This window comes from Streptomyces sp. S3(2020) (genome assembly GCF_013044505.1).
Taxonomy (GTDB): domain Bacteria; phylum Actinomycetota; class Actinomycetes; order Streptomycetales; family Streptomycetaceae; genus Streptomyces.
The window spans coordinates 1-46,783 of sequence record NZ_JABERD010000066.1 but is presented as its reverse complement, the minus strand read 5'-3'; the positions used below and the strand labels follow the sequence as shown (position 1 = coordinate 46,783).

Annotated in this window: 34 protein-coding genes and 2 pseudogenes; 17 read left to right on the top strand and 19 right to left on the bottom strand. The window is 69.8% G+C overall.

Features of this window, described 5'->3' with window-relative positions:
* The 4 genes and pseudogenes from HLK59_RS21990 to HLK59_RS21975 form a co-directional block, all read left to right on the top strand.
* Positions 1-417: pseudogene (locus HLK59_RS21990) on the top strand (endonuclease); the annotation flags it as partial.
* Between the two features lie 202 nt (positions 418-619).
* On the top strand, positions 620-1,387 hold the full coding sequence (locus tag HLK59_RS21985) for a DUF4142 domain-containing protein (protein WP_171143209.1): 768 nt from the start codon (positions 620-622) through the stop codon (positions 1,385-1,387).
* 85 nt (positions 1,388-1,472) lie between these two features.
* Positions 1,473-2,264, top strand: a complete 792-nt coding sequence (locus tag HLK59_RS21980) for a TIGR04222 domain-containing membrane protein (RefSeq protein ID WP_171143208.1) — start codon at positions 1,473-1,475, stop codon at positions 2,262-2,264.
* 98 nt (positions 2,265-2,362) lie between these two features.
* A complete protein-coding gene (locus HLK59_RS21975) occupies positions 2,363-3,985 on the top strand; it encodes an alpha/beta hydrolase (protein ID WP_171143207.1) in 1,623 nt (540 codons plus the stop codon).
* Here the strand turns inward: HLK59_RS21975 and hemQ are convergent, their stop codons facing one another.
* Positions 3,986-4,717, bottom strand: coding sequence for a hydrogen peroxide-dependent heme synthase (gene hemQ, locus HLK59_RS21970; RefSeq protein ID WP_171143206.1), 732 nt, complete (start codon positions 4,715-4,717; stop codon positions 3,986-3,988).
* Positions 4,718-4,722: 5 nt separating this feature from the next.
* Positions 4,723-6,174 (bottom strand): protoporphyrinogen oxidase, encoded by a 1,452-nt coding sequence (hemG, locus tag HLK59_RS21965; RefSeq protein WP_171143205.1) that lies wholly within the window; start codon positions 6,172-6,174, stop codon positions 4,723-4,725.
* 157 nt (positions 6,175-6,331) lie between these two features.
* On the opposite strand from hemG, the gene HLK59_RS21960 reads away from it, so the two are divergent.
* Positions 6,332-7,318: a DUF4349 domain-containing protein gene (locus tag HLK59_RS21960; protein ID WP_171143204.1), complete on the top strand. Its 987-nt coding sequence runs from the start codon at positions 6,332-6,334 to the stop codon at positions 7,316-7,318.
* 27 nt (positions 7,319-7,345) lie between these two features.
* Positions 7,346-8,731, top strand: a complete 1,386-nt coding sequence (locus tag HLK59_RS21955) for an FAD-dependent oxidoreductase (protein ID WP_171143203.1) — start codon at positions 7,346-7,348, stop codon at positions 8,729-8,731.
* Positions 8,732-8,743: 12 nt separating this feature from the next.
* Here HLK59_RS21955 and HLK59_RS21950 read toward each other — a convergent pair whose 3' ends face one another.
* The gene (locus HLK59_RS21950; protein ID WP_171143202.1) at positions 8,744-9,064 is read right to left on the bottom strand and encodes a hypothetical protein; all 321 of its coding nucleotides are present in this window, start codon (positions 9,062-9,064) and stop codon (positions 8,744-8,746) included.
* 137 nt (positions 9,065-9,201) lie between these two features.
* On the opposite strand from HLK59_RS21950, the gene HLK59_RS21945 reads away from it, so the two are divergent.
* On the top strand, positions 9,202-10,020 hold the full coding sequence (locus HLK59_RS21945) for a rhomboid family intramembrane serine protease (protein WP_171143201.1): 819 nt from the start codon (positions 9,202-9,204) through the stop codon (positions 10,018-10,020).
* 1 nt (position 10,021) lies between these two features.
* Here the strand turns inward: HLK59_RS21945 and hemE are convergent, their stop codons facing one another.
* Entirely contained in the window at positions 10,022-11,077 is a 1,056-nt protein-coding gene (hemE, locus tag HLK59_RS21940) for a uroporphyrinogen decarboxylase (protein WP_171143200.1), read from the bottom strand.
* 123 nt (positions 11,078-11,200) lie between these two features.
* On the opposite strand from hemE, the gene HLK59_RS21935 reads away from it, so the two are divergent.
* From HLK59_RS21935 to HLK59_RS21925, 3 genes are all read left to right on the top strand, one after another.
* The gene (locus tag HLK59_RS21935) at positions 11,201-11,869 is read left to right on the top strand and encodes a DUF3000 domain-containing protein (RefSeq protein ID WP_240982566.1); all 669 of its coding nucleotides are present in this window, start codon (positions 11,201-11,203) and stop codon (positions 11,867-11,869) included.
* A 247-nt stretch (positions 11,870-12,116) separates the two neighbouring features.
* Positions 12,117-12,779 carry a response regulator transcription factor gene (locus HLK59_RS21930; RefSeq protein ID WP_046260003.1) on the top strand — a complete coding sequence of 221 codons (663 nt, stop codon included), beginning with the start codon at positions 12,117-12,119 and terminating at the stop codon, positions 12,777-12,779.
* Positions 12,780-12,949: 170 nt separating this feature from the next.
* Positions 12,950-14,254, top strand: a complete 1,305-nt coding sequence (locus HLK59_RS21925; protein ID WP_171143199.1) for a ribonuclease D — start codon at positions 12,950-12,952, stop codon at positions 14,252-14,254.
* Between the two features lie 6 nt (positions 14,255-14,260).
* On the opposite strand, the gene HLK59_RS21920 is transcribed toward HLK59_RS21925, so the two are convergent.
* From HLK59_RS21920 to HLK59_RS21910, 3 genes are read right to left on the bottom strand one after another with little or no spacing between them, the layout of a single operon-like run.
* Positions 14,261-15,091, bottom strand: a complete 831-nt coding sequence (locus HLK59_RS21920) for a carbohydrate ABC transporter permease (RefSeq protein ID WP_171143198.1) — start codon at positions 15,089-15,091, stop codon at positions 14,261-14,263.
* Positions 15,088-16,029 (bottom strand): sugar ABC transporter permease, encoded by a 942-nt coding sequence (locus HLK59_RS21915; RefSeq protein ID WP_171143197.1) that lies wholly within the window; start codon positions 16,027-16,029, stop codon positions 15,088-15,090. Before HLK59_RS21915 ends, HLK59_RS21920 begins: the two co-directional genes overlap by 4 nt.
* The gene (locus HLK59_RS21910; RefSeq protein ID WP_171143196.1) at positions 16,029-17,342 is read right to left on the bottom strand and encodes an ABC transporter substrate-binding protein; all 1,314 of its coding nucleotides are present in this window, start codon (positions 17,340-17,342) and stop codon (positions 16,029-16,031) included. Before HLK59_RS21910 ends, HLK59_RS21915 begins: the two co-directional genes overlap by 1 nt.
* 165 nt (positions 17,343-17,507) lie before the next feature.
* On the opposite strand from HLK59_RS21910, the gene HLK59_RS21905 reads away from it, so the two are divergent.
* The 4 genes from HLK59_RS21905 to HLK59_RS21890 all read left to right on the top strand — a co-directional run bounded on the left by HLK59_RS21905 (position 17,508) and on the right by HLK59_RS21890 (position 24,380).
* The gene (locus tag HLK59_RS21905; protein ID WP_171143195.1) at positions 17,508-19,871 is read left to right on the top strand and encodes a glycoside hydrolase family 2 protein; all 2,364 of its coding nucleotides are present in this window, start codon (positions 17,508-17,510) and stop codon (positions 19,869-19,871) included.
* A complete protein-coding gene (locus HLK59_RS21900; RefSeq protein ID WP_171143194.1) occupies positions 19,868-20,905 on the top strand; it encodes a LacI family DNA-binding transcriptional regulator in 1,038 nt (345 codons plus the stop codon). The genes HLK59_RS21905 and HLK59_RS21900 overlap by 4 nt, the downstream gene beginning before the upstream one ends.
* A gap of 122 nt (positions 20,906-21,027) precedes the next feature.
* Positions 21,028-22,254 (top strand): acetyl-CoA C-acyltransferase, encoded by a 1,227-nt coding sequence (locus tag HLK59_RS21895; RefSeq protein ID WP_171143193.1) that lies wholly within the window; start codon positions 21,028-21,030, stop codon positions 22,252-22,254.
* On the top strand, positions 22,251-24,380 hold the full coding sequence (locus HLK59_RS21890) for a 3-hydroxyacyl-CoA dehydrogenase NAD-binding domain-containing protein (RefSeq protein WP_171143192.1): 2,130 nt from the start codon (positions 22,251-22,253) through the stop codon (positions 24,378-24,380). The genes HLK59_RS21895 and HLK59_RS21890 overlap by 4 nt, the downstream gene beginning before the upstream one ends.
* A 169-nt stretch (positions 24,381-24,549) precedes the next feature.
* On the opposite strand, the gene HLK59_RS21885 is transcribed toward HLK59_RS21890, so the two are convergent.
* Positions 24,550-25,569: a hypothetical protein gene (locus HLK59_RS21885; protein ID WP_171143191.1), complete on the bottom strand. Its 1,020-nt coding sequence runs from the start codon at positions 25,567-25,569 to the stop codon at positions 24,550-24,552.
* Between the two features lie 79 nt (positions 25,570-25,648).
* On the opposite strand from HLK59_RS21885, the gene HLK59_RS21880 reads away from it, so the two are divergent.
* A complete protein-coding gene (locus tag HLK59_RS21880) occupies positions 25,649-26,020 on the top strand; it encodes an NTP pyrophosphohydrolase (RefSeq protein WP_171143190.1) in 372 nt (123 codons plus the stop codon).
* A gap of 6 nt (positions 26,021-26,026) precedes the next feature.
* Here HLK59_RS21880 and HLK59_RS21875 read toward each other — a convergent pair whose 3' ends face one another.
* The 9 genes from HLK59_RS21875 to ngcE all read right to left on the bottom strand — a co-directional run bounded on the left by HLK59_RS21875 (position 26,027) and on the right by ngcE (position 38,166).
* Positions 26,027-27,547: an amino acid permease gene (locus HLK59_RS21875; RefSeq protein WP_171143189.1), complete on the bottom strand. Its 1,521-nt coding sequence runs from the start codon at positions 27,545-27,547 to the stop codon at positions 26,027-26,029.
* A 142-nt stretch (positions 27,548-27,689) separates the two neighbouring features.
* On the bottom strand, positions 27,690-29,609 hold the full coding sequence (dxs, locus tag HLK59_RS21870) for a 1-deoxy-D-xylulose-5-phosphate synthase (protein WP_171143188.1): 1,920 nt from the start codon (positions 29,607-29,609) through the stop codon (positions 27,690-27,692).
* A 183-nt stretch (positions 29,610-29,792) separates the two neighbouring features.
* Positions 29,793-31,115 (bottom strand): sugar ABC transporter permease, encoded by a 1,323-nt coding sequence (locus HLK59_RS21865; RefSeq protein ID WP_171143187.1) that lies wholly within the window; start codon positions 31,113-31,115, stop codon positions 29,793-29,795.
* Complete coding sequence (locus tag HLK59_RS21860; protein WP_046259989.1) at positions 31,112-31,903, bottom strand: ATP-binding cassette domain-containing protein; 792 nt, start codon at positions 31,901-31,903, stop codon at positions 31,112-31,114. Before HLK59_RS21860 ends, HLK59_RS21865 begins: the two co-directional genes overlap by 4 nt.
* A gap of 246 nt (positions 31,904-32,149) precedes the next feature.
* Positions 32,150-33,235 carry a substrate-binding domain-containing protein gene (locus tag HLK59_RS21855; RefSeq protein WP_171143210.1) on the bottom strand — a complete coding sequence of 362 codons (1,086 nt, stop codon included), beginning with the start codon at positions 33,233-33,235 and terminating at the stop codon, positions 32,150-32,152.
* 133 nt (positions 33,236-33,368) lie between these two features.
* Positions 33,369-34,568, bottom strand: coding sequence for an ROK family transcriptional regulator (locus HLK59_RS21850; RefSeq protein WP_171143186.1), 1,200 nt, complete (start codon positions 34,566-34,568; stop codon positions 33,369-33,371).
* Positions 34,569-34,762: 194 nt separating this feature from the next.
* Positions 34,763-35,698 (bottom strand): carbohydrate ABC transporter permease, encoded by a 936-nt coding sequence (locus tag HLK59_RS21845; protein WP_171143185.1) that lies wholly within the window; start codon positions 35,696-35,698, stop codon positions 34,763-34,765.
* A 20-nt stretch (positions 35,699-35,718) separates the two neighbouring features.
* On the bottom strand, positions 35,719-36,648 hold the full coding sequence (locus HLK59_RS21840; protein WP_046259985.1) for a sugar ABC transporter permease: 930 nt from the start codon (positions 36,646-36,648) through the stop codon (positions 35,719-35,721).
* A 72-nt stretch (positions 36,649-36,720) separates the two neighbouring features.
* Positions 36,721-38,166 (bottom strand): N-acetylglucosamine/diacetylchitobiose ABC transporter substrate-binding protein, encoded by a 1,446-nt coding sequence (gene ngcE / locus HLK59_RS21835; protein WP_171143184.1) that lies wholly within the window; start codon positions 38,164-38,166, stop codon positions 36,721-36,723.
* A gap of 389 nt (positions 38,167-38,555) precedes the next feature.
* Here ngcE and HLK59_RS21830 point away from each other — a divergent pair, with 389 nt between their 5' ends.
* Complete coding sequence (locus HLK59_RS21830) at positions 38,556-42,326, top strand: GH92 family glycosyl hydrolase (RefSeq protein ID WP_171143183.1); 3,771 nt, start codon at positions 38,556-38,558, stop codon at positions 42,324-42,326.
* 19 nt (positions 42,327-42,345) lie between these two features.
* Positions 42,346-44,280: an alpha-glucuronidase gene (locus tag HLK59_RS21825; protein ID WP_171143182.1), complete on the top strand. Its 1,935-nt coding sequence runs from the start codon at positions 42,346-42,348 to the stop codon at positions 44,278-44,280.
* 6 nt (positions 44,281-44,286) lie between these two features.
* Here HLK59_RS21825 and HLK59_RS21820 read toward each other — a convergent pair whose 3' ends face one another.
* On the bottom strand, positions 44,287-46,290 hold the full coding sequence (locus HLK59_RS21820) for a beta-galactosidase (RefSeq protein WP_171143181.1): 2,004 nt from the start codon (positions 46,288-46,290) through the stop codon (positions 44,287-44,289).
* Positions 46,287-46,783 (bottom strand): annotated as a pseudogene (locus HLK59_RS21815) (hypothetical protein); the annotation flags it as partial. The gene HLK59_RS21820 and the pseudogene HLK59_RS21815, both read right to left, overlap by 4 nt.

Genomic DNA, 46,783 nt, shown 5'->3' with positions numbered 1-46,783 from the left:
GCCCCCGCCCGTCAGCGTCTGGCTCTCGCCCAGACCGCTCTGCTCTCCGCGCTCGTCGCCGGGACGCCCGTGCCCGAGGGGTTCGACCGGGTGCGGATCGGGGTGCAGGCGCGGGCGCTCGCCGGGAAGCGGGCGGACGTGGTGGCGAAGGTCGCGCCCGAGCTGCCGGAGATCCTCGGGGCGGGGTACCGGGCGGCGTTCCTCGGGTACGCCCACGGGCATCCGATGGGCGCCGGCTACCGGCGGGACGCGCTGGACTTCGCCGGGTACCTCCTCGGCTCCGGCCTGCCGGAGGACCCGCGCGCCCGGGCCGGGCTGCGGGAGTGGTGGCTGGAGCGGTCGGGCAGCCGGCCGCGGTCCCACCGGCCCGCGGTACGGCTGGCCCGGGCGACACGGCGGGTGCTGCTGCGACGGTGACCAGACAGTCGGCCCGCCGAGTGTGCCCGGATTAACACGGCCGCCTCCACACATCTCCCCCACAATCGGTTCGGCATGCTTTGGTGCCGTATGCCACCAACCATCCGGCCACCATTCACCCCTGGTGTCCGAGTTGCAACCATTCGCTCCTGTACGGCAGTTGGCGCGGACCGCGCAGTAACATGCCGTAACAGGAGGCACCATGCGACCCCGACCCCCCGTCAAAGGCCGTGGCATTCTCAGCGGCACGGGGCTCATCATCGCCGGCCTGACGGCGACCCTGATGGCGCTGATCTTCCCGATCTGGTCGTACGCCGACCGGTCGGGGACACCGGTCGACGTACTCAACGCCGAGACCGTGTCGACGCAGTACGGGCCGCTGTCCGCGCTCGACCGGGAGTTCGTCACGAAGGTCCGGCTGGCCGGGCTGTGGGAGCTGCCCGCCGGTCAGCAGGCCCAGCAGAAGGGCACGACGCAGGCCGTACGGACGGCCGGACAGCACCTCGTCGAAGGCCACACCTTCCTGGACGAGCGGGTCCGTGACGTCGCCTCGCAGCTGGGCCTGGCGCTCCCCAACGAGCCGAACGACCAGCAGAAGGAGTGGCTCGCCACTCTGAACGCGGCCCAGGGCGTCGAGTACGACCGGGAGTTCGCCAACATCCTGCGTCTCGCGCACGGCAGGGTGTTCTCCGTCGTCGCCCAGGTCCGCGCGAGCACCCGCAACTCGCTGGTCCGCACCCTCGCCGACGACGCGAACACCACCGTCCTGGACCACATCAAGATCCTGGAGGCCACGGGCTACGTCGACTTCGACGCCCTGGCCCAGGACATGGTCGCGGGCAGCACACCCCCGATCAGCAACTCCCCGGCCCCGCCCGCCTTCACGGCGGACCCGACCCCGGCCGTCCCGGTGACACCGAGCTACGCGCTGCCCCCACCGGCCACCAGCCCGCCGCCCGACGAGCCCTAAAGGGAACGTCACATACCGGCAAACATACGTCCGGATTGTGAACAAGGCATGGCGCAGTCCAGACCATCTCGCATAGAACAGCGTCATGTTCTGGGTCCTTCTCCTGCTGCTGGCCTGGGCCGCCGCCGGAACCGCGTGTACCCGGTTGTGCCTGGCCGCCGTACACGCCGCGGCCGACGATGTGGACGCGGGCCACGGACACGACCTCACGCTGTACGAGGCGGCGTTCCTGTCCGGCGGCCCACGCCGGGTCGCCGACCTCACCCTCGTCTCCATGGCCCGCCAGCGCCGTCTGCTGCTCGCGCACACGGGCTGGGCGACGGTCGTCGACCCGCGGGGCCGGGACGAGATCGAGCGCTCCGTCATAGGGGCGATCGGCCCTGAGGGGCAGTCCCGTATCGCCCCGGTCCGGGACGCCGCCGCCACCGCGGCCCCGGTACGCGGTCTCGCCGACCGTCTCGTCCGCGCCGGCCTCGCCGTGCCCGACGGGGCGCGCACGACGGTCGCGGCCGCGGTCCGCCAGGTGCAGCTCGCCGCGGTCGTCGTCCTCGCGCTGGGCGCGACCGCGCTGCTGACGCCCGCCCCGTCGGACGTACCGCGCCATCTGATCGCCCTCTGGTTCGCCCTCCCCCTCGCGCTGACCCTGAGCTGTCTGGCCATCGCGCGCATCGAGGTGCACCCGTACTCGCGCTGGGCCTCCCCGGCGGGTCAGCGCCTGCTCGGCGCGCTGCCCCGGCGGGCCGGCGCCGGCGACGACCGTACGTACCTCACCACCGTCGCCGTACGAGGCGTCCGCGCCGTCGGTGAACCGGACCTGCGCGCGGCCTTCGCCGACCGCGAGCAGCACTGGCGCACCGGGCACACCAGGGGCGCATAGGGGGCATTGGCGCCGACACCGGCCGGGTGGTGCTTGCCTTCGCCGACAACCGAACGAAACATCCCTTTTGTTGCTGCCGTGCACCGAAGGGATACGCGATGAGAGCCCCCGCCCTCTACTCGGCCGCCGGGACCTTGCTCCTGACCACTCTCGCGGCCGCCCCGGCCGGCAGCGCGTCGGGGGCCTCCGGTGCTCCCGCCGCCGCCGAGGTGCGCGGCACCGCGACGGCCGCCGCGCGCGCCGAGGCCGCGGGCATCGCCTTCGGCAAGTGCGCCGAGGTGGAGGACCTGCCGGGCAACGTCCAGTGCGGCACGGTGTCCGTCCCGCTCGACTACGCCAGCCCCGACGGCAAGCAGATCAAGCTCACCGTCAGCCGTGTGCGGGCCACCCACAGGGACCCGCACAACAGCAAGCGCAAGGTGCCCCGCCAGGGCGCCCTGGTCTTCAACCCGGGCGGTCCGGGCGCCTCCGGCATGTACTTCCCGCTGATCGGCGTGATGCCGGAGTGGAAGCGGCTCGCGGCCGCGTACGACCTCGTCGGCTACGCCCCGCGCGGGGTGGGCCGCTCGGCGCCCCTGTCCTGCCAGGACCCCAAGCACTTCTACGAAGCGCCCTCGCAGGCACCGACACACCCCTCGGAGTCGTACAAGCAGGAGCGCATCGCCCAGGCCAAGACGTACGCACAGGGCTGCGCGAAGCGGGCGGGCAGCGCGCTCCGCCACTACACCTCGCTCAACAACGCCCGTGACCTGGACGTCCTGCGGGCCGCGCTGGGCGAGGAGAAGCTGACGTTCATGGGGGCGTCGTACGGCACCTACTTCGGGGCGCTGTACGCGACGCTGTTCCCGTCGCACGTACGGCGGATGGTGTTCGACTCGGCGGTGAACCCGGATCCGACGCAGATCTGGTACCGCAACAACCTCGACCAGTCGGCCGCGTTCGAGGGCCGCTGGGCGGACTTCCGGGACTGGATCGCCAAGCACGACAAGGTGTACGGGCTCGGCGACACGGCGGAGCGGGTGCAGCGCAGCTACGACAAGGCGGCGGCGCAGCTGGCGGTGGAGCCGGCGGGCGGGAAGGTCGGGCCCGGGCAGTTGCAGGGGGCGTTCCTGGCTGCCGGGTACTACGACGACTACTGGCCGCACCGCGCGGAGGCGCTGTCGGCGTATCTGAAGGGCGACCCGAAGCAGCTGATCCTCCAGGCGGGGCCGCATGCGGAGGCGGCGAAGGAGGCCGAGAACGGCAACGCGGTCTACACGGCCGTCGAGTGCAACGACGCGTCCTGGCCGACGGACTGGAAGGTGTGGGACCGGGACAACACCCGGCTGGCGCGGGTGGCGCCGTTCGAGACGTGGGACAACGTCTGGATGAACCTGCCCTGCGCGTACTGGTCGGCGCCGCGTCAGGAGCCGCTGGATGTGCGGACCGGTCCCGGTGAGCTGCCGCCGACGCTGATCCTGGCGGCCGAGCGGGACGCGGCGACGCCGTACGACGGCGCCCTGGAGATGCACCGGCGGCTGTGGGGCTCGGTCCTGGTGACCGAGCGGGACTCGGGCACGCACGGCATCGCGGGCGGCCCGAACCCGTGCGTCAACGGGCATGTGGACGCGTATCTGCTGGAAGGGCGGCTCCCGGTGCGGCGCGCGGCCTGCGCACCGCACCCGGAGCCGAAGCCGCGCGAGCACTCCTCGAAGAAGTCGGCCGCCCGGCCGGCGGCCTGATCAGGCGAGGCCCGCGACCAGCTCCGCGATCTCCTTGCGGCGGCCCGTGTAGAACGGGACCTCCTCGCGGACGTGCATACGGGCCTCGGACGCACGCAGATGGCGCATGAGGTCGACGATGCGGTACAGCTCGTCGGCCTCGAAGGCCAGCAGCCACTCGTAGTCGCCGAGCGAGAACGAGGCGACCGTGTTGGCGCGGACGTCCGGGTAGCCGCGGGCCATCTTGCCGTGGTCGGCGAGCATGCGGCGGCGGTCCTCGTCGGGCAGCAGGTACCAGTCGTAGGACCGCACGAAGGGGTAGACGCTGATGTAGTTGCGCGGCGTCTCGTCGGCGAGGAACGCCGGGATGTGCGAGCGGTTGAACTCGGCGGGGCGGTGCAGCGCCATGTTCGACCACACCGGCTCCAGCGCGCGGCCGAGCTTGGTGCGGCGGAAGAGGTTGTACGCCTCCTGGAGCTGGTCGGCGGTCTCCGCGTGCCACCAGATCATGAGGTCGGCGTCGGCGCGCAGCCCGGACACGTCGTAGGTGCCGCGGACGGTGACGTCCTTGGCGGCGAGCTGGTCGAACAGCTCCTGGACCTCGTCGGCGTAGCCCGCGCGGTCCTCGGGGAGCACGTCCTTCAGCTTGAAGACGGACCAGAGCGTGTAGCGGATGACCTCGTTGAGGTCCTTGGCCAGCTTGCCCTTGTTCGGGATCCGGCCGGCCTCGGGGGTGGGGGCTTCGTTGCTCATGGTCCTTATTCTCCTGCTCCTCCGTGCAGACTCTGCACCGGGTCGGCGGTGAGCTCCTGCACACCGCGGTCGTCGCCGTACACCTGGTCCACCGCCGCGTAGGCGCTCGCGACGCACGCCGGGATGCCGACGCCGTCGTACTGCGCTCCGCACACCGCGAGGCCCGGGAGCTTGCCGATGTGCTCGCGGACGCGGGCCACGCGGGTGTGGTGGCCGACGGGGTACTGGGGCAGGCCGTCGGTCCAGCGGGTGACGCGGGTTTCGAGGGGGCGCGCGTCGAGGCCGGTGGCCTCCTTGAGGTCGTGCCGGGAGACGTCGACGAGTTCGGTGTCCTCGCGCTCCAGGATCGCCGTCTCGCCGTAGCGGCCGACGGAGGTGCGCAGGACGACGACGTCGGGGTTCCGGTCGGCGATCCAGCCCCACTTCTGGGAGGCGAACGTGGACGCCTTGATGGTGCGCCCGTCGACCGGCGGCACGAGGAAGCCGCTGCCCGCCGGGAGGGCGGTGTCGGCGCGGCGGTAGGCGAGGGTGATCAGGGCCATGGAGGCGTATTCGATGGCGGCGAGGTCGGTGGCGGCCTCGGGGGCCTCGGTGCGCAGAAGCCGCGCGGCCGCGGGTGCGGGGACGGCGACGACGACGGAATCGGCGTGCAGGACGCGGTCCCCGGCGACGACCCGCCAGCCCTCGCCTCCCTCACGCCGGAGTTCGGTCACGGGGGTGTCGGTGAGGATCTCGCCGCCACGCGCGCGTACCGACTCGGCGACCGCGAGCGGCAGACTGCCCACACCTCCCTCGATGCCCATGAAGACGGGCCCGGTCTGCTGGTTGGCGGCGGCCTTCGCCTGGATCTCGCGGACGCCCTCCGTCAACGACGTGTGGGTCCTGGCGACCTGGAAGAGCTGCGGGACGGCCGAGCGCATCGAGATGCGGTACGCGTCACCGGCGTAGACCCCGCCGAGGAGGGGCTCGATGAGCCGGTCGACGACCTCGCGGCCGAGGCGCTCGGCCACGTACGCGCCCACCGCCACGTCGTCGCCGACCTCCGTGCGCGGCAGGTCTGCGTCGCGTTCGATACGGGCGAGGCCTTCGTCGGACAGGACGCCGGACAGGGCGGCCGCGGTGCCGGGGACGCCCATCACATGGCCCTTGGGCATGGGGCGCAGGGCGCCGCGGGTCCAGATCGAGGCGGTCGCGGTGGCCGGCGGCTGGAGGCGGCTGTCGAGGCCCACCTCGCGGGCGAGGGCGATCGCCTCGGGTCTGCGCGCCAGCATCGACTCCGCCCCGAGGTCCACGCGCGCCCCGGCGATCTCGCCGGGCAGCAGCTTGCCGCCGACACGGCCGGACGCCTCCAGGACGGTCACCCGTGCCCCGCGCTGAATCAGCCGGTGCGCGGCGGCGAGGCCCGCGATCCCGGCTCCGATGACGACGACGTGCTCCGCCGTACCTGATCCGCTCATGGCTCCACCCTCTCAGACGCCACCGACAGTCCGGCCAGGGCCATATGGCCCGTCCGAGTCCTGACCGTGACCGCATCGGGATCGTTCCGCTCCAACGTTCCGGTGCGTCCCGGCGTCGAAGAAGCGTCAGTCCGTCACGACCCTCGGGGGTAGGCCCATGCGCGCACGACGCTCCGTACGACCGGTCCAGGCTCTGGCCGGGCTCCTCCTGGCCGCCGGCCTCGTCCTGACCGGCTGCACCGGCGCGGGGGACGACAGCGGCAGCTCCTCCGGCGACTCGGACGCCGCCAAGTCGCAGGCGAGGGAGGCCGCTCCCGGCGCCGCCGCCGCGGAGGACGCGGGCGGGGGCGGCAGGCAGGCCACCACCGCGCCCACGCTCCCGACGAGCCACATCATCCGCACCGCCGAACTGACCGTGCAGGTCAAGGACGTACCGAAGGCGCTGGCGGCGGCCCGTACCAGCACCGAGAACGCGGGCGGCTACGTCGGCAAGGAGTCCACGTTCCGCGACGAGGGGGGCGCCGAGGAGACTCAGGTGACCCTGCGGGTGCCCGTCGACCGGTACGCCGACGTCCTGGCCGAGCTGGAGGGCTCGGGCAAGCTGCTGGAGCGTACGGCGAAGGCGCAGGACGTCACCGAGCAGGTCGTGGACGTGGAGAGCCGCATCAAGACGCAGCGCGCGAGCGTGGCCCGGATCCGGGAGCTGATGGACCAGGCGACCAGGCTGAGCGACGTGGTCACCCTGGAGGGTGAGCTGAGCACGCGTCAGGCCGACCTGGAGGCGCTGCTCGCCCGGCAGGCGTCCCTGAAGGACCGCACGAGCCTGGCCACGATCACCCTGTCCCTGTCCGAGAAGCCGGTGGCGAAGGCCGCCGAGGACGACGACCCGGGGGTCCTGGACGCGCTGGCGGGCGGCTGGGGCGCGTTCGTGTCGATGCTGCGCTGGATCGTGGTCGCCCTGGCCGCGGTTCTCCCCTTCGCCGCGGTGCTGGCCCTGATCCTGCTGATCTGGCTGCGCTGGGTACGCCCCCGCCTGCCCCGGCGCCCGGCCCCCGCGGGCGCCTCGACCGCGCTCGGCCCGCTCCCGACGGCCCGTCCGGCCCCGCGGCCGGGACGCACCGAGGAGCAGGGTGAGCAGGACTGAAATGCCCTGCCCTCGTAGCGTGTTCGCATGAGCATGAGCGCTGCGAAGGAACGGCTGGTCGTGATCGGTGGCGACGCCGCGGGGATGTCCGCGGCGTCGCAGGCGCGGCGGCTGAAGGGGCCCGGGGAGCTGGAGATCGTGGCGTTCGAGCGGGGGCACTTCACCTCGTACTCGGCCTGCGGCATCCCGTACTGGGTGGGCGGTGATGTCGAGGAACGCGACGAACTGATCGCGCGGACACCGCAGGAGCACCGGGCCCGGGGCATCGATCTGCGCATGCGCACGGAGGTCGTGGAGATCGACGTGGCCGGACAGCGGGTACGCGCGCGTGACGTCGATTCGGGGGCCGAGTCCTGGACGTCGTACGACAAGCTGGTGATCGCGACCGGCGCCCGCCCGATCCGCCCGGACATGCCGGGGGCCGACGCACCGGGTGTGCACGGCGTGCAGACCCTGGACGACGGGCAGGCCCTGCTCGACACGCTGGCACGCACGCGTGGCCGCAGGGCGGTGGTGGTCGGCGCCGGCTACATCGGCGTGGAGATGGCCGAGGCCCTCATCAACCGGGGCTACGAGGTGACCGTCGTCAACCGCGGCAGCGAGCCGATGTCCACGCTCGACGCGGACATGGGCCGCCTGGTGCACGAGGCGATGGAGGGCCTGGGGATCACCATGGTCAACGGCGCCGGGGTCACCAAGGTCCTGACCGGCGAGGACGGCCGGGTGCGCGCGGTGGCCACGGAGGACGCCGAGTATCCGGCGGACGTGGTGGTGCTGGGCATCGGCGTACGCCCGGAGACCTCGCTGGCCAGGGCGGCGGGCCTGCCCGTGGGGCAGCACGACGGGCTCCTGACCGACCTGGCCATGCGGGTGCGCGGCCACGAGAACATCTGGGCGGGCGGCGACTGTGTGGAGGTCCTCGATCTGGTCTCCGGCCAGGAACGGCACATCGCGCTCGGCACCCACGCCAACAAGCACGGCCAGGTCATCGGCGCGAACGTGGGCGGCGGTTACGCGACCTTCCCGGGTGTGGTCGGCACGGCGGTGAGCAAGGTGTGCGATCTGGAGATCGCCCGCACGGGTCTGCGGGAGAAGGACGCGCGCAGGGCGGGGCTCCAGTTCGTGACGGTCACGATCGAGTCCACGTCCCGCGCGGGCTACTACCCCGGCGCCTCCCCCATGACGGTGAAGATGCTCGCCGAGCGCCGCACGGGGCGGCTCCTCGGTGTGCAGATCGTCGGGAGGGAGGGCGCGGGCAAGCGGGTGGACATCGCGGCGGTGGCGTTGACGGCCGGGATGACGGTGGAGGCGATGACGGCCCTGGACCTGGGCTACGCCCCACCGTTCAGCCCTGTGTGGGACCCGGTACTGGTGGCGGCCCGCAAGGCGGCACTCAAAGTGCGGGCCTCCTGAGGGCCTGGGGGCTCATGCCGAGCCGTTGATCCGTTCGATGGCCTGCCGGGCCTGGTCGGCGGGCGGGCGGGGTGGCAGGGAGGAGACGGAGGCGCTCGGGGCCACCGCGGCCGGCTGCTCCCCCGCCGGTTTCGCGTGGGCGGCGGGCCGGGTCGACCGCAGCCGGTGGCTCACCGCCTCGTCGAGGGTCACGGGCCGCTGCATCTGCGAGGCGAGCCGCCCCGCGTCCTGGCCCAGCCGGGCCACGTCTTCCCACGGCAGCCGCAGCACGACGGAGACTTCCGCCTCGCCGTCCGGCAGCGCATGGATCGGAGGAGTAACTCGGTCGTTCATCGCCTGTTCCTCACGTTTACTCAGGTTTGCTGCGCGCGACCCGCCTTCCCCGTGCCGCGGGCGGTTGAGGAGTCATACGCACGCGCGCGTACCGGCGTTCACCGATTCGCCGACGGCATCCCGGGCACTACTTCCTTGTGGTCATCCCCGTCCATGACGTGAACCCGGTGCGCCGCACCCCCGTGGTGACGTACGCGCTGATCGCCGCGAACGTACTGGTCTTCCTGTACATGCCCGGCCTGGCCGGCTCCGTGGCGGGCGACAGCGGCCTGTCCCAGCTCTGCCATCTCCAGGCGTTCCTGGATCACTACGCGGCGGTGCCGCAGGAGTTGATCCACCATCAGCTGCCCCGGCTGGTCCCCACCGGTGACGTGGGTCCGGGCGGTCAGGGCTGTGTGGTCGGCCCGCCGACGTACGACAAGTCGCCCGTGCTGTCCGTGTTCACCGCGATGTTCCTGCACGGCGGCTGGCTGCACCTGCTGGGCAACATGCTCTTCCTGCTGATCTTCGGCAACAACGTCGAGGACCGCATGGGCCATGTGCGGTTCGCGCTGTTCTACGTCGTCTGCGGCTACGCGGCGTCGTACGGCTTCGCGCTCCTCAACGACGACTCGGGCGACCCCCTGATCGGTGCGTCGGGAGCCATCGCCGGAGTGCTCGGCGCCTATCTGGTGCTGTATCCGAAGGCCAGGGTGTGGGTCCTGGTGCCGTTCCTGATCTTCCTGCCGCTCAGGCTGCCGGCCTGGCTGGTGCTGGGCTTCTGGTTCGTGCTCCAGGCGGTGTACTCGTCCGGCGAGGGTGTCTCGGACGCCGGGACCGTGGCGTACGCGGCGCACATCGTGGGCTTTCTCGCGGGCATGCTGCTCGCCTGGCCGCTCAGGGCGGGCACGCCCCCGCCGCCGGAACCGCGCGGTCTGCTGTTCGGCAGGAAGGCGCGGCGCCGGCACGGCTGGTAGGTCAGCGGGCGGTCCGCGTGTGGACGTACTCCACGAGCCGGGTCAGCGCGTCCGGGTCGGTGGACGGCATCACGCCGTGGCCGAGGTTGAAGACATGGCCTTCGAGGTCCTTCGCCGAGTCCAGCACCTCGCGGGTCTTGGCCTCGACGGCCGCCGTGCCCGCGAACAGGACGGTCGGGTCGAGGTTGCCCTGGAGCGCCTTGCCGGGGCCGACGCGGCGGACCGCCTCGTCGAGCGGGACGCGCCAGTCGACGCCGACGACGTCCGCGCCGGCCTCGCCCATCAGCCTGAGCAGTTCACCGGTGCCGACACCGAAGTGGATGCGCGGGACTCCGTACCCGGCGACCGCGTCGAAGACCTTGGCGGAGTGCGGCATCACCGAGTTGGTGTAGTCGGCCGGGGAGAGCGCGCCGGCCCACGAGTCGAACAGCTGGACCGCCGAGGCGCCCGCCTCGATCTGCACCTTCAGGAAGGCGGCCGTGATCTCCGCGAGACGGTCGAGCAGGTCGGACCAGAGCTCGGGGTCGCCGTACATCATCGCCTTGGCGTTCTCGTACGTCCGCGACGGGCCGCCCTCGACGAGGTAACTCGCGAGGGTGAAAGGCGCGCCCGCGAAACCGATCAGCGGGGTGGCGCCGAGTTCGGCGGTCAGCAGGCCGATCGCCTCGGTGACGTAGGAGACGTCCTCCGGTGTGAGGTCGCGCAGCTGGGCCAGGTCGGCGCGGGTGCGGATCGGCTTCTCGACGACCGGGCCGACGCCGGGCTTGATGTCGAGGTCGATGCCGATGGCCTTGAGCGGGACGACGATGTCGCTGAAGTAGATCGCCGCGTCCACCTGGTGCCGGCGCACCGGCTGGAGGGTGATCTCGGTGACCAGCTCGGGCCGCATGCAGGACTCGAGCATCCCGACGCCCTCGCGGACCTTGCGGTACTCCGGCAGTGAGCGCCCGGCCTGCCGCATGAACCACACCGGGGTGTGCGGCACGGGCTCGCGCCTGCATGCCTTGAGGAAGGCGGAATCGTACGTGGCGGTCGGCTGGCTCTCGTTGGCACTCACGGGGGAAAGTCTCGCACGGCGCCGGGGGCGGTCATCGACGCCGGTCGGCATCCGCGGCGGCCCCCGCGCCGGGCCACGGGGTGTCTGGCCCGCGGCGAGCCATGGTTCCCCTAATCTTCCGGCATGGCTGCGGCTCAGGGACGACTGTCGGACGGCGCTGGCGGGATGGACGACGCGAAGGAGGGGGACCGGAATGCGAGCAGTGACGCTCCGCCGCCCTTCCGGGCGGCCGTCGATGCACTGAGGGCGGCCCGGCTGCGACCGCAGATCGAGGTGGAGCCGACGCGCGCGCCGCAGCGGCTCGCGCCCTTCGCGTACGCGCTGGAAGCCGCGGTCGTCGACGGCGACCAGGATCTGGCCGACGGCCGCCTGGTGCTGCTGCACGACCCGGACGGGCATGACGCCTGGCGGGGTACGTTCCGGCTGGTGACGCTGGTGCGCGCGGAGCTGGAGCCGGAGATGGCGGCGGACCCGCTGCTGCCCGACGTGTGCTGGTCGTGGCTGACGGGTGCGCTCCAGGCGCGCGGTCTGGCGTGCGGTGAGCCGAGTGGCACGGTCACGCGTGCGAGCTCCCACTACTTCGGTGGTCTGTCCGAGCGTCCGGCCGCCTCGCAGATCGAGATCCGGGCGTCCTGGACGCCTCGTGAGGGTCTGGGCGGTGTACCGGACGCGGCGGGACATCTGGCGGCCTGGTGCGATCTGCTGGCCCAGGTCGCGGGCCTGCCGCCGGCCGGTCCGGGTGACGCGTCGGTGGTGACGCTGCCGCAGAGGCGGGGACCGCAGTCCCGCTGACACGGCCTCACCGGCATGGTCTTCGGCGTCGCCTTTTGACGCCCTCTTTGACATCACTTTGTCGATACGGCCACTTTCAGTCGCGAACGAGCCCTCGAACGAACCGATTCGCTCACCGAACGATCGACCGCCTGTCCGAATTGCACGGATTGTTACTCACTAGATCGTGATCTTTCTCTAAAGGCCTACGGGTTTGATGCCGAAGACGTCTGTGACCTCACAGCCGTCCCCCATCCCAGGAGGCCTGGTGTCCGTTCTTCTCGAGCAGCCCGCAAGCCTGGTCGCCTACCGCCCGAACAAGCCGACCGCGATGGTGGTCGTGGCCGACCCGCGCGTCCGCTCCACCGTCACCCGCCACCTCTGGGCGCTCGGTGTACGCGATGTCATCGAGGCCTCGTCCGTCGCCGAGGCCCGTCCCCGTATCGGCAACCCCCGTGACATCTGCGTCGCCGACGTCCACCTGCCCGACGGCTCCGGCCTGACCCTCCTGTCCGAGACCCGCGCCGCGGGCTGGCCCAACGGCCTCGCCCTCTCCGCGGCCGACGACATCGGCGCCGTGCGCAACGCCCTCGCGGGCGGCGTCAAGGGCTACGTCGTCACCGGCACCCGTACCAACGTCGGGCTCCCCTCCCGGCCGGGCGCCGCGCCCATCGGCTCCCGTGCCGCCGGAATGCACCGCCGCCCCCCGGGTGCCCCGAGCCACCCGGGCGGTTACCGCGAGCTCTCCGGCCGCGAGGTCGAGGTGCTGCGACTGGTCGCGGAGGGCCAGTCCAACAAGGCCATCGGCGTCTCGATGGGCCTGTCCGCGCTGACCGTCAAGAGCCACCTCGCCCGTATCGCCCGCAAGCTGGGCACCGGCGACCGCGCCGGCATGGTCGCGGTGGCCCTGCGGACGGGCATCATCCACTGACCCCTCCACCATTCACGGACGTGAACTGGATCAGTCCTGGATCCCGGAGCACGCCCCCGATCGGTCGTGAACCCGAGGATTCACCGACCTGACTGGTTTACGACCCTCAGGCGCCCGTCGACGGAACGTTCCGTCGGCGGGCGCTGTCCATACACAGATACCCTTGACAGGTGACCGACGCCCAAGAGACCGCAGCAGACAGCTCACTGCGAACCACCGGAGGCGCCCCTCCGGACGACGGCGGATCTTCTGTTACGGGGGCGCCCGATCCTGAACCGGGTCCAGAGCCGATTCCTTTGCTCGAACCGCGCGAGGGCATCCCGCCCGTGGTCGCCGACGAGGACACGCTCGCCCGGGTGATCGCCGCGTTCGCGGCAGGCTCCGGACCCGTCGCCGTCGACGCCGAACGAGCGTCCGGCTACCGCTACGGACAGCGCGCCTACCTGGTCCAGCTGCGCCGCGAGGGCGCGGGGAGCGCGCTGATCGACCCCGTGGCCTGTCCCGACCTGTCCGGGCTCGGCGAGGCGCTCTCCGGCGTGGAGTGGGTGCTGCACGCCGCCACGCAGGACCTTCCGTGTCTGCGCGAGATAGGCATGGTCCCCACCTCCCTCTTCGACACCGAGCTCGCCGGACGGCTCGCCGGGTTCCCCCGGGTCGGCCTCGGCGCGATGGTCGAGGGCGTCCTGGGCTTCGTACTGGAAAAGGGGCACTCCGCGGTCGACTGGTCGACCCGTCCGCTGCCCGAGCCGTGGCTGCGCTATGCCGCGCTGGACGTGGAGCTCCTCGTCGACCTGCGGGACGCGCTGGAGAAGGAGCTGGACCGGCAGGGGAAGCTGGAGTGGGCGCGGCAGGAATTCGACGCGATCGCGGCCGCGCCGCCTGCCGAGCCGCGCAAGGACCCCTGGCGTCGGACGTCCGGGATGCACAAGGTGCGCCGGCGCCGGCAGCTGGCCGTGGTGCGGGAACTCTGGCAGACGCGGGACCGGATCGCCCAGCGGCGGGACGTGTCGCCGGGCAAGGTGTTGTCCGACACGGCCATCGTGGAGGCGGCGCTGTCCCTTCCGGCCGACGCCCAGGCCCTCGCCGCGCTGAACGGGTACGGGCAGCGGATGGGGCGGCGGCAGCTGGAGCAGTGGCAGGCCGCCGTGGACCGGGCGAAGGGGCTGTCCGAGGCGCAGTTGCCCGCGCCTGGGCAGCCGGTGACCGGGCCGCCGCCGCCTCGCGCCTGGGCCGACAAGGACCCCGCCGCCGCGGCTCGGCTGTCCGCGGCCCGGGCCGGGGTCTCCGCGCTCGCCGAGCGGCTCAACATGCCTCAGGAGAACCTGATCACCCCGGACACGGTTCGGCGGGTCTGCTGGGAGCCGCCGAAGGGTGTGGACGCGGGTTCGGTGGGGGCCGCCTTGGCCGGGTACGGGGCTCGGCCCTGGCAGGTCGAGCTCGTCACTCCGGTTCTGGTGAGTGCCTTGTCCGCCTAGCCGCGCTCACCTCGTCGCTCCTCGCATGAAGCCGTTGTAGATGAAGCGTTGCAGGCTCAGGAAGACCACCAGCGTCGGCAGGATCACCAGCACCGCTCCCGCCGAGATCACCTCCCAGTGCGCCGCGTACGGGCCCCGGAAGCGGAACAGCGACGTCGAGATCACGCCAAGATCTTCCGATGGCATGTAGAGGAAGGGGATGTAGAAGTCGTTGTAGACGGTGATCCCCTTCACTATCACCACCGTCGCTATCGCCGGCTTCAGCAGCGGGAAGATGATCCGCCAGTAGATGGTGAACGTGTTGGCCCCGTCCAGGCGGGCCGATTCGTCCAGAGAGATCGGGATCGATCGGACGAACTGCAGGAAGATGTAGATCGAGACGATGTCCGTGCCCATGTAGAGCGCGATCGGCGCCCAGAGGGTGTCGAACATGCCGAAGCTGTTGACGATCTGGAAGGTCGCCACCTGGGTCGTGACGCCGGGGACCAGTGCGGCGATCAGGAAGAGCGCCACCACCAGCTTGCGGAAGCGGAAGGTGAAGCGGTCGATGGCGTACGCCGTCATCGAGCCGATGAGGACCGTGCCGCCGATCGAGATCAGCAGGATGATCGCCGTGTTGGCGAAGGCGGAGAGCATCTCGCCGTCCTGGAACGCCGACACGTAGTTGCCGAAGTTCAGCAGGTTGTCGGGAAGGCTCAGGGCGCCGCTCGAATTCGCCATCTCCGTCTCCGACTTGAGGGAGGTCAGGAGGACGACGACCAGCGGGAGCAGGACCACCACGGTCGCGGCGATCAGGGACAGGTACACGAGGGCGCGGGACACCGCGTGGCGTGTCATACGAGGTCCACCTTGTCGTCGGGGACGAGGCGCCGCTGGACCCAGGTCACCAGCAGGATGATCAGCAGCAGGACCACCGCGGCGGCCGAGGCGAGGCCCGTCTTGTTGAAGCGGAAGGCCAGGTTGACCGTCTGGATCACGAAGGTCTCGGTGCCGGTGGCGCCGCCGGTCATGATGTACGGGATCTCGAAGGCCGACAGCGACCCGGAGATGGACAGGATCACTGTCAGGGTCAGCACCGGTTTGATGCCCGGCGCGATGATGTAGCGGAACTGGTGCCAGCGGTTCGCGCCGTCCAGTTCGGCCGCCTCGTACAGCTCCCCCGGGATCGACTGGATGGCACCCAGGAACAGGACGAAGTTCAGGCCCAGATAGCGCCACATCGAGACGCCGGCGAGCGAGGTGTTCGCGGAGACCGGGGTGCCGAGCCAGGCGTGGTCGGTCGTTACCCCGAAGAGGCTCAGGACCGAGTCGAGAGTGCCGCCGTCCTGGAAGAAGTAGAGGAAGACGAAGCCGATCGCCACCCCGTTGATCAGATACGGGAAGAACAGCACGCCCTTGAAGAAGTTCCGGAAGCGGACGTCGAAGCTGAGGACCGTCGCGAAGTAGAGCGCGGCGACGATCTGGAGGGCGGAGGCGGCCAGGTAGTAGCCGCTGACCCAGAACACCTCGAAGAGTTCCGGGCGGGTGAAGATCTCCTCGTAGTTCCCGACGCCCGTGTAGTGGAGTTCGGGGCTCACGCCGTCCCAGTCGGTGAGGCTGTACGCCACCATGTTGGCGATCGGCGCGTAGGTGAAGGTGATCAGCAGGGCGAGCGGGGCCAGGAGGAAGAGCCAGGGGGTGGCACCTCGCCACACCCGGTGCCTGCGGGCGGCGGGGGCCGGGACGGGTGCGGCCGGGATCACCTCCCCGGCCGCCTTCTGTGTCGTGTCCGTCATCAGGACCCCGCGTTCTTCTGGGCGTCCGTCCAGCGCTCGCTGAGGTCGGCGAGGAAGTCGTCGAGGCTGCCCTTGCGTGCTCCGCGGGCCAGGTCGACCAGGTTCTGGCGGTACTCGGGGGCGTAGATGCCGACTTCGGAGGTGTTGTCGATCTGCTTGACCTCGGCACCCTTGGTGTCGTCCACCTCGATGAGCTTGACGCCGGCGTCCTCGTACGGCTGCAGCACCTTGGGCATCGCCCCGTCCTTCAGCGGGGAGATGGCCAGGTTGTCCGCGACGTAGGTCGACTTGTCGGTGAACCAGTCGATCCAGGCGCGGGCCGCCTCCTTGTGCTTCGAGTGGACGTTGACCGCCTGGTTGTAGTCCGGGGCGACCGTCGCGCAGAACTTGCCGTCCGTCTGGGAGGGGAAGGGCATGAAGCCGATGTCGTCGGGGTTCGCCCCGGCCTTCTTCGCCGCGTCCTGGAACTGCACGATGGCCCAGGTGCCGAGCCACTGGGTGGCGATCTCGCCCTTGGCGGTCCTGGGCTTGGACTCCTCCCAGTTGCTCGTCGTCGGGTCCTTCTCGATCAGGCCCGACTTCACGATGTCGTAGAGCAGGGTGTCTCCGACGCGCAGGTCGGCGTCCTTCGCCCACGGGTCGCCCTCGGCGAGTTCGGTGGTCGCCTGCGGGTCGCAGTGGACGGCGCCGTCGACGTAGGTCCAGGAGGTGAGCGTCCATCCGGCCGAGAAGTTGGTGTAGTACGGGATGGCGTCGGTCCTGGACTTGATGGCCTTGAGGTCTTCGAGGAACTCGGCCGGAGTGGTGGGCCATTCGGTGATCCCGGCCTCCTTCCAGATCCGCTTGTTGTAAATGAAGCCGGGCATCCCGCCGTTCGTGGTCTGGCCGTAGACCTTGCCGTCGACGGTGGTGTAGTCGGTGAAGCGGTACTTCTTGGCGCGCTCCTCCTGGGTGCCCAGCGAGGCGAAGAACTTCGGGTAGTCGGCCTTCTTGATGACCGCGGGGATCAGCAGGACGTCACCGTAGTTCTCGGTGTTCATACGGATCTTGACCTCGGACTCGTAGTTCGTGAGCCCTTCGAACTCGACCTTCACCTTCGGGTACGTCTTGTTGAACTCGGCCGCGTACCGCTTCAGCGTGCCGTCCTGGATCAGGTCGGTGCGGACGGTGAGGACCTTGATGGTGCCGGTGACCTTCGACGGGTCGTCAGGAGCCTTGGCGTCGGCGCCTTTCGACGAGCCTCCGGTGCCGGTGCAGCCGGGGATCAGCAGGGCGCATCCCACGGCGAGGGCGAGGACTGTACGGCGGTTCATGTGCATCAGCTCCGTTCTCGGGACGTTCACGGGACGGAAGAGCACGTGCGGGTTGGCTGGTTCGGTACTCTGACAGCGTTGTCTTAACCGGTAAAGTCCCTATCTCGCCAACGATGCCAAAAAGTGTTCCCCGTGCTGGACTTGATCGGTTTAGGGAGTGCGTACATGCTTCAGGCCACACCGCTCACCGACGGATGGATCCTGCGGCACGACGGGGACGCTCTCCCCGCCTCCGTGCCCGGCTGTGCGCACACCGATCTGCTGGCGGCCGGAGTGATCCCGGACCCCTTTCTCGGGCGCAACGAGACCGAGGTGGCGTGGGTGGGGCGGCGGGAGTGGACGTACGAGCGGGACCTGTCGACCGCCGACGGGCACGAACAGGCCGACCTCGTCTTCGAGGGGCTCGACACCGCCGCCGAAGTCCGCCTGGACGGAAGGCTGTTGGGACGGACGCGGAACATGCACCGCTCGTACCGCTTCGACGTGACCGGCCTCGAAGGGCGGCTGGCGGTGCGGTTCGTCTCCGCCTACGCCGAGGCCGAGGCGGTGCGCGGGAAGCTCGGGGAGCGGCCGGCCGCCTACCACGAGCCCTTCCAGTACATCCGCAAGATGGCCTGCTCCTTCGGCTGGGACTGGGGGCCGACCCTGGTGACGGCCGGGATCTGGCGGCCGGCGCGTCTTGAGCACTGGTCGACGGCCCGGATCGCCCGGGTGCGGCCGCTGGTGACCGTTGATGTCGAACGCCGTCTGGGTGTCGTGGAGTTGGCCGTGGAGGTGGAGCGGACCCGGGTCGAGGCGTCGCTCGCCGTGGCGGCGACGGTGGGCGGGGTGCGGGTGCGCGCCTCGCTCGACGGGGCGCGTGGGGTCGTACGGCTCGAAGTGCCCGACGCGCGGCTGTGGTGGCCGCGTGGATACGGCGAACAGCCTTTGTACGACGTCGAGTTGACGTTGCTGCACGGTGATGACGTGCTGGATGTGTGGCGTCGGCGGGTCGGTTTCCGCACGGTGGAGCTGGACCGGTCGGCCGATGAGTACGGCACCGGTTTCACCTTTGTCGTCAACGGTGAGCGGCTCTTCGCGCGGGGCGTCAACTGGATCCCCGACGACGTCTTCCCGTCGCGGATCACGCGGGAGCGGTACCGGGAGCGGCTGACGCAGGCGGCCGGGGCGGGCGTCGATCTCGTCCGGGTCTGGGGTGGCGGGATCTACGAGAGCGAGGACTTCTACGACGCCTGCGACGAGTTGGGGCTGCTGGTCTGGCAGGACTTCCCGTTCGCGTGCGCGGCCTATCCGGAGGAGCAGCCGCTGCGGGGGGAGGTGGAGGCCGAGGCGCGGGAGAACGTCGTACGGCTGATGCCGCATCCCTCGCTGGTGCTGTGGAACGGCAACAACGAGAACCTGTGGGGGTTCAGGGACTGGGGCTGGGAGGAGCGGCTCGCCGGGGACTCCTGGGGCGAGGGGTACTACCTGGGCGTGCTGCCGCGGGTGGTGGCCGAGCTGGATCCGACGCGGCCGTACACGGCGGGGAGTCCCTGGTCCGGGTCGTGGGAGCGGCATCCGAACGATCCGGCGCACGGCACCCATCACTCGTGGGAGGTGTGGAACCGGGAGGACTACGCGCAGTACCGGCGGGAAGTCCCGCGGTTCATGGCCGAGTTCGGGTGGCAGGCGCCGCCCGCCCACGCGACGCTGCGGCGGTCACTGCCGGGCGAGGAGCTCGCGGCGGACTCCCCCGGGATGCTGCACCACCAGAAGGCCGACGACGGGAACGGGAAGCTGCGCCGGGGACTGGAGCGCCATTTCGCCTTCCCCGAGGGGGACTTCGACCGGTGGCACTACCTCACCCAGGTCAACCAGGCGCGGGCCGTGGCCGCCGGGATCGAGCACTGGCGGTCCCACTGGCCGGTGTGCTCGGGGACGGTCCTGTGGCAGCTCAACGACTGCTGGCCGGTGACGTCCTGGGCGGCGATCGACGGGGACGGGAGGGAGAAACCGCTCTATCACGAGCTGCGGCGGCTCTACGCGGACCGGTTGCTGACGGTCCGGGGGCGAGCCGTGGCCGCCGTCAACCAGGGCCCTGGTGCGTGGGCGGGTGCGCTGCGGCTGCGGCGGATGTCCGTCGAGGGGACGGTGATCGGCGAGGCGGGTGTGGAGTTCACCGCCGGGGCACGGACCGTGGCGCTCGTCGACCTGCCGAGGGACCTGGAGCCGGTCGGCGCCAAGGAGTTCCTGGTCGTGGACGCGGACGGGCTGCGGGCGCTGCACTTTCCGGCGCCGGACCGCGAGATCCCTTACCCCCGGCCGGACTTCGACGTGACGGTCGCGCCGGGCTCGGTGACGGTGACGGCCCGGAGTCTCGTACGGGATCTGCTCCTCCAGGCCGACCGGCTGGATCCTGAGGCACGGGCCGACCGGGGGCTGGTGACGCTGTTGCCCGGCGAACAGGTGACCATCGGTGTCAGTGGCTGGAAGACTCCTGATCCGGACGCCGCCCGATCCGCCCTGTACTGCCTGGAGCCCAGCCGATGACAGCCCAACCGGCCTCCCGCGTCACCATCAAGGACGTCGCCGCGCGTGCCGGTGTGTCCAAGGGTGCCGTGTCGCTCGCGTTCAACCACAAACCGGGGCTGTCGGAGACGACCCGGGACCGGATCTTCCGGGCCGCGCGGGAGCTGGGCTGGGCGCCGAACCTGACCGCGCGGACGCTGGCCGGGTCACGGGTGGACGTGGTGGGGCTCGCGATCTGCCGGCCGGCGCGGCTGCTGGGCCTGGAGCCCTTCTACATGGAGTTCATCTCGGGCGTGGAGAGCGTGCTGACCGAGCACTCGTGTTCCCTGCTGCTGCGGCTCGTACGGAACGTGGAGGAGGAGGTCGGGCTTCAGGAGGCGTGGTGGCGGGGGCGGCAGATCGGCGGGGCGATCCTCGTCGACTTCCGGCCCGACGATCCCCGGGTGGCGTCGGCCGAGCGGCTGGGGATGCCGGTGGTCGCGGTCGGGCATCCCTCGCTCACCGGAAACCTGACGTCCGTGTGGACCGACGACGCCACCGCCGTGACGGAGGCGGTGCGGTATCTGGCGGCGCTGGGGCATCGGCGGATCGCCCGGGTCGGGGGTGCGGCCGCGCTCGGGCACACCGCGGCGCGGACGGCGGCCTTCGACGAGGCGGCGCGGACGCTGGAGCTGGCCGGGGCGTGGCAGGTGACGACCGACTACTCGGGTGAGGCGGGGGCGCGGGCCACCCGGTCGATGCTCACCGCCGACGCGGCGGACCGGCCGACGGCGATCGTGTACGACAACGACATCATGGCGGTGGCCGGTCTTTCGGTGGCCGCGGAGATGGGGCTCTCCGTCCCCGGCGATGTCTCGCTGCTCGCCTGGGACGACTCCCAGCTGTGCCGGCTGACGCATCCGACGTTGTCGGCGATGAGTCATGACGTGCACGGGTTCGGGGCGGATGCGGCTCGGACGCTGTTCGGGGTGATCACCGGGGAAGGGCCCGGGTCGCATCCTGTGCCCACGCCGGTACTCACCCCACGCGGCTCGACCGCTCCCCCGCGGATGTGACCTTCGCCGCTCCCCCCTCCAGGACTGTGCAGCTACGTTACCCACAAGTAGCATGGGCCTGAGCGCGCGCTCAGCGCTTACGCAGTGCAGCAGTGCCATCCCGCATCTGGAGGAGAGCCATCGTGCCTCGTACCGTCAGGGACGTCGTCTTCGTCGACGGCGTCCGCACCCCGTTCGGCAAGGCGGGCCCGAAGGGCATCTACCACGAGACCCGCGCCGACGACCTCGTCGTGAAGGCGATCCGGGAGCTGCTGCGCCGCAACCCGGGTCTGGACCCGAAGAAGATCGACGAGGTCGCCATCGCCGCGACCACGCAGATCGGTGACCAGGGTCTGACCATCGGCCGTACCGCCGGAATCCTGGCCGGTCTGCCGCAGTCCGTCCCGGGCTACTCCATCGACCGCATGTGTGCCGGCGCCCTGACCGCCGTGACCGCGGTCGCCGGTTCGGTCGCCTTCGGCGCCTACGACATCGCCATCGCCGGCGGCGTCGAGCACATGGGCCGCCACCCCATGGGCGAGGGCGTGGACCCCAACCCGCGGTTCGTGAGCGAGAAGCTCGTCGACGAGTCGGCTCTCTTCATGGGCATGACCGCCGAGAACCTGCACGACCGCTACCCGACGATCACCAAGCAGCGCGCCGACGAATACGCCGTGCGCTCGCAGGAGAAGGCCGCCAAGGCGTACGCCAACGGCAAGATCCAGGCCGACCTGGTCCCGATCTCGGTGCGCCGGACGAACGCGGAGGCCGGTGAGACGGGCTGGGGCCTGGTCACCGCCGACGAGCCGATGCGCCCGGGCACGACGCTGGAGAACCTGTCCGGTCTGAAGACGCCGTTCCGCGTCCACGGCCGCGTGACCGCGGGCAACGCCGCCGGTCTCAACGACGGTGCCACCGCCTCGCTCATCGCGTCCGAGGACTTCGCCCGCGAGAACAACCTCCCGGTGAAGATGCGCCTGGTCTCCTACTCCTTCGTGGGTGTGGAGCCGGAGGTCATGGGCTACGGCCCGATCCCGGCCACCGAGAAGGCGCTCGCGCAGGCGGGGCTGTCCATCGAGGACATCGGCCTGTTCGAGATCAACGAGGCCTTCGCCGTGCAGGTGCTGGCCTTCCTTGAGCACTACGGCATCGCCGACGACGACGCGCGCGTCAACCAGTACGGCGGCGCCATCGCCTTCGGTCACCCGCTGGCCTCCTCGGGTGTGCGTCTGATGACGCAGCTCGCCCGTCAGTTCGAGGAGCAGCCGGAGGTCCGTTACGGCCTGACCACCATGTGCGTCGGCTTCGGCATGGGCGCGACGGTGATCTGGGAGAACCCGAACCACAAGGACGCCGGAGGCGACAAGTGAGCACCACCGCTGAGCTCCTCAAGGGTGCGGCCGAGCTGTTCCCCGACGAGGTCGTGACGTCCGCGCACGTACGCCACCTCGACCTGCCGTTCGGCGCCGGGCGCTTCGCGCTCATCACGCTGGACAACGGCTTCGACCACACCAAGCCGACCACCTTCGGCCCGCAGTCGCTGGCGAACCTCGACGCCGCCATCGACCAGGTCGAGGCGGAGGCCGCGGCCGGCGACATCGTCGGCGTCGGCATCACCGGCAAGCCGTTCATCTTCGCGGTCGGCGCCGACCTCAAGGGTGTCGAGCTCCTCAAGGAGCACAAGGACGCGCTCGCCATCGGCAAGGGCGGCCACGAGGTCTTCAAGCGCCTCGCCGGGATCGCGGTCCCGACCTTCGCGTACTACAACGGTGCCGCGATGGGCGGTGGCGTCGAGGTCGGTCTGCACTGCGAGTACCGCACGGTCTCCAAGGCGCTGCCCGCCTTCTCGCTGCCCGAGGTCTTCCTCGGTCTGGTGCCCGGCTGGGGCGGCTGCACGATCCTGCCGAACCTGATCGGCGCCGACAAGGCCGTCTCGGTGATCATCGAGAACAGCCTCAACCAGAACAAGCAGCTCAAGGGCCAGCAGGTCTTCGACCTGGGCATCGCCGACGCCCTCTTCGAGGGTGCGGACTTCCTGGAGCAGTCGCTGCTCTGGACCGCCCAGGTGCTGCAGGGCGACGTCAAGGTCGAGCGTCCCGTCATCGACCGCGGTGAGGCCTGGGACCAGGCCGTCGCGCGCGGCCGGTTCGTCGCCGACTCCAAGGTGCACGGCGCGGCCCCGGCCGCCTACCGCGCCCTTGACATCATCGCCGCCGCCAAGAACGGCGACCTCCAGCAGGGCTACGACGCCGAGGACATCGCCCTCGCCGACCTGATCATGGGTGGCGAACTGCGCTCCGGCATCTACGCCTTCAACCTGGTGCAGAAGCGCGGCAAGCGTCCGGCCGGTGCGCCGGACAAGTCGCTGGCGCGTCCGGTCACCAAGGTCGGTGTCGTGGGCGCGGGCCTGATGGCCTCGCAGCTCGCGCTGCTGTTCCTGCGCCGCCTGGAGGTCCCGGTCGTCCTCACGGACATCGACCAGGAGCGCGTCGACAAGGGTGTGGGCTACGTCCACACCGAGATCGAGAAGCTGCTCGGCAAGGGCCGTATCAACCAGGACAAGGCCAACCGCCTCAAGGCCCTGGTCACCGGTGTGCTGGACAAGGCCGAGGGCTTCTCCGACGCCGACTTCGTCATCGAGGCCGTCTTCGAGGAGATCGGCGTCAAGCAGCAGGTGTTCGCGGAGGTCGAGGCGGTCGCCCCGGCGCACGCGATCTTCGCGACGAACACCTCCTCGCTCTCCGTCTCGGAGATGGCGTCCAAGCTCAAGAACCCCGAGCGGGTCGTGGGCTTCCACTTCTTCAACCCGGTCGCGATCCTCCCGCTCCTGGAGATCGTCCGCGGCGAGCAGACCGACGACGCCTCGCTGGCCACGGCGTTCGCCGTCGCCAAGAAGCTGAAGAAGACCGCGGTCCTCACCAAGGACGCCCCGGCGTTCGTCGTGAACCGCATCCTCACCCGCTTCATGGGCGAGATCCAGAACGTCATCGACGAGGGCACGTCCGTCGAGGTCGCGGAGAAGGCGGTCGAGCCGCTGGGTCTGCCGATGTCGCCGCTGGTCCTCCTCGAACTGGTCGGTCCCGCGATCGGTCTGCACGTCTCGGAGACCCTCAACCGGGCCTTCCCGGACCGCTTCACGGTCTCCCCGAACCTCGCGGCCGTCGTCAAGGCGGGCAAGCGCGGCTTCTACGTGTACGACTCCGGCAAGCCGGAGCTGGACCCGGAGGTCGCCGCGCTCCTCAAGCAGGGCGACACCGTCCTCACCGAGGAGCAGGTCCGCGCCCGTGTCCTCGACGCCGTCGCCCAGGAGATCGGGCTCATGCTCGACGAGGGTGTCGTCGCCGAGGCCCAGGACATCGACCTCTGCCTGATCACGGGCGCCGGCTGGCCCTTCCACCTGGGCGGCATCACGCCGTACCTGGACCGCGAGGGTGTCTCCGAGCGGGTCAACGGCAAGAAGTTCCTGGCACCGGGCGTGGCGAGCGTCCCGGCGTAAACGCTCCGCTGTGAACGCCGAGTGCCCCGCATGCCGTTTCGGTGTGCGGGGCACCCTGTGTTCGGGCGGGACAAAGGCTTCTTTCGCCCCCTCCGCCCCTTCCCTTCCCATCCCTGGGGGCTTTGTGCCCCCAGACCCCCTCAAAAGATTGCGCGGTTCCCCGCGCCCCTTAGACCGCTCGCCAAGCCTCCAGGGCCAGGCCCGGCTCGTCCTTGCGTCGTGTGAACAGGAGTTGGCCGCTCGCCGGGGACGACGTCGCCGCCACCACCCCGCCGTTCTCGTCCGTCGCCAGTGACACCCCCGCGTCGGCCGGGAGCGCCGGGCCCGACTCCGTCCACCACGCGCCCGCCGACTCCTGTTCGGTCGGGTATGCGGCGAAGGCCACGCGGCCGCTGGCGGAGCGTTGGGCGAGCAAGGTGCAGTCGTGGCCGTCGAGTTCGCAGCGGACGGCACAGGCCGGGCCGGGGCCGGCCGAGGCGAGGAGGGCCAGGGGCTTGCTGCCGGGGCGCCAGGCGCACAGGTCGCCGGAGTCGTCGGTGTAGAAGAGGGTGGTGTGCTCCGAGGAGGTCGACAGGGCGCGGAGGGTGCCCGGGCGGACCGGGGTCTCCAGCTCCTCCAGCAGGGCGGGTGGGGTGCCCGGCTTCTCCTGGCGCCAGTACAGGACACCGCCGGGGACGGCCGCGTACAGCTCCACGCACCCCGACTCGCCCGTCACCGCCGCCAGGTCCTCCTGTACGTCACGTCCCTTGAGGTCCCGCCACGGGTCCCAGCCGCCCTTCTCCTTCTGGGCGACCATGCTCACCCCGCCGCCCTTGTTGCGGACGAAGACATGGGCCCGGCCCTCGGCGTCGACCGCGACGGCGGGCGTGCCGGTGCGGTCCCCCGTCCTGTTCGGGTGGCCGATGGGCGTCCAGTCGAGGGCGGCGAGACGTGGGCGGTAGTGCGTGGAGTGCACGAGCCCGGACTCGCCGGGTTTGGTGGGCCGCCAGGAGACGAGATGGGCGTAACCGTCGCCGCCCTGGCCGATCGCGAGGCCCGGGCGGAGTTTCTGGTCGCCGCCGACCTTGCGCGGGGCCGCTTCCCAGGAGCCGCCGGGTCCTTGCTCGGCCCGGCACAGTACGGACTCGCCGGACGGCAGATAGACGCTGAGCCGGCCGTCGCGGCCGCGGAGGAGCCAGTCGCCGTTCACCGGTTCACTCTATGCGGGGGCCCTTGAGCCCTGCCTGGTCACCCCCGGGTAGTGGCCCCGGTCGTGACACCCTGGCCGCATGAACGCCGAAGCCCCGCTCCTCGTGATCGTCGATGCCGCGAACGTCGTCGGGTCGGTGCCCGACGGGTGGTGGCGGGACCGTCGGGGGGCCGCGGAGCGGTTGCGGGACCGGCTGGCGGCGGACGGGGTGCCGGGGCACGGCGGGCCCGTGGAGCTCGTCCTCGTGGTCGAGGGGGCCGCCCGGGGTGTGGAGTCCGTGCCCGGGGTACGGGTCGACGCGGCGCCCGGCAGCGGGGACGACCGGATGGTCGAGCTGGTCGCCGAGGCGTCCGGGCGCCGCGTTCTGGTCGTCACCGCCGATCGTGAACTGCGGCGGCGGGTCACGGAGTTGGGGGCGGAGGTGGCGGGGCCGCGCACCGTCCGCCCCTGAACGGGGTTACCGCGCGCTGCCGTTCGGCGGCTCGACGCCCCGCTCTGCCGCCGCCTGCTCCTGTCCGAGGCGGCTGTGGGAGCGGCCGTAGAGGAAGTACACGACGAAGCCGAGGACCATCCAGAGGGCGAACCGCAGCCAGGTCTCGGCCGGCAGGTTCAGCATCAGCCACAGCGAGGCGAGCACCGACAGGACCGGCAGGACCGGCACCCACGGGGTGCGGAAGGCGCGGGGCAGGTCGGGGCGGGTGCGGCGCAGGATGATCACGCCGATCGCCACCACCACGAAGGCGAACAGGGTGCCGATGTTGACCAGTTCGGCGAGTTCGCTGAGCGGGGTGAAGCCGGCGACGATCGCGATGATCACGCCGAGCAGGATCGTCGGCCGGTGCGGGGTCCGGAACCGCGGGTGGACGTGGGAGAAGAAGCGGGGCAGCAGGCCGTCGCGGCTCATCGCGAAGAACACCCGGGTCTGGCCGAGCAGCAGGATCATGCAGACCGTCGTCAGGCCGACCGCGGCGCCGAAGCTGATGAAGCCGGCGAACCAGGGATGCCCGGTGGCCTTGAAGGCGTCGGCGAGCGGTGCGGTGATGGACAGTTCGCTGTAGTGCTGCATGCCGGTCACCACGATCGACACGGCGACGTAGAGGACCGTGCAGATGATGAGGGAGCCGATGATGCCGCGGGGCATGTCCCGTTGGGGGTTCCTGGTCTCCTCGGCGGCGGTGGCCACGACGTCGAAGCCGATGAAGGCGAAGAAGACGACGGAGGCGGCGGTGAAGATGCCCATCACGCCGAAGTTGGAGGGCGCCCAGCCGAACATCAGCTGGATGAGCGGGGCTTGGAGGTCCCCGCCCGCTTCCACGCTCTGCGCCTTGGGGATGAACGGGTCGTAGTTGTCGCCCTTGATGAAGAAGGCGCCCGCGATGATCACGGTCAGGACGACCGTCACCTTGATGGCGACGACGAGCGAGGTGACCCGGGCGGAGAGCTTCGTACCGAGGACGAGGATGCCGGTGAGCACCAGGACCAGCGCGGCGGCGAGGATGTCGAAGCCGAAGCCGTCGGCGCCGTCCCGGCCGCTGAGCGCCGCCGGCAGATGCCAGCCCGCGTTGTCCAGCAGTGAGGCGATGTACCCGGACCAGCCGACGGCCACCACCGCCGTGCCGAGCGCGAACTCCAGGACCAGGTCCCAGCCGATGATCCAGGCGGGCAGTTCCCCGAGGGAGGCGTACGAGAAGGTGTACGCGGAGCCGGCCACCGGGACGGTGGAGGCGAACTCGGCGTAGCAGAGCGCGGCGAGCGCGCAGACGACGCCGGCCACGACGAAGGCCAGGGCGACGGCGGGGCCGGCGTTGTTCCTGGCCACCGTGCCGGTGAGGACGAAGATGCCGGTGCCGATGATGACACCGACGCCGAAGACCGTCAGATCGAGCGCCGACAGGGATTTCTTCAGCGCGTGCTCCGGCTCCTCGGTATCGAGGATGGACTGCTCGACTCTCTTCGTCCGGAAGAGTGTGCTGCTCACGGGCGTACCTCCCACGCTGTGTCGTCCTCGACATGATCGAGAGGGGGCGTACTGCGTATGCCCCGGCGCGTGGTGATTCACGCAAATGGGCCGGTTCCACCACCCTTCGCGGTGGTGGAACCGGCCCATCCGGTCGTACGGGTCAGTCGCGCGCGGGCTCCGGTTCGGCCGCCGCGCCGCTGTACTTTCCGTCCAGCTTGGAGACCAGACCGGTGACCTGACGGGCGATGTCCGGGGCGGTCAGACCGATCTCCGCCATGACCTCGGCACGGGAGGCGTGGTCGAGGAAGCGGGGCGGGATGCCGAAGTCGCGCAGCGGGACGTCGACGTCGGCGTCGCGCAGGGCCTGGGCGATCGCCGAGCCGACGCCGCCGACCCGGGAGTTGTCCTCGACGGTGACGACGACGCGGTGGCGCTCGGCGAGCGGGGCCATGGCCTCGTCGACGGGCTTGACCCAGCGCGGGTCGACGACGGTGGTGGTGATGCCCTGCTTGTCGAGGAGCGAGGCGATCTCCAGGCACATGGGCGCCAGGGCGCCGACGGAGACGAGGAGCACGTCGGGGGTGTCCGTCCCCGGCTCGCGCAGTACGTCCATGCCGCCGACCCGTCCGACAGCCGGTACCGCGGGGCCCACGGCGCCCTTCGAGAACCGTACGACGGTCGGCGCGTCGTCGACCTTCACGGCCTCGCGCAGCTGCGCCCGGACCTGGTCGGCGTCGCGTGGCGCGGCGAGCCTGAGGCCCGGGACGACCTGGAGGATCGACATGTCCCACATGCCGTTGTGGGAGGCGCCGTCGGTGCCGGTGACGCCGGCCCGGTCGAGCACGAAGGTCACACCGCACTTGTGCAGGGCGACGTCCATGAGGACCTGGTCGAAGGCGCGGTTGAGGAAGGTCGCGTAGACGGCGAAGACGGGGTGCACTCCCCCGGCCGCGAGGCCGGCCGCGGAGACGGCGGCGTGCTGCTCGGCGATGCCGACGTCGTAGATCCGGTCCGGGAAGGTGTCCGCGAACTTCTTCAGGCCGACCGGCTGGAGCATCGCGGCCGTGATGGCGACGATGTCCTTGCGCTCCTTGCCGAGCTCGACCATCTCGTCGCCGAAGACGGAGGTCCAGTCGGCGCCGGAGGCCTTGATGGGCAGGCCGGTGTCGGGGTGGATGGGGCCGATGCCGTGGAAGCGGTCGGCCTCGTCCTGGAGGGCCGGCTGGTAGCCGCGGCCCTTCTCGGTGAGGACGTGGACGATCACCGGGCCGCCGAAGCGCTTGGCGCGGGCCAGCGCGGACTCCATCGCCTCGATGTCGTGGCCGTCGATGGGGCCGACGTACTTGAGGCCGAGGTCCTCGAACATGCCCTGGGGCGCGATGAAGTCCTTGAGGCCCTTCTTGGCCCCGTGGAGGGTCTCGTAGAGGGGCTTGCCGACGACCGGGGTGCGCTCCAGGAGGTCCTTGCCGCGGGCCAGGAAGCGCTCGTAGCCGTCGGTGGTGCGCAGGGTCGCCAGGTGGTTGGCGAGGCCGCCGATGGTCGGCGCGTAGGAGCGCTCGTTGTCGTTGACGACGATGACCAGGGGGCGGTCCTTGGCGTCGGCGATGTTGTTCAGCGCCTCCCAGGCCATCCCGCCGGTGAGGGCACCGTCTCCGATCACGGCGACCACATGGTCGTCGCGTTTCTGGATCTGATTGGCTTTCGCGAGGCCGTCGGCCCAGCCGAGGACGGTCGAGGCGTGGCTGTTCTCGATCACGTCGTGCTCGGACTCGGCCTGCGAGGGGTAGCCGGACAGGCCGCCCTTCATCTTCAGCTTCGAGAAGTCCTGGCGGCCGGTGAGCAGCTTGTGGACATAGGACTGGTGTCCGGTGTCCCAGAGCACCTTGTCCTTCGGTGAGTCGAAGACACGGTGCAGGGCGATGGTGAGCTCGACCACGCCGAGGTTCGGGCCGAGGTGGCCGCCGGTCTTGGAGACGGCGTCGACGAGGAAGGTCCGGATCTCCTCTGCCAGCTGGTCCAGCTGCTCCAGGCTGAGCCGGTCCAGATCGCGCGGTCCCCTGATGCGGGTCAGCAGCGGCACCCGTGCCTCCTTGCAGTAGAGCTGTTGCCGGGCTTGTCGAGTCTAATGTTCCGCCTTTGCGGACGGCGCTCGGGAGGTGCGTCATACGTCACGCGATCGGCTGTACCCAAGATCACCCGTTCCTACGACATGAAGAAGCCCGGCACCTGTGAGGCGCCGGGCTCCTGTCAGCGTCGTACCGTGCTAGCCGCGTCCCGCCGCCTTCTGGCTCTTGCGGGAGACGGAGTCGATGACGACCGCACCGAGCAGCACACCGCCGGTGATCATGTACTGGATCGACGTGTTCATGTTCAGCAGGTCCAGACCGGTCTGGATCGACTGGATGACCAGCATGCCGAGGAGCGCGGACCACACCGTGCCACGACCGCCGAACAGCGACGTACCACCGATGACCGCGGCCGCGATGGCCAGCATCAGGGTGTTGCCGCCACCCGCGTTCAGCGTCGCGGACGCCGTCTGACCGGCGAAGAACATACCGCCGATCGCGGCGAAGCCACCCGCGATGGCGAAGACCGAGATCCGGATCGCCGCCACGTTGATACCGGCACGGCGGGCCGCCTCGATACCGCCGCCGACCGCGAAGACCTTGCGGCCGAACGTGGTGCGCCGCAGCACGAAGTCCACGATCACCAGCGCCGCGAGGAAGATCACCAGGGAGTTGGAGACGCCCGCGGCGTTGTTCAGCACGGCCGCGGCGGCGAAGGACGCCACGGCGAGGAGACCGACGCGCAGCAGGATCTCGCTGGTCGGACGGAACGGCACACCCGCGGCCTTGCGGCGGCGCTGCTCCATCAGCGAGCCCACGAGCATGGACGCCACACCGAGACCCGCCAGCAGGTAGGCACCGATGATGGCCTGGTCCATGAAGAAGGAGCCCTGCCCGAGGATGTGGACCGGGCCGCTGTCGTCCGGGATGTTGATCGTGCCGCTGTCGCCCAGCAGCCACAGCATCAGACCGTTCCAGCCGAGGAAGCCGGCCAGGGTGACGACGAACGCCGGCACACCGATCTTGGCGAAGAACCAGCCGTGCAGGACACCGATGCCCACGCCGGTGAGGATGGCCAGGACGAGGGCCAGCCACTCGTTCATGCCGTGGGTGACCACGAACACCGCGAAGATCGTGGAGGCCAGACCGCTCACCGAGCCGACGGACAGGTCGATCTCACCGAGCAGCAGCACGAACACCAGGCCGATGGCGAGCATGCCGGTGGCCGAGAGGAAGTAGCTGATGCTGGACAGGTTGTCCGCGCTCAGGAACAGGTCGTTCTTCAGCTGGAAGATCGTCCAGATGACGATGAGGCCGACGACGACGGGCAGCTGGCCGAGCTCGCCGCCCTTCACCTTGCGCTTGAACTCGGTCCAGTAGCCCTTGAGGCCCTCTTCGCGGACCAGCAGACGCGGGTCGACGACGGCGACCGGCGCGGCCGTGGGGTCGTCGGCGGGGGCCACGGTGGTCTGTCCCTCGACCACGCCGTCCGACTTCTCTACCTTCGACGTGTCGCTCACTTGGCCGCCTCCGTGCTGCGACGCCCCGCACGACGGGTCACGGCGTTCTCCGTGGCACCCGTGATGGCGGCGATGATCTCTTCGTGGGTGGTGTCCTTCACGGAGAAGGAGCCGTTGTTCTTACCCAGGCGCAGCACGGCGACGGTGTCGGCGACAGCCTTCACGTCGGCCATGTTGTGGCTGATGAGGATGACGCCGAGGTTGCGCTCGCGCAGCCGCTCGACGAGGTCGAGGACCTGTGCGGTCTGCTCGACACCGAGGGCGGCGGTGGGCTCGTCGAGGATGACGACCTTGGGGTCACCGATCAGGGCGCGCGCGATGGCGACGACCTGGCGCTGGCCGCCGGAGAGGCTCGCGATCGGGATGCGCACGCTCGGGATGCGGATGGAGAGCGTGGACAGCAGCTCGCGTGCCTTCTGCTCCATCGTGACCTCGTCGATGACGCCGCGGTGCAGCAGCTCGCGTCCGAGGTAGAGGTTGCCGACCACGTCGAGGTTGTCGCACAGCGCGAGGTCCTGGTAGACCGTCGCGACGCCGAGTCCCTGGGCGTCGTGCGGCTTGTTGATGCTGACCGGCTTGCCGTCCCACTCGATGACGCCCTCATCGATGGGGTGGACGCCGGCAATCGTCTTGACCAGCGTGGACTTTCCTGCGCCGTTGTCGCCGACCAGGGCGACTACTTCTCCGGCGTGGACCTCCAGCTCGACGTCGGTGAGTGCCTGCACAGCACCGAATCGCTTGGAGACTCCGCGCAACGCCAGCACGGGCGTAGCGGACACGTGAACCATCTCCTTCGCCGCCTGACCGGCGGGGATGCCGCGCTTGGGGTGAGAGCGCGGAGGGGGGTGCCGAAGGGGGCACCGACTTACTGATGAACTTGCGCGCAGCCCGTGCCGGTTGGCAACGGGCGCGCTCGCCATGCTTCCGTCCGGCGCCCGTCCCGCAGCGGGGTATGAAAAGCGGGGCGGGCGCCGGAGGGGCCTGTACCTGCCAGGAGGGCGTGCCGGATCAGTGGCACGCCCTCGGTGCGGTGATTACTGCAGACCGGCCTTCTTGCACGCCGCGGCGTACTCGGCGGTGCAGATCTGGTCGACGGTGTACAGCTTGTCCTTGACGACCGTGTCGGCGATGTTGTCCACGGTCACGGAGACCGGGGTCAGCAGCTGCGACGGAACCTTGTCGCCGGAGCCGTTGGTCATGGTCGTCGTGGCGAGGGAGTCGATGCTCTTGCCCTCGAGCAGGTTGACCGCGAGCTGGGCGGCGGCGTCGGCCTCGGGCTTGAAGGCCTTGTAGACCGTGCTGGACTGCGTACCGGCGACGATGCGCTGGATACCGGCGAGCTCGGCGTCCTGGCCCGTCAGCGGGATGCCGGAGATGCCGGCGCCCTTCAGGGTGGTGGCGATACCACCGGCCATGCCGTCGTTGGCGGCGTAGACGCCGGCGATGTTCTTCTTGCCGAGCTGGGTGATCGCCGCCTTCATCTTCTGCGCGGCGACGGAGTCCTTCCACAGGCCGGACTGCTCGTAGGCGATCTTGACCTTGCCGTCGAGGACGCTGTGGGCGCCCTTCTTGAACAGCGCGGCGTTCGGGTCGGCGTCGTCGCCGTTGATCATGACGACGTTGGACTTGGTGGTCGCCTTGTCGCCGAGCGAGTCGAGGAGGGCCTGGCCCTGGAGCTGGCCGACCTTCTCGTTGTCGAAGGAGACGTACGCGGAGACCGGGCCCTGGGCCAGACGGTCGTACGCGATGACCTTGACGCCCTTCTTGACCGCGGCGTCGATCGAGGACTTGATGGCGGCCGAGTCCTGGGCGGAGATCACGATGACCTTCACGCCCTTGGTGACCATGGTGCTGACCTGCTGGGCCTGCTTGGCGGCGTCGGCGCCGGCGTTGTTGTAGGAGACCGTGCAGTCGTCACACAGCTCCTTGACCTTGGCCTCGAAGAACGGCCGGTCGAACTGCTCGTAACGCGTGGTGACACTGTCGGGCAGGAGCAGGCCGATCGACTTGTTGTCGGAGCTGCTGCTGCCACTGTCGTTGTCGTCGTCTCCGGCCTTGCCACAGGCGGCGGCGGAGAGAGCAAGAGCCGAGACCAGAACGGGTACGGCCGCACGACGCATAAGCGTGTTCACTTCAGAAACCTCCCTGACGAGGCCGCGTCGTTGCGGCCGAGGTGGCTGGAAGTCAACTCGGCCGTACGTGCGACGTCAAGAAGTAAATACTTAACGGGTTGGCAACGGCGGGTTTCGTTCTCTAAGTGAAGGCAGGGGCTGCTGCATGCAGCGTGCCGTCCAAAAGTGTCGAATCACCCATCTCGCTGAGTGCGAGAGCGAGCGCTCCGAGCACCTCCGCACGGCCCCCAAGTGCCCCGGGGAGAACGGAGAGTTGACGTGCCGCGCTGGGGATGGCGTAGCGGCCCACGGACTCCCTGATGGGGCCGAGCACCAGCTCACCGGCCTCGGCGAGATCACCGCCGAGTACCACCCTGCTCGGATTCAAGAGATTGCAAAGGTTGGCTACTCCACTGCCGATGTGTCGGCCGACGTCGGCGATCACCCGACGGCAACCCGGGTCTCCGTCCCTGGCCAGCCGCACGACGCCTTCCATCGTCAGGTCGGTGCCGTGACTGGACTGGAGGAGCGGCAGCACATAGCGCGCCGCCGCGAAGGTCTCCAGGCAGCCACGGTTTCCACAGCGGCAGACCGGGCCGGACTCATCAAGAGTAATATGCCCGATTTCTCCCGCTGTGCCACCCGGGCCCCGGTAGATCTTGCCGCTGATGACCAGTCCGGCGCCGACACCGCTGGCGACCTTGATGTACGCCAGGTCTCTCGCGCCCCTGCCGGCCCCCCAGACCATCTCGCCGAGGGCGCCCAGGTTGGCGTCGTTGTCGACGTGCACGGGGACGCCCAGACGGCCCCCCAGCTCCTCGGCGGGCTTGGTGCCGATCCACCCCGGCAGGATCGCGGAGGAGCCCAGGGAACCGGACTCCAGATCGATCGGTCCGGGGACGCCCAGGCCCACCCCGGCGATCTTGGAGCGGTCGACGCCGGTCGCCGCGATCAGGCGGTTGACCAGCTCTTCCGCCCGGTCGAAGCCCTGTGTCGAGGAGGCGTCCACGTCCAGCGGCTCGGACTCCTCGGCCAGCACCTGGTGGGCGAGGTTGCCGACCGCGACCCGTAGGTGCGTATGGCCGAAATCGACACCGATCACGATGCCGGCGTCCCCGCTCAGCGACACGCTGCGGGCCCGCCTGCCGCCCGCCGACGTGGGCGTGACCTCGACGGTTCCGCCGTCCTTGAGCTCACGGACGATATTGGACACGGTCGCCGCGGACAGACCGGTGGTCCGGGCGATCTCCGCCTGGGTGAGCGACCCGGCCAGCCGGACGGCCCGGACGACCCGTTCCAGGTTGGCTCGGTGCAGCGACGACTGCGACCCCGGAGTCTCCACGACGACCTCCTGCGCGCGGGACCGCTTCGATGAGGCCCCGTCTATGTCCAACTAGTGAACTCTAAGCTGAGCCGTTCGGGTCGCCTTCCGTCAAGAGGTTGAACAGTATCCGCGGCGCGGCGCACGCGTGCGTACGCCGCTCCCAGGGCGGGGAACGGCGTGCGCACGGTCGGTTCCGGAGCGCTACGCGCGCTTTACTTCAAGGTCGCAGATGTCAGTCCCGCCTGCACCTGACGCTGGAAGGACAGGTACACGACCAGCATCGGGATCATCGCGATGGTCACGCCCGCGAAGAGGACCGGAAGATCGGAGGCGTACCCCTGCTGCTGCTGGAGCTGGATGAGCCCCTGGGTGAGGACATAACGCTCGGGATCGTCACCGCTCTGCGGCTGCATGAGGACCGTCGGCAGGATGAACTGGTTCCACTGGCCGAGGGTGTTGAAGATGCCGACACTGAGCAGGCCCGCCTTCGCCATCGGCAGCATCACCTGGAAGAACGTCCGGGTGTGCGAGGCCCCGTCCAGGATCGCCGCCTCGAAGACCGCCGTCGGCAGGGTCCGGAAGAAGGCGTGCATGAAGAACACCGTGAACGGCATCGAGTAGGCGACGTACACCAGGATCAGACCCTGGTAGGTGTTCAGCATGTCCAGCCGTTTGACCATGAAGAACAGCGGGACGAGGGCGAGGAACACCGGGAACATCGCGCCGGCCACGAAGAAGTAGTACAGGAACCGGTTGCCCCAGAACTCGTAGCGGGCCAGCACGTACGCCGCCATCGAGCCGAACAGCATCGTCAGCGGCACCGAGAAGACCAGCACGATGACGGTGTTGACGAAGTAGTCGCCGATGCCCTTGTCCCAGGCACGGGAGAAGACGTCCAGCGACCAGTTCTGCGGCCAGCCGAAGGCCGAACCGCCGATCTGGGCATCGGTCCTGAAGGAACTCAGCACCAGCCACAGCAGCGGCAGCACGATCAGCAGCGCCCACAGGGCGAGGAAGCCGTGCGAGAAGACGTTCAGCACGACGCCTTCACCACGCTGGTCACCGGGGTCGGCCGGGGTCTTGCCGACCGAGGGCTGGGCGGGGATCGAGCCGCCCGAGGCGGCGGTCTCCTTGAGGGGTGCGCTCATGGGTCGTCTACTCTCCCCGCTCAGAACTCGACGCGGTCGCGGCGGGTGGCGCGCAACGTGAACACGGACACGATCAGGGTGAGAACGAGCATGACCACGCCCATGGCGCAGGCGTACCCGCTCTTGCCGTACAGCAGGAAGTTGCGCATCATCACGGTCGCCATGACCTCGCTGTGGTGGTCGGGCCCGCCTCCGTAGTCGCCGGAGGTCATCGTGGAGACCAGGATGAACATGTCCATCGCCGCGATGCCGAGATAGACCCAGGCGGTCTGCACGGACTCCCACAGCAGCGGCAGCGTGATGCGGAAGAACGACTGCGAGCGGCCGGCACCGTCGATGAGCGCGGCCTCGTAGATGTCCTTCGGGATGGACTGCATGGCCGCGGAGAACAGCACGAGGTAGAAGCCGACGCCGTGCCAGACGACCACCACGAGCAGCGCCCACAGCACGAGGTCGGGTTCGTTGAGCCACTCGATGGGGCTCTGGGCGTCGACCAGGCCCAGCTTGATGAGGAGCCCGTTGAGCATGCCGCCGCCGTCACTGCGGTAGACGGCTCCGAACAGCACCGCCATGATCGCCAGCGACAGCACCTGCGGGAAGAAGTAGATGATCTTGTAGTACTTGGATCCGGCGACCCCCGCGACCCCGCCGGCCCTGCTGCGCCCGCCCACGTTGAGCATGAAGGCGAAGAACAGCGCGAGCAGAATCGTGACCAGCGGGATGAAGATCAGGAACAGGATGTTGTGCCAGATCGCCCCCATGAAGATGTCGTCCTGGAACAGCGCCTTGTAGTTGTCCAGGCCGACGAATTTGAAGGTCTGCGACTGACCCTTCCAGTCGGTCAGCGAATAGCCGAACGTCTGGATGTACGGCCAGATCACGAAGATCACATAGAGCGCCACGGGAGCGAACAGAAATCCCGCGACGAACCGGTACTGCCCTTTGCGCATTGGCGTTTCCTGCCCCTGGTCTCCCGGCGGTACGCCCGCGCCCCTTTCCGGGGGCGCGGGGCACCGGGTGATCTAGTCCCGGTGGTTCTTCTTGGAGTCCGGGTCCTTGGCCTGCTTGTCGACGGCGGCCTGGGCCCGCTTCAGCCACTCCGCCGGCTGGATCCGCTTGGCCATCAGCTCGTTGGACGCGTTCTCGATGGCCGTACCCATCTCGCTGTACCACTCGGTGTACAGGTAACGGAAGGTGTCGTCCCCGGCCGCCTTGGACGCCTCGACCGTCGACTGGGTGCCCGGCCGCAGCTGGACCCCGGTGTCGACCCCGTCCTTGACGATGGTCAGCGAGTTCGCCTCCTTGGCGAACGTCGTCGACCACTCCTTGGACAGCATCATCCGCACGAACTCCTTGGCCGCGGGCAGGTTCTTGGCCTTGGCCGGGATGATGAAGGGCTCGCCGGAACCGGCCCGGATCGCCTGGAAGGGCAGCTTGCTGCCGGGCAGCGTCGGCATCGGCAGGAACTTCATGTCGAAGTCCGACGGCGTCGTCTTGAGCTGCTCGTTCTCCAGCCACGAGCCGCTGGTGATGAACACCGCCTTGTACTGGTTCCACCGGGTCTGGGACTCGGTGTGCGTCAGGCCGTTCGTTCCGGGCATCAAGTAGCCCTTCTCGACGACCTCGTAGATCGCCTCGACAGCCGCCTTCGCGGCCGCGGAGCCCACGAACGCGTTGGGTTCGAGGTTGTCGATCGCCTTCATGGCGTCCAGGCCGCCGGTCTTGGCGATCAGGTCCATGATCGCGACGTTGATGTAGTACGGGTACTTGCCCTGGTGGGCGAGGCCGCCGATGCCCTGGGACTTGGCGTCCTTGCAGATGGCGAGGAACTCGTCCCAGGTCTTGGGCTCCGTCCAGCCCTTCTCCTTGAAGAGCTTGCCGGAGTACCACAGGCCCCACACCGTGTAGATGTAGTTCAGGGCGACGACCTTGCCGCCCTGCATGCCCGCGTCGAGGGTGCCGGGGATCAGGGTGTCGCGGACCTTCTTGGCCGGGTCGTCGATCGACGGGGCGTCCAGGACCGCGGCGAGGTCGAGCAGCTGGCCGTTCTTGTACAGCACGTCGATCGGGATCTGCTGGGCGCCGGAGTCGTCCACGATGTCCGGCGGGTTGCCCGCGTTGAAGCGGGGCTGGAGCTTGCCGGTGATCTCCTGGGTGCCGGTGTGGACGGAGGTGACGCCCCACTTCTTCTTGAAGCTCGCCTCCCAGGCCTTGGCGTAGTCGTCGCCGTAGCCGCCCTTGAAGATGACGACGTCGAGCTTGCTGCCGTCCTTCACGCCGAAGGGGTTCGACTTGGAGGTCTTGCCCTCGGCGTCGTTGTCGGAGGTGTCGTCCCCGCCGCCGCTGGCGCACGCGGAGAGGAAGCTCATGGTAGGTACGGTGATCAGACCGAGCGCGGCGGACCGCTTGATCAGATCGCGGCGGTCGACGGAGCCTTTGCTGCTGTTCTCGGCGGAAGTGGATCCCATGCTCAAGTCCTCGCCTTCTCCAGGACTCAGGCGGTGAACCGGATCCTCCCGGGCACCGCGATCGGGTCATGCTGGGTCGTGCAGGAAGTGCGGATCGTACGGAAACACTCGACCCGCGTGGGTCGAACGGATCGGGTGAATCGCCGACAGGTATAGTCCACTTCCCGCCAACGGAGCAAGATCGAATGCAAGGTTGGCCATGGGTCTTTTCCGAGTTGAGACCTCCCGGAAATATGTGCGGGCTGTGCACCGACTGACGGAAATATCCCCGGCATTGCGCCCGAATGCCACACCCAACACCCTTGACACCGCCGACCACTTGGGCCACAACTGATCCTTGCGCATCGAAGTTGACAACGTTGTCCGCGATGGCAGGAGGGTGCTGGCGCATGCGGCACAGAGCTCGGTACAGACGAGGTCCGGCGGTCGTTCTCACGACCGCCTTCGCTTTGGCCATGGGTTCCCAGGGGGCGGCGGTCGCCCTGCCGGAGGCGCCCGCCGCCGACCGGGAGTTCACGTCGTCCTTCGAACCGGATGATCCGGTTCCGGACTGGACCGACACGGTGGAGCGCGCCTCGGGCGTCGACGGCGGCTACAGCAGCGGTATCCCGGGCAATGTGACCGACCGTGTCACGGACGTCCGCGCGAGCGCCGAGAACACCTCCGGCGGCGAGGTGAAGGACAACCTCGCCGACGGCGAGCCGGGCACCAAGTGGCTGGCGTTCCAGCCCACCGGCTGGGTGGAGTTCGACCTGGACAAGCCCAGGAAGATCGTGACGTACGCCCTCGTCTCGGCCAACGACCACGACGAGCGCGACCCCAGGGACTGGACCCTTCGGGGCTCGGCGGACGGCAAGGACTGGAAGACCCTCGACACCCGCTCCGGGGAGTCCTTCCCGGAGCGCTTCCAGACGAAGTCCTACGACCTCGCGGAGCCGGCCGAGTACCGGCACTTCCGTCTCGACGTCACCGCGAACAACGGTGCCCCGGACATCCTGCAACTCGCCGACGTGCAGTTCTCCACGGGCGGCGGCAACGGGCCCGTACCGCCCGACATGCTCTCCCTGGTCGACCGCGGCCCGAACGGCTCCCCCACCGCGAAGGCGCGGGCCGGCTTCACCGGGAAGCGGGCGCTGCGGTACGCCGGGCGGCACACGGCGGACGGGCGGGCGTACTCGTACAACAAGGTCTACGACGTGAACGTGGCCGTCGGCCGGGACACCCGGCTGGCGTACCGGGTCTTCCCGTCGATGGCGGACGGCGACCGGGACTACGCGGCGACGAACGTGGCGGTGGACCTGGCCTTCACGGACGGCACGTATCTGAGCGGCCTCGGCGCCCGTGACCAGCACGGCTTCGAGCTGTCGCCGCGGGGGCAGGGCGCCGCGAAGGTGCTGTACGTCAACCAGTGGAACGACGTGGCCTCGCGGATCGGGTCGGTGGCGGCCGGGAAGACGGTCGACCGGATCCTGGTGGCGTACGACTCCCCCGGCGGCCCGGCGAAGTTCCGCGGCTGGCTGGACGACGTACGGATCGAACCCGTGGCGCCCGAGAAACCGAAGGCCCATCTGTCCGACTACGCGCTCACGACCCGCGGCACCAACTCCAGCGGAGCCTTCTCCCGCGGCAACAACTTCCCCGCGACCGCCGTGCCCCATGGCTTCAACTTCTGGACGCCGGTCACCAACGCCGGATCACTCAGTTGGCTCTACGACTACGCGCGGGCCAACAACGACGACAACCAGCCGACCATCCAGGCGTTCAGCGCGAGCCACGAGCCGAGCCCCTGGATGGGCGACCGGCAGACCTTCCAGGTGATGCCGTCCGTGGCCGCCGGCGTCCCGGACACCGGCCGCGAGGCGCGGGAGCTGGCCTTCCGGCACGAGAACGAGACCGCGCGGCCGTACTACTACGGCGTGCGGTTCGAGAACGGGCTGAAGGCGGAGATGGCGCCGACCGACCATGCGGCGGCGCTGCGCTTCACCTACCCCGGTGACAAGGCGAGTGTCCTCTTCGACAACGTGACGGACCAGGCGGGGCTGACACTCGACAAGCAGAACGGGACCGTCACCGGGTACTCGGACGTGAAGTCCGGGCTGTCGACGGGGGCGACCCGGCTGTTCGTCTACGGGGTCTTCGACAAGCCCGTGGTCGAGGGCGACTCCAGCGGGGTCAAGGGGTATCTGCGCTTCGACGCCGCCACGGTCACCCTGCGGCTGGCGACCTCGCTCATCAGCGTCGACCAGGCCAAGGACAACCTGCGCCAGGAGATCCCCGACGGCACCTCCTTCGAGACGGTGAAGTCGCGTGCCCAGCGGCAGTGGGACCGGCTGCTCGGCAAGGTCGAGGTCGAGGGCGCCACCGGGGACCAGCTGACCACGCTGTACTCCAGCCTGTACCGGCTGTACCTGTACCCCAACTCCGGCTTCGAGAAGGTCGGTTCGACGTACCGGTACGCCTCGCCGTTCTCTCCGATGCCGGGTCCCGACACCCCCACCCACACCGGGGCGAAGATCGTCGACGGCAAGGTGTACGTCAACAACGGCTTCTGGGACACCTACCGGACGACATGGCCCGCGTACTCGCTGCTGACGCCCTCTCAGGCGGGTGAGATGGCCGACGGGTTCGTGCAGCAGTACAAGGACGGCGGATGGACCTCGCGCTGGTCCTCCCCCGGCTACGCGGACCTGATGACCGGCACCTCCTCGGACGTCGCCTTCGCGGACGCGTACGTCAAGGGTGTCGACTTCGACGCAAGGTCGGCGTACGAGGCGGCCGTGAAGAACGCGACCGTCGTGCCGCCGACGTCGGGCGTGGGCCGCAAGGGGATGGAGACCTCCCCGTTCCTCGGCTACACCAGCACCGGGACGCACGAGGGCCTGTCCTGGGCACTGGAGGGCTATCTGAACGACTACGGCATCGCGCGGATGGGACAGGCGCTGTACGGCAGGACGGGTGAGAAGCGGTACGCGGAGGAGTCGGAGTACTTCCTCAACCGGGCCCGCGAGTACGTGAACCTCTTCGATTCCCGGGCCGGCTTCTTCCAGGGGCGGGATCCCAGCGGTGACTGGCGTGTGGAGTCGTCGAAGTACGACCCCCGCGTCTGGGGCTACGACTACACGGAGACCAATGGCTGGGGATACGCCTTCACCGCCCCGCAGGACAGCCGGGGCCTGGCCAACCTGTACGGCGGCCGTAGCAGGCTCGCCGACAAGCTCGACGAGTACTTCGCCACACCGGAGACGGCCTCGCCGGACTTCGTCGGCTCCTACGGCGGGGTCATCCACGAGATGACGGAGGCACGGGACGTCCGCATGGGCATGTACGGGCACTCCAACCAGGTCGCCCACCACGTCAACTACATGTACGACGCGGCGGGTCAGCCGTGGAAGACCCAGCGCAACGTCCGTGAGGTGCTGTCCCGGCTGTACACCGGCAGTGCGATCGGGCAGGGCTATCACGGCGACGAGGACAACGGCGAGCAGTCGGCGTGGTTCCTCTTCTCCGCACTGGGCTTCTATCCGCTGGTGATGGGCAGTGGCGAGTACGCGATCGGCTCACCGCTGTTCACGAAGGCGACGGTGCATCTGGAGAACGGACGGGACCTCGTCGTCCAGGCGCCGAAGAACAGCACCCGCAATGTGTATGTGCAGGGTCTGAAGGTCAACGGGAAGGCCTGGACGTCGACTTCGCTTCCGCACTCGCTGATCTCCAAGGGCGGCACACTGACCTTCGACATGGGTCCGCGGCCCTCGTCCTGGGGCACCGGCAAGAACGCGGCGCCGGTGTCGATCACCCAGGACGACAAGGTGCCGACGCCCCGGGCGGATGTGCTCAAGGGCGGGGGCGGGCTGTTCGACAACACGTCGGCGACCGAAGTCGCGGTGTCCTCAGTCGAGTTGCCGGTCACCGAGGGGGTCAAGGGGGTGCAGTACACACTCACCTCGCCCGTGGACCGCACGAAGGCGCCCACGGGTTGGGTACTCCAGGGGTCTGCCGACGGGACCGGGTGGAAGACGCTGGACGAGCGGTCCGGTGAATCCTTCGCCTGGGACAGACAGACACGCGCGTTCACGGTGGGGTCGCCGGGTACGTACGAGAGGTACCGCCTCGTGCTGGACGGCGAGGCAACCGTATCCGAGGTCGAACTGCTGGGCTGAGCAAGGGAGTTGAGGTCTCATGCGGGGTGTCGATGCCGCCTGGCTGCCGGACGGGGTGTTCCGGCGGGTCGGCACCCGGCGGACACTCATCCGTGGCGCGGGTCCTCTGGTGGAGACAGTCCGCCGTGAAGTGGCACGGTCCTGCGCACGGTTCGGGGGAAGTGTCGTACCGGACGGCGACTGCGACCTGGTGCTGGAGCTGACCGGCGAGGACGGGAGCGAGGCGTTCACATACGGACGCCGTGACGGCCGTACGACCGTCACGGCGTCCGGCGGGGCCGGGTTGCTCCACGGCTTCTTCCATGTCGTACGGCTCGGGGAGGCGGCCTTCGAGGGCTCCTGCGAACGTCTCACACACCGGCCCGAGTCGGCGCTGCGCATGCTGGACCACTGGGACAACGTGTCCGTGCACCCGGTGATGGGCCAGGTGGAGCGCGGATACGCGGGCGGCTCGCTGTTCTGGCAGGACGGGCGGGCGCGCGGGGATCTGGAGCGGGTCCTGGCGTACGGCAGGCTGCTCGCCTCCTGCGGGATCAACGCCGTGGCCGTGAACAACGTCAACGTGCACGAGGCCGAGGCCCATCTGCTGACCGACCGGATCGGTGAAGTCGCCGCGCTCGCGGGCGCGTTCAGGGAGTACGGGATCCGGACGCATCTGTCCGTGAGCTTCGCCGCGCCGGTCGTGCTCGGCGGGCTCGCGACGGCCGATCCGCTCGACGAGGAGGTGCGGGCGTGGTGGGCCGAGGTGACCGGGCGCGTGTACGAGGCGGTACCGGACTTCGGCGGGTACGTGGTGAAGGCCGACTCGGAGGGCCAACCGGGGCCCTTCGCCTACGGCCGCTCGCACGCCGACGGGGCGAACATGCTGGCTGCCGCACTGGAGCCGTACGGCGGCACGGTCCACTGGCGGGCCTTCGTCTACGACCACCGGCAGGACTGGCGGGACCGGACGACGGACCGGGCGCGGGCCGCGTACGACCATTTCGTGCCGCTGGACGGGGAGTTCGCGTCGAACGCCGTGCTCCAGGTCAAGCACGGGCCGATGGACTTCCAGGTACGGGAGCCGGTCTCACCGCTGATCGGCGCGATGCCCGGCACCCGGCTCGCGGTGGAGTTGCAGGCGACGCAGGAGTACACCGGGCAGCAGCGGCATGTGTGCTGGCTGGGGCCGATGTGGAGCGAGGTGCTGCGGTTCCGGCCCGAACCGGGGTCTTCTGTCGGGGAATTGGCGCGCGGCGGGTTGGTCGCCGTCTCCAACGTCGGTGACGACCCGTTCTGGACCGGGCATCCGCTGGCCCAGGCGAACCTCTACACCTTCGGCCGGCTGGCCTGGCAGCCCGACGCGGACCCGCTGGAGATCCTCGACGAGTGGATCCGGCTCACCTTCGGGACGGAGCCGGCGGCGGGGGTGCGCGCGGTGCTGGAGGGGTCGTGGCGCACGTACGAGAAGTACACCGCGCCGCTCGGGGTCGGTTTCATGGTGCAGCCCGGTCACCACTACGGGCCGGGCGTGGACGGATACGAGTACAGCCCGTGGGGGACCTACCACTTCGCCGACCGGGACGGCGTCGGCGTGGACCGGAGCGCGGCGACCGGGACGGGGTACGCGGCGCAGTACGCCAAGCCCTGGGCCGAGGTGTACGAGTCGCCGGAGACCTGTCCGGACGAGCTGCTGCTGTTCTTCCACCATGTGCCGTACGGGCATGTGCTGCACAGCGGCAGGACCGTGATCCAGCACATCTACGACACTCACTTCGAGGGCGTGGAGGAGGCGGAGGCCGCCCGGCGGGTGTGGGACTCGCTCGTGGGCCTGGTGGACGCCGAACGCCACTCGCGGGTGGCGGAACGGTTCGAGGAGCAGCTCCGCAGTGCCCGCGAGTGGCGCGATCAGATCAACAGCTACTTCTTCCGGAAGTCCGGTGTGCCGGACGCCCGGGGGCGCCGGATCCCCTAGCCGCGGCTACGCGGTCCGCAGGATCACCGTGCCCAGCGGGTCGAGGGTCAGGGGGTCGCCCTCCTCGGTCCGCTTGCCGGTGAGCAGGTCGGTGGCGGTGGTGCGGGCGGTGAGGTGGGCCGGTTCGGGGGTGTGGTTGAGGAGGAAGAGGAGGCGGGTGCCGTCGGGGGTGATCCGGGTCGCGGTCTCGACGCCCGGGTGGTCGGCGTAGGGGCCGAGCAGGTCGTGGCGGGCGAGGACGCGGCGGACCACCTCGTCGACGCCGGGCTGGTCGAGGGCGGTGGCCACGTACCAGGCCTCGCCGTCTCCGAACGCGTTGCGGGTGACGGCCGGGGTGCCCGCGTAGAAGTCGGTGCCGTAGGTGGCGACGGGCTCGGCGCCGCGCAGCCGGACGATCTCGAAGACGAGGCGGGCCTGCGAGCCCAGCTCGGGTACGGGCTGGGTGAACTCCGGTGGCCGGGAGTCCCATTCGTCGATCCGTATGCCCGTCAGGGGAGCGAGGGGTCCTGGTACGTCGGTGAGGAACGCCCGGTCGTGCTCGTCGCCGCGCCCTGAGAGGAACGTGGTCAGGACCGTGCCGCCGCGTGCGGCGACCGCTTCGAGGCGCTCGGCGAGGTCGCCCTTGACCAGGTGCAGGACGGGGGCGAGGACAACGTCGTACGAGGTCAGGTCGGCGGTCTGCGGGACGACGTCCACGTCGGCACCGGCCTCGCGGGCGGCGCGGTAGTAGGCGTGGACGACGTCCTGGTACTTGACCAGCCGGGAGGGCCCGTCGGAGATCTCCAGGGCCCACCAGCTGTCCCAGTCGAAGAGCAGGGCGGTGCGGGCGGGGGTGCGGGCGCCGAGCGTGGCGTCACCCAGGGCCGCCAACTCCGCTCCCAGTGCGGCCACTTCGCGGAAGACCCGGGTGTCGTCGCGGCCCGCGTGTCCGATGACCGCGCCGTGGTACTTCTCGCAGGCGCCGCGGGAGGCGCGCAGCTGGAAGTAGAGGGCGGCGTCGGCGCCGTGGGCGACGGCCTGGAAGGTGGCGAGCCTCAACTCCCCCGGCCGTCGCAGGGGGTTGACGTCCCGGCACGCGGTCGTGGACGGGGTCTGCTCCATCAGCCAGAACGGGGCGCCGTCCTTCAGGCCGCGCATCAGGTCATGGGCCAGGGCGGGCCGGGTCGGCGGGGCGTCGAGGGGCGGGTAGCTGTCCCAGGAGGCGAAGTCGAGGTGCGGGGCCCAGCGGTGGTAGTCGAGGGGGCGAAACATGCCCATGAAGTTGGTGGTGACCGGGGTGTGCGGGTCGTGGGCGCGGATCACCTCCTTCTCGGCGAGGAAGCAGCCGAGCAGGGCGTCGGTGGTGAAGCGGAAGTAGTCGAGGGTGATGCCCTGGAAGGCGGTGTGGTCGGGGCCGCGCCAGTGCTCGGTGAGGGCGCTGGGGGGTTCGATCTCGGACCAGTCGGTGTAGCGGTGCGACCAGAAGGTGGTCCACCAGGCGTCGTTGAGGGCGTCGAGGGTGTCCCCGTACTTGTCGCGCAGCCAGTCCCGGAACGCTTCCGCGCATATCTCGCAGTAGCAGACGCCGCCGTACTCGTTGTTGATGTGCCAGGCGAGCAACGCGGGGTGCTCGGCGTACCGTTCGGCCAGGCGTGCGGCCAGCGCCGTCGAGAGGCGGCGGTACGCCGGTGAGCTGGGGCAGAAGTTGTGGCGCTGGCCGTAGCGGTGGCGGCGGCCCTCGAAGTCGGTGCGGTTGACCTCGGGGTGCTTCTTGGCGAGCCACGGCGGGAGGGCCGCGGTGCCGGTGGCGAGGCAGACCTGGCGGCCCTCGGCGGCGGCGCGGTCCAGGACGCGGTCCAGGACGGTGAAGTCGTAGGTGTCCTCGGCGGGTTGGGTGAGCGACCAGGAGAAGACGCCGACGGTGAGGGTGTCGATACCGGCCCGGGTGAACAGACGGTGGTCCTCGTCCCGGATGTGCTGCGGCCATTGCTCGGGGTTGTAGTCGCCGCCGTACCGGATCTTGCGACTCATACGGTGAAGTCCTCCTGGGTCTCGGCGATGACCGCGCGGCTGCCGTGCAGCAGGGACAGCAGCAGCGGGGCGGCCAGCAGGGCGGGCAGGGCCTCGGTGAGCAGGGCGGTCCCCGCGGCAGTCAGGACGAGCAGCGAGGCGGTGGCGAGGGTGGCGCGGCCGTGCCGGAAGAGGAAGTACCCGGCGAGGCGGGCGGTGTCGCGGGTGCGGAAGCTGAAGAGGGAGGTCAGGACGAGTGCGTGGGCTCCCCAGAGGAGCGAGCCGAGGCCGATCGCCGCGAGCAGCCCCGCCCACCAGCGCGGCAGGCCGGTCGCGGAGAAGTGGGTGAGGGTGAAGGCGATGACCGTGAGCCAGGTGAGCAGGGGCGTCCACAGTCTCAGGGCGGGGAGCGCGTTGAGCCGCCAGCCGCGCCGGTAGGCGCGGGCCGGGTGGAGGTCGGTGAGGTCGCGGTCGCGGTGGTGGAGGGCGTAGAGGCTGTCGCTTATAAACATCT

What these genes read in the sequence shown, in the direction of transcription:
- HLK59_RS21840 (WP_046259985.1), bottom strand. Translation starts at nt 36,648, where the DNA reads ATGCGCAAAGGGCAGTACCGGTTCGTCGCGGGATTTCTGTTCGCTCCC.
- HLK59_RS21985 (WP_171143209.1), top strand. Translation starts at nt 620, where the DNA reads ATGCGACCCCGACCCCCCGTCAAAGGCCGTGGCATTCTCAGCGGCACG.
- HLK59_RS21830 (WP_171143183.1), top strand. Translation starts at nt 38,556, where the DNA reads ATGCGGCACAGAGCTCGGTACAGACGAGGTCCGGCGGTCGTTCTCACG.
- hemG (WP_171143205.1), bottom strand. Translation starts at nt 6,174, where the DNA reads ATGAGCGGATCAGGTACGGCGGAGCACGTCGTCGTCATCGGAGCCGGG.
- ngcE (WP_171143184.1), bottom strand. Translation starts at nt 38,166, where the DNA reads ATGGGATCCACTTCCGCCGAGAACAGCAGCAAAGGCTCCGTCGACCGC.
- hemQ (WP_171143206.1), bottom strand. Translation starts at nt 4,717, where the DNA reads ATGAGCAACGAAGCCCCCACCCCCGAGGCCGGCCGGATCCCGAACAAG.
- HLK59_RS21915 (WP_171143197.1), bottom strand. Translation starts at nt 16,029, where the DNA reads ATGACGGACACGACACAGAAGGCGGCCGGGGAGGTGATCCCGGCCGCA.
- HLK59_RS21950 (WP_171143202.1), bottom strand. Translation starts at nt 9,064, where the DNA reads ATGAACGACCGAGTTACTCCTCCGATCCATGCGCTGCCGGACGGCGAG.
- HLK59_RS21960 (WP_171143204.1), top strand. Translation starts at nt 6,332, where the DNA reads ATGCGCGCACGACGCTCCGTACGACCGGTCCAGGCTCTGGCCGGGCTC.
- HLK59_RS21975 (WP_171143207.1), top strand. Translation starts at nt 2,363, where the DNA reads ATGAGAGCCCCCGCCCTCTACTCGGCCGCCGGGACCTTGCTCCTGACC.
- HLK59_RS21900 (WP_171143194.1), top strand. Translation starts at nt 19,868, where the DNA reads ATGACAGCCCAACCGGCCTCCCGCGTCACCATCAAGGACGTCGCCGCG.
- HLK59_RS21880 (WP_171143190.1), top strand. Translation starts at nt 25,649, where the DNA reads ATGAACGCCGAAGCCCCGCTCCTCGTGATCGTCGATGCCGCGAACGTC.
- HLK59_RS21845 (WP_171143185.1), bottom strand. Translation starts at nt 35,698, where the DNA reads ATGAGCGCACCCCTCAAGGAGACCGCCGCCTCGGGCGGCTCGATCCCC.
- HLK59_RS21820 (WP_171143181.1), bottom strand. Translation starts at nt 46,290, where the DNA reads ATGAGTCGCAAGATCCGGTACGGCGGCGACTACAACCCCGAGCAATGG.
- HLK59_RS21855 (WP_171143210.1), bottom strand. Translation starts at nt 33,235, where the DNA reads ATGCGTCGTGCGGCCGTACCCGTTCTGGTCTCGGCTCTTGCTCTCTCC.
- HLK59_RS21905 (WP_171143195.1), top strand. Translation starts at nt 17,508, where the DNA reads ATGCTTCAGGCCACACCGCTCACCGACGGATGGATCCTGCGGCACGAC.
- HLK59_RS21920 (WP_171143198.1), bottom strand. Translation starts at nt 15,091, where the DNA reads ATGACACGCCACGCGGTGTCCCGCGCCCTCGTGTACCTGTCCCTGATC.
- HLK59_RS21980 (WP_171143208.1), top strand. Translation starts at nt 1,473, where the DNA reads ATGTTCTGGGTCCTTCTCCTGCTGCTGGCCTGGGCCGCCGCCGGAACC.
- HLK59_RS21910 (WP_171143196.1), bottom strand. Translation starts at nt 17,342, where the DNA reads ATGAACCGCCGTACAGTCCTCGCCCTCGCCGTGGGATGCGCCCTGCTG.
- HLK59_RS21955 (WP_171143203.1), top strand. Translation starts at nt 7,346, where the DNA reads ATGAGCATGAGCGCTGCGAAGGAACGGCTGGTCGTGATCGGTGGCGAC.
- HLK59_RS21825 (WP_171143182.1), top strand. Translation starts at nt 42,346, where the DNA reads ATGCGGGGTGTCGATGCCGCCTGGCTGCCGGACGGGGTGTTCCGGCGG.
- HLK59_RS21935 (WP_240982566.1), top strand. Translation starts at nt 11,201, where the DNA reads ATGGCTGCGGCTCAGGGACGACTGTCGGACGGCGCTGGCGGGATGGAC.
- HLK59_RS21860 (WP_046259989.1), bottom strand. Translation starts at nt 31,903, where the DNA reads ATGGTTCACGTGTCCGCTACGCCCGTGCTGGCGTTGCGCGGAGTCTCC.